The following is a 57671-nucleotide window of genomic DNA, read 5'->3' as shown; positions in this document are numbered from 1 at the left end:
CCCAGGAGCGCCGGGCCGCGCACGCCGCGCTGTCCACGGCCGCCTCCGACCCCATCGAGCGGGCCCGGCACCTCGCCCTGGCCACCGAGGGCACGGATCCGGAGGTGGCCGCCCGGCTCGCCGAGGCCGCCGCGCTGGCCCGGGACCGCGGGGCACCGTCGGTGGCGGCCTCGCTCGGGCAGCTCGCCGTCCGGCACACCCCGGCCGACAGCGTGCCGAGCCCGGACGAGCACCGGCTGCGGGCCGCCGAGGACGCGATCACCTCCGGTGACCTGGATCTCGCGCGGGACATCGCCCGCCAGGTGCTCGACGGGACGGCTGTGCCCGACGAGCGGGTGCGGGCCTGGATCATCGTGATCGACACGGCCGGCCACGCCATGACAGAGGTCGACTCCGTCTTCCCGCAGGCGCTGGCCGACGCGGGCGACGACCCACGGCTGCTCGCCCTGATCCACTACCAACTGGCCTGGCGGGCGGTGCTCGTGGAGGGCGACTTCGCCGAGTGCCGCGAGGAGGCGGCGCGCGCGGCGGAGCTGGCCGCTCGCGGCGGCGACCGGCACACGGAGCTGATGGCGCTCTCCTTCCAGGCGCAGACCGAGACCCTGATGGGCCACCCGGACGCGCCCGCGACCATCAAACGCGCGCTGAAGGAGCCCCAGGACCCGGAGGTGACGGTCCATCACAACGGCGTCGGTTCGGCCCGGTTCCGCTGGCTGATCATGAGCGACCAGCTGCCCGAGGCGCGGGCCACCATCACCACCCTGCTGCGCGAGGTGCGCCGGCGCGGATCGGTCGAGAGCGAGGTCCACTTCCTGCGCGGCCTCGCGGAGACCGAACTGCGCTGCGGACACTGCGGCCGGGCGCTCGACCTGGCCCGGGAGAGCCTGCGGCTGGCCCGGGACACCGGTATCGGCGAGGTCGCCTCCGCGATGCTCGCCGCGCTGGCCGAGGCGTCCGGCGGCGATGTCGACCGGGCGCTGGCGCTGGCCCGGGAGGCCGTCGAACACGCCGACGAGAACGGCGACCTGATGTATCTGTCCCGGGCCCAAGCGGCCCTGGGATACGCCCGGTTGGTTGCCGGGGACGCGCCGGGCGCGGTGCAGTCGCTGCGCCGGGCACGGGAGTTGGAGCACGATCTCGGCGTCGACGACCCGGCGCGCGGGCGCTGGCAGGGCGACCTCGCGGAGGCGCTCGTACGCGTCGGCGAGATCGACGAGGCGCAGGAGGTCATCGACGTGTCGCGGGCCCACGCACTGCGGCTGGGGCGCGAGAGCGTGCTCGCGGTGCTCGACCGGGCCGAGGCGCTGGTGCGTGCCGCGCGCGGCGAACACGACGCCGCGCTCGCCCAGTTGACGTCCGCGCAGGACCGACTGGCCAAGCTGGGCTATGGACTTGAGGAGGCGCGGGCCGCCCTCTCCCTGGCCGAGCTGCGCACCGGACCTCCGGGGCCGACCCCTGCCCCGACGTCGTACGACGAGGCCGCACGGCTGTTCAGACGCTCCCGCGCGCTGCCCTGGCTGCGCCGGGTGGACGCGGCCACCGTGCCCAACCCCGCACCGCAGCCCCTCGTACAGCAGCCGCAGGCCGCCGCCGCGCTCGACGGGCTCGCCGCGATGGAACGTCAGGTCGCGGCGCTCGTGATGGAGGGTGCGACCAACCGCGAGATCGCCGGACGCCTGTTCATCAGCGTCAAGACGGTCGAGGCGACGCTCACCCGGGTGTACCGGAAGCTGGGAATCCGGTCTCGGGTGGACATCGTCAGGCTGGCGGCGGGACGCCACACCAAGTAACGCACACATACCAGGTACGGCCGCTCCTGCGCGGGATCCATCCTTGCGCTCTCACCGTACCGCGCTGTCGACCCCGTACGACCGAGGGTTTTCCCTCCCCCAACTCCCCTAGGGGGTTCCCTCATTGGGGAGGCCCTTATCCGGCTCCTACCTTGTGGATGTGCCGCAACGCCGGGCACACGGGGCAGCACCACCGCCCCGTGCACCACCCCCCACACCCGCGCGTCCCCCCACCGGCAATTCCCCAAGAGGAGAACCCATGTTCGGGCTCGCTCGTGCCAAGAAGGCCGCCGCCGTGCTGACGGCCATCGCCGCCGCCGCCACGACCGCGTTGATCGCCGCCCCCGGCGCCGTCGCCGCCCCCCAGCCCATCGTCGGCGGAACCACGACCACCGCCGCGACGTACCCCTACGTCATGCAGATCACGGACTCCTCGCAGAACCAGTTCTGCGGTGGCACCCTCGTCTCGGCCACCAAGGTCGTAACTGCCGCCCACTGTATGGTCGACGAGACCACGAGCAGCGTGAGAGTCGTCGGCGGCCGCACCTACCGCAACGGCACCAACGGCACCGTCAGCCGGGTCACCAAGATCTGGATCCACCCGAGCTACGTCGACGCCACCGAGGGCGACGACGTGGCCGTGCTGACCCTCGCCACCTCGATGCCGTACACCACGGCGTCGTACGTCACCTCGTCCCAGACGGGCGTGTACGCGGCCGGCACCACCGCCCGCATCATCGGCTGGGGCACCACCTCCTCGAACGGCAGCTCCTCCAACCAGCTGCGCACGGCGACGGTCCCGACCGTCTCCAACGCCAGCTGCACCAGCTCGTACGGCTCCAGCTACATCGCGAGCGACATGGTCTGCGCCGGCTACACCGCCGGCGGCGTCGACACCTGCCAGGGCGACAGCGGCGGCCCGCTGATGATCGGCGGCGTCCTGGCAGGCATCACTTCCTGGGGCGAGGGCTGCGCTGCGGCCGGCTACCCCGGGGTCTACACCCGGCTGACCACCTTCTCCAGCCTGGTGGCGACGCAGGTCGCGTCCTGACCACCAGAGGTACAGCCACCACAGTCTCCTGAGCACCCCTCAGGTGAATGCCAGGGGGCGTTGCGGACCGGCCACGAGCGGTCCGCAGCGCCCCCTATCCACGTTTCCGGTCCGCTTCTCCAGTTCGCGCCTCCGGTCCGCCTCATCCTCGTACGACGGTGCCGAACCGGGTGTCGTACACCGTCCCCGCGTGCAGCGTCCCGAGCATCCGCTCGCCTTCCTCGACCACCGCCGCCCGCACGCCCTTTGTGAGGCTGCCGAAGGGCTCGACGGTGAGCGTGCCGTCCGCGAGGCGCCAGAGGCCCGCGACGAGGCCGTCGACGAGCAGGACGCAGTGTGCCTGATTGCCCGTCCACGTACGGCCCTTGAGGTCGGCGGGGACGAGACGGGTGCGGTCGGCGTGCGAGAGGAGCAGGTTGTCGAACTCGGGCAGGAAGCGCGGCGGGGCCGGGGTGTCCGGGTCGGGGCGGGGAGCGTCGGGGAGGTCGAACAGCTCGGTGCCGTGCTCGTCCCGGAAGGTGAGGAGCTGCGGGCGCAGGCGTTCGAAGGCGGCGCGGAGCCGGGTGAGGCCGGCCCAGGTCTGCATGTCCTTGACGGAGGCGGGGCCGAAGGCTGCGAGGTAGCGGAGGACGGTCCCGTCCAGCACCGACGCCGGGTCGGGGGCCGGTTCGGCCGGGCGGCCCAGCCAGTGTTCGGCGGTGGTGAGGGCGACCTGGCCGCTGTGGCCCCACAGACCGCGTGGGGTGACCTGGACGAGCGGGAGCCGGCAGCGGGCGGCGACGCTCAGGGACTGCGGGTCGGCGTCGGGCCACTCGACGAGGAGCGCCTCGCGCAGTTGCTTCATCGTGCGCGGCTCTTCCTCCACGAGGTCACGGGCGAGGGCGGTGAGCCGGTCGAGGTCGACGCCCACAAGTCCCTTGCGGAAGTAGGTGAGTTCGCGGCCCCGGGCGGGCTGGACGAGCGGTCGCAGGGTGAGGCAGTCGTCGGCGGTGTGGGTGTGGATGGTCGAGCGCATGGTGACGATCCGGACGGCCTCGCGCTCGGCCATGAGCCGGGAGAGTTCCTCGGGGTCGAAGCCGTCGAGGCGGGCGGCGAGCGCGTAGTACGGGGGCTTCACGTTCTGCGCCTGGAGACCGAGGAGGTGCGTGAGGGCGTCCTTGGCGGACATCGGCGACCTGGTGAGGAGCAGCTGCCGGGCGAGGGTGGCGCGGTTGAGGGCGCGGGGGCCGAGGACGGGGGCCGCGGCGGCCGAGGGGCTCGCCGTGGTGCCGGTTGCCGAGGTCGTCTTCGTCATGTTCCGCACGCTAACCCTACTTGCGGACAGCTACTGTCCGCATTCCTTACCGAACCCGGGGCCCATGTCATTTGACCCGTATATCCTGCTCCGTGATCGACTCAGCCACACCTGAACGCATGTTCGAGCACCGTCGAGACGGGAGCCAGCCGCGATGTCCGAGCGACGCGCCCGCCAAGCCTCGAAGAACGGACGGAAGCCGGCCTGGCGACGCGCCCTGACGCCGCCCGCCGCTCCGCCCGCGAAGCCCACCGTCCCCCGGACCGACCCTCCACCCCCGGCACCGGCCGAACCGACCGACAGCATCGTGCACGCGGCCCTCTACCGCGACGGCGTACGCGTCTCGACGCCCACCACCCTCGCGGAGACCTTCCGCGAGCTGCGCGACGAGCCGGACGGCATGGCGTGGATCGGCCTGGCCCGCCCCACGGAGGCTGAACTCCTCTCCCTGGCCGACGAGTTCGACCTGCATCCACTCGCCGTCGAGGACGCGATGGAGGCACACCAGCGCCCGAAGCTGGAGCGGTACGGCGACACGCTCTTCGTCGTCCTGAGCGCCGCCCGCTATCTGGACGCTGCCGAGGAGGTCGACTTCGGCGAGCTGCACGTGTTCGTCGGCGCCGACTTCCTGATCACGGTCCGCCATGGCGCGGCCCCTGACCTGTCGGCCGTACGCCGCCGCATGGAGGAGACCCCGGAGCTGCTGAAACTGGGCCCGGAGGCGGTGCTGTACGCGATCCTGGACGCGGTGGTCGACGGCTACGCACCGGTCGTCGAGGGCGTCCAGATCGACATCGACGAGATCGAGACGGAGGTCTTCCGGGGCGACCCGGAGGTCTCCCGTCGTATCTACGAACTCTCCCGAGAAATGGTCGAGTTCCAGCGCGCGACCCGCCCCCTGGTCGGCATGCTGCACAGCCTGATGGCGGGCTTCGCGAAATACGGCACGGACGAGGAGCTCCAGCGCTACCTGAGGGACGTGGCCGACCACGTCACCCACACCAGCGAACGCGTCGACGGCTTCCGCCAGGCCCTGGCGGACATCCTGACGGTCAACGCCACCCTGGTGACACAGCAACAGAACGCGGAGATGCGGGCGTTGGCCGAGGCGGGGTTCGAACAGAACGAGGAGATCAAGAAGATCTCGTCTTGGGCGGCGATCCTGTTCGCTCCGACGCTGGTCGGGACGATCTACGGGATGAACTTCGACCACATGCCGGAGTTGCACTGGGTGCTCGGATACCCCTTCGCAATGCTACTAATGGCAGGTGTATGCACCAGTTTGTACGTCATCTTCAAGCGGCGAGACTGGCTCTGAGTAATCGACTCGCAATCGCCCGCGTCCCGGGCTCGGCGGCGCGAACACGGCTGCCACGGGCACCGTTCAAGCCGCTGGGGAGAATCTGGGGAGAATGAAACGCGCCGCGCGTCGGCCTGCCTCCCTCATCGCGAGGACCCTGCCTGGATCGTTCCCTCCGCACCATTGGCCACCCGGAGCGTTGACCGACACGGAGAGTGAGAAACTGGTAGGCAACGAAACGCCGAGGAGGGGCGCAGCAGTGCTGCACCCCTCCTGCTCCCACAGCGCGGGAGAATCGTTTCTTCTATGCGGCTGCGGAAGTCCGGTTGAGCAGGGCGTCGATGGCACCGCGCCCCTTGCCTCCGGCTTCGGGCATGAAGTGGGCGTAGAAGTCCAAGGTGATGGTCGGACTGGAGTGCCCGAGCCACCGTGCAAGGGTGACTACGGATTCTCCGGCTTCGAGGATGACCGAAGCGTACGTGTGCCTCAGCACGTGGAAGCCGTCCTTGCGGGACGCCTTCCAGCGCTCGCCCTGCTTCCGCACGGGGATCACGCCGGCCGCCGCCAGGGCGGGCTTCCACACGTCGACGTTGAAGATGTTCGCCCGGATCGCGTTGCCGTACGTCGTGGTCAGGATGAGCGGGAACTTCTCCCTCTCACGGTCGGGCTCCGGACCGCCCCACGGCAGTTCGACCTCGACTGCGGGGTACTCCATGAAGTACTCGGCCAGCGCCGAGGCAACCGAGGAAGGCATGTCGACGACGCGCGTCTTGCCGCCTTTCGGGAGCGTGAAGTACAAGCGCCCGTGAAGGAGTTGAACCTGCCGACGGATGCGCAGCAGTCCGCGGCGGAAGTCGACGTCCTCCGGTGACAGCCCGAACACTTCGCCCTGTCGCAGTCCGCAGCCCAGGGCGACCACGGCGGCGATGCGGTAGCGAGGGCCGATCGAGTCCCGAACCCGCAGCGCGGTCTCCAGCGACCAGACTTCCCTCTGGTCGTCAGGCGCCTTGGGCCAGCGCACCGACTTGGCCCACAGCGGGTTGCGCACCAGACGCTTGTCGTCGATGGCGGTCTCGAAGATGTTCGAGAGCGTGGAGAGGATCTGTCGCGAGTACCGCGGGGAGAGGTCCCTCACCAGCATGGCGATGTAGCCCCGCAGTACCGTCGGTGTGATGTCGCGCAGGGACACCGCGCCGAGATGAGGCCGGATGTGGAGCCGGACCCGCTCGTCGATGCGCTTGACGGTGCCGGGGACGCCTTGGACTCCCGCTTGCCAGTAGCGGACGACGTAGTCCTCCAGGGCGATGGAGCCGTCGCGAGGGTCGACGAATTCGCCGCGTTCGCTGTCGGCGCCTGCCTGGCGCAGCCATGTCTTGGCATCTTCGAGCGTGCCGAAGGATTTGTCCCGGACGCCGGGGATGCCGGCGACTCGGTATCGGGAGCCCTTGCCGTAGCGGGTCGTGCGTTCGCGCTTGCCGGTGACGGGGTCTTTCTTCTTCTTGATCCAACGGTCTTCGATGTAGCCGGCCAAGCGACCCCTTCGGGTTGGGTGACGTGCGGTGGATCAGGCGCGAGTTAGGCGCTTGGCTCGTAGTCCGAGCGCGTTTGTTGTGCCGCGTTGAGGGGGTTCAGAGCGGCGTTCGAGCGGGAATCGGCCTGCTCTTGTTCACGGACCCAGGCGTCCAGGGCTTGAACGCGGTACACGACACGGCCGCGTGGGCCCATCCGGAAGCTCGGCGGTCCTTGGCGCCTGTGCCGCCAGACGTAGAGGGTGTGGGGCGAGAGGCCGAGATGCTCGGCTGCGTCCTTCACGTTCAGGAACGCTCTGCGAGTGGTGGCGACTGAGTCGGGTGCTGCGGAGCGATCAGATGACGAGCGTGCAGGCATGGGTGGGTCCTTGACGGTGAAGGTGGATGAGCGCCCGGGGCATCGAGGGCCGGGCCAACGGGCAGTCCGGGACGAAGGTCAACCAGCCGTGTCGGGGCAGTGGGGACCCCGTCGCGGAGGGGCTCCAACAAGAGGGAGGCTGATCCCTCGACGGCTTCGTTGGGGTGAGGACCACCGGTGCAGAGGAGAAGGAGTTCGTGGCGCCCACGCTCTGTGTCAGCCAGAGCGCGGGGCGAGAGCTACGGCTTGCGCATCCTCCGTGCGGAAGCAGTGCGGGTAACGCAGCGCAAGCCAACTCGGGGTCACGCCGGCCCTCTCCGCAACCGTGACAGGCGAGATGCCCATCCTCAGCCACTTCACCAGGCAGGACTCACGCAGGATGGAGATGGGCTCCCCCAGGCGCCACGGGTACAGCTCGTCCCGCGGCAGGACAGCCTCTTGGGCCTGCTCCCAGATCTGCTTGTATTCGGAAGCCGAGAGCGGCCCGCCTCGCCTACCGGGAAACAGCAGGTCGTCCTCCTGTAGACCAGCCTCACTGATCCACTCACGGAGAGCCTCGACGGACTGCGGCTGGAGGGGTATTTCCCTCGCCTTCCCATTGCGACGGGCCGTCAACTTACCCCCGCCGCTCTCCGGGAGCACCACATCACTCACACGCAGGGCGCGAGCCTCACGCGGGAGCAGAGCCTGCTCGGCCACGGAGCACATGAAGGGATGCACCGAGCGATTGGCATTTGCGTGCCCACGTATCCACTTGAGCAGCGATCGAACCTGCTCGACGGAAAGCAGCCATTCTTCGTCCATGATCTCGACAGACACGGCTCTGAACTCCTCAGGAAAAGGGGATGACATGCGTCGCACGGGGATTCGTGCGGCAGGTTCAATACTCCGCACGATCCCCGGTTTCGGTAACCGGAGATCCCGTGCTATAAGGCCACGGACCCCTACAGGATTGACGGCAGGTTCACGTCAAAGAGGAGCCTTCAGTAGGTCACCGCGGCCTTCAGGAACCGCTCTAGGTTGACTTGGACTGGGCTCTCTATTCCAGTCCGTTCCGGCCCCAATGTGTCTGCCGTCAGCGAATCATCCTGATGCCCGCAACTTCGCGAAAGCGCTTCAACGGCCCTCGCCACGTGCCCGAAACGGCCGAACAGAGCAGGCGCCTTCTAAACGCCTGCTCTATCGACCACAAGCCGCCGCACGGCTCCGCCGCCAAGACCCGCGATCCTGTCATGGCCCTTCAGGCGATTTGGATCGACTCCTTGCCGTACCTGCCGCCCAGATCCGCGACCTCGGCGCCCTGCGCTGGCTCCACGCCGGCGAGTCGGTCATCCTGTTCGGTCCGTCGGGGTCGGCAAGACACACATCGCCCAGGCCCTCGGGCACCTCGCGGTCCGCCAGGGCGCCCACGTCCGCTTCGCCAAGACCAGCCGGATCCTCGCCGAACTGGCCGGCGGCCACGCGGACCGCACCTGGGACAAACGCCTGCGCGAGCTGGTACGTCCCGACGTGATCATCCTCGACGACTTCGCCATGTGCCAGCTCTCTGCGGCCCACGCCGACGACCTCTACGAACTCGTCTCCGAGCGGCAGGGCCGGTCCCTGATCGTCACCAGCAACCGGGCGCCCAGCGACTGGTATCCGCTCTTCCCCAACCCCGTCGTCGCCGAATCCCTCCCCGACCGGCTCATCAACACCAGCCACCAAGTCATCATGAACGGCCCCAGCTACCGACCGAACAAGCGGCCCAAGAATCCCACCAGCAAGCCCGGCAAGCCCTCCGTCAAATGACACCGACGAGACGAGAGGGTGGGGAATTACGCGAACTTTCCCCTGGGGAAATAAGAAAGCATCCACAATGCCCATAAAACGGCGTCAAGAAGTTGGCGTACTCAAGAAGTTCGGCAAGAACGCCGAACGCGAAGAACTGTGGACTGCAGGGAGCTTTGCATTTCCGCCGTCAAGCCGGTGACATAGCGGATCCTGGCAAGGATCACCAGTTGCCGAGCCGCGGCCTGGCAGTCGTACGTGACGTCTGCCGTTGGTCGCGAACCGGTGAGGTCTCGTCCGTCTGATCTGACCGGACGAGACCTCACCCTCCGAGTAGCTCCGAGTGGATGTCCGCCGAAGCTACGGGAGATCGGTCATCGCGTTCCCGATGACAGCCGTCGCTGGTTCAGCATCAGGAGCCGATTCGAAGGCGTCTTCCGGCTCCGCCGCCGAGGTGGCGAGTCCCCGGTGCTGGAGCCGTACCTGCACATCCTTGCGGAACTGCACCATGGAGAAGTTCGGGTCGCCCTTGCGCTTCGTCCATTCGCTGTGGCCGATGACACTCTTCGCGGTCCACCCGTAGTGGCGGCAGATCGCGGCCGCCCACCGCACCGCGGCCTGGTACTGGGCGGGCGGGAATGCCTGCCCCTTGCCCGGGTTGGAGATCTCCAGGCCGTAGAAGTGGGTGTTTCCGTCGACCGTGTCCTTCACCGGCCGGGAGGGCCGGTCACCGTAGCTCTCGCGGACGACCTGGCGGTAGACCTCGGCGTCTCCGGCGCCGGCATGGTTGGCGCGGCCGTTACCGATCATGGTGACGCTGCCGTTCTTGGCGAGGTACGAGTGGCAGAGCGGGCCCGCGAGCCCTGCGCGTCCGGTCCAGACGACGTTGAGGTCGGAGGGCGGGTTGCCTCCCGTGTGGTGGATCAGGACACCATTCATGGGGCCCCAGGGGCGGTCGGGGCGGTGGTGGCTGCGCCAGCCGGGGTGCTCGGTGATGCGAAGCCCCTCGGCGCGCAGCGCCGCCAGCATCTGGTCGGCGTTCATGGGAGTGGTGTTGGACATGGGGTTCTCTCTTCCTGTTCTGGTCCCGTAGCGCGGCGGCTTGTAGGCGCTGAGGCGTCCGGGGCGGACCCGCCGCGCGGCCGGCCGTCGCCGTCGCCAGCCCGGACTGGGCGGCGCGGTCGGCCTGTGCCCTGATACTTCGGCAGCCGGGGCGGGTGCGGAACCGGTTGTCCGTTGCCCAGTCCGCCCGAGCCGGACAACACCCGCCGACCTGGCGGTATCACCGACCGCGTTTGATCCGACACCGATTGGCGCGCTAGGTTCTGGAGCTGTTCGTCCGGAGCGCAGCCATGGCTCCGTAGCGCATGAGGGGACGAGGGCCGCGGTGGGGAGCGAGTACAGCGAGGGTGCAGCCGGTGCGGGGGAGCCCGGTGAAAAGACCTTCGGCACGGAACTGCGCCGGCGCCGGGGCCTGGCGGAGCTGTCGCTCACCCAACTCGCGGTGCTGATCCACTACAGCCGGGGCCACATCAGCCGGGTGGAGAACGGGGAGAAGCGCCCCAGCGAGGAGTTCGCCCGCGCGTGCGATCAGGTGCTGTGTGCCGAGGGCGAACTGCTGGCACTCGCAGTCGGGCCCGGGCCCGGACAGTGCCCGTATCCGGGGCTGATGTCCTTCCGTACGGAGGACGCCCGGTGGTTCTTCGGCCGTAACCGGCCCCTGTCCGAACTACTGAACCTGCTGGGGGACTCCGCGACGGCGGGCCACCCGATGATGGTGGTCGGCGCGTCGGGGGTGGGGAAGTCCTCGCTGTTGCGGGCCGGCCTTGCACCCGCCGTGCCCCGTGGTGTGCTGCCTGCCCGTCATCCCGGCACTCCGGAGGTGCTTTACCTCACGCCCACCTCGCACCCTGTGGCCGAGCTGCGCCGCCACGAAACCGCGCGACCGTTGGACAGCTACGCCCTGGTCATCGTCGACCAGTTCGAGGAGGTGTTCACTCTCTGCGCCGACGCGAACGAACGCAGCGCGTTCATCGACCAGGTGTGCCGCCTGGCGGGCCGGGGTCTGCCGGTGGCCATCAGTATTCGGGCCGACTTCTACGGGCACGCCTTGGCCCACGCTCGCCTGCTCACCGCCCTGCGGGCCAGGTCCATGCCGCTGGGCCCGATGACGGCCGACGAGCTGCGTTTGGCGATCGCCGAACCCGCCGCAGCGGCGGGACTGACGCTGGAGCCCGGCCTCGCCGAGATCCTGCTGCGCGACCTCGGTACCGGTACGGACACGGCCAGCGACGACCCCGGCTGCGGCGTGGGCGCACTGCCGCTGCTCGCCCATGCCCTACGCGCGACCTGGCAGCAGCGCAGCGATGGCGTGCTCACCGTGGCCGGCTACCGGCGCACCGGCGGCATCCGTGGCGCTGTGGCCGCCACGGCCGAGAGGGTCTACGGGCAACTCACGGAAGACGAGCAGCGGATCGCCCGGCGGCTGCTGCTGAGCCTGGTACGGGTCGCTGACGGGGTGGAGGACACCCGCCGCCGGGCCCAGCGGCAGAGCATCGCCCCAGCGACCGATCCCGCAGCCGTGGCCGTGGTGGAGCTGTTCACTTCGGCCCGGCTGCTGACGGCCGACACCGAGCACGTGGAGATCAGCCACGAGGCCCTGCTGAAAGCCTGGCCAAGACTTCGCGGGTGGATCGATGCCGACCGGACCGCTCTGCGTCTGCGCCAGCAGCTGACTGACACCGCCACGGCCTGGTCCACCGAAGGCCGCGACGACGGCCTGCTCTACCGGGGTACCCGGCTCACCGCGGCCGAGGAATGGGCCGCCACCCACCCCGAGCAGACGAGTCCGACCGAGGCCGACTTCCTGCGCACCGCCCGCCGCCACCAGCAGCGCGGCCTCCGCCGACTGCGCCGGCTTGCGGCCACGCTGGCCGTGATCACCGTGGTCGCGCTCGCGGCCACGCTCCTGGCCGTCGCCAAGGGCCGCGAAGCCGGGGACCAGCGCGACGTCGCTTTGTCCAGTGGGCTGGCGGCCCAGGCAGACCTGATGCAGAGCACCGACCCGGCACTCGGGCTCCTCCTCGCTCGGGCCGCGCTGCGCGCGCACGACACCGAGGCGGCACGCAGCACAGTACTCAGCTCCTCGGCCACCCCATACGCCACACGCTTCCTCAGCGACGGCCAGGTCTCCCGGGCCGCGGCCATGAGCCCAGACGGCACCATCGTGGCCTCAGGCAACCTGCGGGGAACGGTGAACCTCTGGTCGACCGCCGCCGATCATCGGGCCATGCCCCCGCACGTCCTACAGGGCGTCGGCACCGCGGTGACCAGGATCGCCTTCGACCGACGCCGCATCCTCGCGGCCGCCACCGCCGACGGCCCCGTGCGGCTGTGGGACGCTCACGATCCCGGACATCCACTCGCCCTCGACCCGCTACCCGACGACACCACCAACGTGTCCGCCATGGCGTTCAGCCACGACGGACACACCCTCGTCACCGGCGACGCTGCCGGCCGCCTCGCCCTGTGGGACATGAGTCGGCCCCGGCACCCGGTCAGGCTCGCGTACTGGCAGGGACACATTGGCGCGGTGACCTACCTGGCACTGAGCAACGACGGTACGACCCTGGCCACCGCCGGTCGGGACAGCACGACAAAGCTGTGGAAGCTCGCGGGCCGCCAGCATCCCAAGCTCGGTGGCACCGTGCCCGATGTCGGCGTCAACTACAACCCCGTAACGCTCAGCGCAGACGGCCGCACCCTGCACTACGCGAAGTACGACGTGGTGCGCTCCGTCCGGTCGGCCGACCTGGACGCCGACGGCCGCGTAATCCGTCGCCGCACGCTCTTCGACCTGACCGGGGCCGTATCGGACCTCGCCCTCAGCCCCGACGGCAGCACACTCGCTGCGGGCACCATCGACTCCGAGGTACGACTCTTCGACCTCACCGGGTCAGGAGAACCCCTGCCCCTCGCCCAGACCCGCCGAGTGGTCTCCCTCACCTTCGGCCCTGACAGCAGATCCCTCGCCGTCGGCTCCAGCGACAGCAGCATCCAACTGTGGACGCGGCTTCCACGGCTGGCCGGGCACCACGATGTAATCAACCGCTTCCAGCTCAGCTCCGACCGGAAACTCGGCGTCACCGCCAGCTCGGACGAAACCGCCGGCATCTGGGACCTCTCCCGCCCCGCCGACCCCGTATTGCGCGGAAGAGCCCGCTGCCAAGGCCGCCATATCCTCGGCGCCGCCTTCAGCCCGAACTTCCGCCTGCTGGCCCTGACCACCTACGGCCTCGGAAAGGGAAAGAACTACCAGACCCCCATCTGCCTCTGGAACATCGCCGACCCCCACGCACCCCGCCCTTTGGGCCACATGACGTCCAACGGCCACAGCAGCGTCAACTGCGCCGCATTCAGCAACGACGGCGGCACCCTGGTCACGGCTGGCAACGGCGGCAACGTCATCGTGTGGGACGTCAGCGACCCCAGCGCACCGCGCCAGCTCCAGGACCTTAGCGACGGCCGCTTCTACGCCGTCATGGACTGCATCTTCCTCCCGCACAGCGACACACTCGCCATCGGCACCTACGCTGCCGGCGTGGAACTGTGGAAGGTCACCGCACGCCACCCGGCCCGCAAGATCGCGGCTCTTCCCGGCCCGCCGCAGACCCTCAGCCTCGCTGTCGACCAGGACGGCACCCCGCTTGCGGCCGGCGGCACCGATCATCGCACCCACCTGTGGAACATCACCGACCCAGAAAACCCTCGCAGCCTCCCCCCTCTGAGCGGCCACACAGCCACCGTCTCGATGGCCGACTTCTCACCGGACAGACGACACCGCCTGATCACTTCCACGGGCGCAAGCGCCGACCCCGTACGTCTGTGGGACCTCACCTCGCCACAACGCCCCCGGCTGATCGGCCGCATCCACGGCCCCCTCGGTCGTGGCGCTTTCGCCCACGACGGAACGACCGTCCTCATCACCACAGCCGGCCGCCGAGTACAGCCCTGGCGGACCGACCTAACCGGCTTCGCAGACCAGATCTGCCAACTCGCTGGCACCCCGATGACCTCCCAGGAAATCTCCCTGTACCCGATGCACCCCTACCAACCGCCCTGCACGGGAGATCAATAAGCCCGTTTCATTCTGAAGTTGCTGGTCGCAGGCTGGTGTGATGGTCCTCCCCGGTGTTGGCCACCTCCTGATTGACAAACTTGATTCCACAGAATCCGGGTGTGGCCCGCCATGTGACTGCACCGGATCGACACCAAGATCGCCGCCGTCCAACAGCGGGAAGCCGCGCAGGAACACGCCCGCGAGCGACGCCCGCCCGTCCCGGACTGGATCGTCGAACTCGGCATCGGCGCCGGGAACCCGCCCACACAGGTTCACACCGGCGACTGCTAACCGCGGGCAGACGACGACACCCCGTCAACCGCAAGGACCGCGTCACGTTCAACGCGCCGTACCGCATCAAAGACGGCACCTTCGACATGCCCGAACGCCGGGTCGCCCGCCCCTACCGAAAACGATTCGCACGTCAGGACGCAGCCGATTCTCTGATCCATGCCTGCCTGACGCAGACGACCGAGACCGGCCTGAGCGATTCCGAGGGACCGCCGGTACCTGGCTGGTCATCGCCGTCCGACTCGCACGACCGGTCCCACGGATTGTGCCCGCACCAACCCGCGTGGTAGCGAAGGACACCCTGCTGAAGGCCGTGAAGACGACGGCACGAGCAAGGGCGGCCTCGCCTGCTGGTACGCCGCTGACCGTGTTGCCGGTGACCGCGACGTCGCTCACCGGCGAGAGATGAACCCGGGCGTATCTGCACTCCCGCGGACTGCGTTGCGCATGGCCCCCGAAGCTCCTGCCGCCACCGTCACATGGTTGTCGATGATGTCGTGGCTGATGGTCCTCGCTGTAAGGGAACTGATGTAGACGCCACCGCAGCTGTTGTTGATCGTGTTTCCGCGGACGGTGATGTCAGTGGTGTTCATTGCGCCGACGGGCGTCCCACTTGGCGTTGTCCACGACGTTGCCCTCGATCAGCACGCGCGCGTGTCGGCGGTCTCTGAACCTGGGTTCTGGATCACTTTCAGTGCTGGGGCCACGGAGGGTCACCACAAGCGCGATCATGAACGGCCGTGGGTGATGTGCTTCTCCAGGACCTGTGGTTCCACCAGGTCGAAGGCGTAATGATCGAAAACGCAGTGGTCGACGGCGAGTTGGTGGTCGTGCGGGCTCGCGCATCGGCGGAGCGGGCCGCGTGTCCGGCCTGTGGGATGTCGTCGGGCCGGGTGCACAGCCGATACGTTCGCCGCCTCGCCGACACGGCAGTCGCCGGGCGTCCCGTGGTGATCGAGTTACAGGTCCGGCGGTTCCGCTGCCGCGACCGCACCTGCCGGCAGGCCACGTTCGCCGAGCAGGTCGACGGACTCACCTTCCGGCATGGGCGGCGAAGTTCCGGGCTGCAGACAGTGCTGCAGCAGGTCGCGGTGATGCTGGCGGGCCGGGCCAGCGCCCGCCTGGCGCACACGCTCGCGGTCCGGGCCAGCCGGTCGACGCTCCTGCGGCTGATACGCCGTCTGCCGGAGCCCGAAATACACACGCCGCGGGTGCTCGGGGTGGACGAGTTCGCCCTGCGCAAGGGACACAACTACGGCACGATCCTGGTGGACATCGACACGCGCCGTCCAGTTGATCTGCTGCCCGACCGGGCCACGGCGACGGTGGCCGCCTGGCTCGCCGACCACCCCGGCGTCGAGGTGATCTGCCGCGACCGGTCCACCGCATACGCCAAGGCCGGACGGCTCGGCGCCCCGGACGCGATTCACGTCGCGGACCGGTGTCCGCGTACTCCCTGTTCACGTGTACGCCGACAACCGGTGGCACATCTGGAAAAACCTTGCCGAGGCCGTCGAGAAGACGGTCATCCAGCACCGTGCCCTGCTGCGCGAGCCGGAGAACACGGCCCCGGTCCGCGCCGCCGAGCCGCTGGAGGGCCCGAAGCCTGCGCCGCGTTCCCCGGATGAACCACGGCAGTCGGGCCGTCTGTCCGACCGGGTGCGCGAGCAGCACGCGGCCGTCCACGCTCTGCTGGATGAGGGGCTCGGGCTGCGGCCGATCGCCCGCAGGCTGGGCCTGGCCCGCAACACCGTTCGCCGCCTCGCCAATGCGGCTACCGCGGACGAGCTCCTGGTCGGACGGTGGACCGGCCGGACCAGCATCCTCGACCCCTACAAGCCCTACCTGCAACGGCGGTGGGCGGAAGGCTGCACCGTGGCCCGCCGACTGTTCGAAGAAGTTCGCGAGCGCGGCTATCCCGGCGGCGAGAGCGTGGTGAAAAGGTACGTTAACCGGCTCCGCGAAGCCTTCCCGCACGATGATCCGCCCCGCAAACCACCGTCCGTGCGCGACGTGACCAGCTGGATCACCCGCCGCCCCGACCGGCTCGACGACGACCAGGCCCAGCAGCTCAAGCAGATTCTCGCCCACTGCCCCGCGCTCAACCGAACCGCCGAACACGTCCGCACCTTCGCCGAGTTGATGAACGACCGCCGGGGCCGCGACCTCGGTCAATGGATAGAACGCGTGCAGGCTGACGATCTGCCTGCCCTGCACGGCTTCGTCACCGGCATCGGCCAGGACCTCGACGCCGTCGTCGCCGGGCTCAGCCTCAGCTACAGCTCCGGCGCCGTCGAAGGCCACAACAACAAGATCAAAATGCTGAAGCGGCAGATGTTCGGTCGCGCCAACTTCGACCTGCTCCGCAAGCGGGTCCTCCTCTCGGCGTGAGGCCGTTCATGATCGCGCTTGTGGTGACCCTCCGTGGCCCCAGCACTGAAAGTGATCCAGAACCACGGTTCACGGAACGGCGACAGCGCGTACACCTGGCCGCAGAAGCACCCTGCATCCCGCTCTATGAAAGGTGTCAGTCCCTGATACGGGCACACCTCGCGCCCGGCCCCTCGACCAAAAGCGAGCAGGGCGTCGCCCTCTTTCAGCTCATCGTCCACAGCGCGGGCGAACGGCACACTCGGACGCTGAAGATCATTCTCCAGGCGGCTCAGATACCCATTGCTTGTCTTCAATCTCTTGGCCAGCGCCGTCAGCGACAGGCCCTCGGCGGTGCGACGCCGCCGCAGCTCCGAGCCGAACGTGATGCCGCCGTCCTCGCCCTCGGGCTGCCCCATGCTTCCCTCCCGCCAGCGCTGCCGTGAGCTCCCGTCGCGATCAACGGCGCGCCGGACCAGCGGTCACGCAACACCAGGGCGTGACCTCCACGAGCGGGATCCAACCAGCTCAGACTGTGTTTCCCAGTGCCTGGATGAGCAGGAAACGGGCAACCCCTTCCGTCCTTGGACCGCGCCGCCGAAACATCGGTCACGACGGGCACCACTGCCCGGCTGCACCACCACGGCATCGGGCCGTGGTTGTGCTCACACAGGAGGACAACGTGACGCGCTCCAAGACCCTCACCCCCCGCCGACTTCTGGCCATTGCCGCGCTCATGGCGGGCCTCGTGGCACCGCTCGCCGCTCAGGTACCGGCAGCGGAAGCGGCTCCCACTGGCCGGAATGACTGCACGCCCGGAATGCTCTGCCTCTGGGACGGCTACAACTACACCGGTACACGGAAGGAGGTGCCGCTGTTCTGCGGCGAGTACCGTCTGCTGCCGGCCATCGACAGGGCATCCTCGATCTACAACCGGACCGAAAACCGCCCGACCCTGTTCGACACCGACTCGAAGGGCAACCGGGTCCGTATGTTCACCCTCAATCCCAACACCTGGGTGCCCGACCTGAGCCGCTTCCCCAGCGGTCGAAGCAGCGACAACCGGCTGGACCAAGTCTCCTGGGACTGCTGAACCAACCGCGCGCTCAGGGGAATCTCCTCTTTACCCGGCGCGCTCGTCCCTCCGGAAGCCGCCTCCTCCCCCAAGCGGTTTCCGGAGGGAAACTCGCTGTCTTCAGCCTCGGCGGGTGTCCCGAACCATTCAAACTGCTACGTACCGCCCGCCGAGTACCACTCGGCGTCCACCCCGGGACGAAGGCACCCTTGGTGGGGCAGCGGGAGCTGAGGCGGAGCTCGAAACGGCTCCGGCGCCACGCTCCGCGCCAGTCCGCCACCTCCGGCTTTGGCGATTGATGCGATGAAGGGGCGGGGCCTCCCGCTCCCGCCGGGTGCGCAGGATGCTCGGCTCAGGCAGAAAGTCCGAACTCGGGGAGGCCCTCGATGAGTTCACCGTACGACTGTGTGCAGTGGGTGGGAATGGACCTGCACCGGCGCCGCTCGGTCCTGGTGCGGATGGCGGCGGACGGGCAGCGGCTGGGCAAAATGGTCCGCTTCAACAACGATCCGGCCCGGCTCAAGCGGGAGATTGCCAAGGCCGGGCCGCAGCCGAAGGTGGTGCTGGAGGCCACGCTCGGCTGGTACTGGGCCGCCGACGCGCTGGCCGAGGCCGGGGCCGAGGTGCACCTGGCCCATCCGCTGGGGGTGAAGGCGTTCAGCTACCGGCGGGTGAAGAACGGCGAGAGGGACGCCGCCGACCTGGCCGACCTGCTGCGGCTGGGACGGCTGCCGGAAGCCTGGCTGGCCCCGCCCGAGACCCGCGAACTGCGGGAGCTGGTGCGCGGCCGGCACAAGCTGGTCAGTCTGCGGACCAGCTGCCGCAACCAGGCTCACGGCGTGATGGGCAAGCTGGGCATCGCGGTGCCGATGAGCGACCTGTTCGGCACCACGGGCACCGCGTTCCTCGACGAGCTGCCGCTGCCCGCCGGGTACGCGGCCCGGGTGCGCGCGCTGCGCGCGGTGATGCACGAACTCGGCCAGCAGATCGGGATGCTGGACAAGGAGATCGCCGCCCGCCTGGCCAGCGACACCGGCTACCGCGCGATCCAGAAGATCGGCGGTACCGGTCCGGTCCTGGCCGCGGTCTTCACCGTCGAGATCGACGACGTTACCCGTTTCCCCGACCCGCAGCATCTGTGCTCATGGGCCGGGCTCACCCCGCGCCACCGGGAGTCGGACACGGTGGTCCGACGCGGACATCTGACCAAGCAGGGCTCCAAGCTGGTGCGCTGGGCGGCCGTCGAGGCCGTCCAGCACGCCCCCGAGAGCACCCCGATGCGCGCCCACAAGGACCGCATCGAGGCCCGCCGCGGCGCCGGGGCACGCAATATCGCCAAGGCCGCCGCAGCGCGCAAGCTGCTCACCCTGGTCTACTACGGGCTGCGCGACGGCGAGGTCCGCTGCCTGACCCGCCGGGACCCGGTGTGAGCAGCATCCGGACCCACGACCGGCGCGCGATCGCTATGACGTCTGGCCCCCGCACCGCGGCGAGGCCGCGATTGATTGATCCCGCCGACCGTGTGCCGAACCACACCATGCCACCCCACGCACCATGCGTGACACGGGCTCGGCGGATGGATGACCGGCAGCCGGAGCGCCGCCACCTCTGCATCACACTGGTGAAGAGCACACTCCTACAACACCCCGCCTGCGGGCGGGTCCACAGCGCATACCGGGGAAACGGGAACAGCCCGTCCCCCGGCCGAGCACGCCCTCATCCCAACGAGCAGTAGGAAAGACCCGGACAAGCACCGCACTTGACCGGCCCCGCCCCTTCATGGATGACGTCATGCGATTCGGGCTGCACCGGGATCTGCGGAAGATCTGCCAGGTCTTCAGGCGTGCGACGCCGCGCTCGACCGGTGCGCGTGCTGCGGACAGTGCCCGGTTGAGGGTCTTCTCGGTGGGGGTGAGTTCCTGCAGGGGTTTGCGTTTGATGGCGGTGCTCACCCAGGGGCCGCCGCCCTGGTAGGCGAGGTCGGCCAGGATGGGGACACCTTGGCGCTCGCAGATGCGGATGATCCGGTGGGTGCGGGCAGCGGTCAGGTCGTGGGCCCGACCCGGCAGCGCGGGTGAGAGCCACAAGCAGCCGGCCGTCCGGATCGGTGACCACCTGCACGTTCACGCCGTGCCGGCGGTGCTTGTGGGAGTAGTCGGCCCGGCCGTCGCCGACCCGGTCGCACTCGGCGAGCGTGCCGTCCAGCAGGACGAAGTCCGCATCGGCCTCACGCAGGACCTTCAGCAGGCCCGGCGCACGTTCGGCGAGCAGGTGGATGACCACGCTGGTGTAGGCGTGGGCGGTGGACTCGCTGATCCCGAACCCGACGGCGATCTTCGCCAGGGTCGTGTGTTCGCGCAGATACACCAGTGCCACCATCGCGCGCTGGGACGGGCGGAGCTTGCAGCGCCGGTCACCCTCACGGGTGACGATGAGCATGATGACCTACTCCACGAGCGCATGGGGCAGGTCGAGTGCGGCAGGATAGATGACCAACGAGGCCCCCGAGCAGCGTGGTTGAGACGTCAGACATCTCGGTCAACGGCTCGGGGGCCTCGCTCGTTGTGCTTCGTGGACCGTCACCTGATCGGTGGCCAGCTCGAAGAAGCTCAGTCAGCGGTGCCCAGGACCGTCACGATGCGGCGGTAGCGCAGCCGTGTCCACAGCCGCTTGGTGGCGGACATGCCTGGACGAAGTCACTTTGCTCGGTGTTGGCTGGCGCGCAGCCGTGGCCAGGCGGCGTAGGCAGCCGAATCCCTCGATCGCAGGCGCCATGCGCGGAGACGCGTCCGTCATGGGTGCCGCACAGCAGCACATGCTGGGCCCCGCTGAGGGCTGACCTATACCGGACCAGGGTGCCGGTAGGTCCGGGGTGGTGGGGCGCATGGGATTCGTGAGCGTTTGTGCTACTCGCGGGTCGGGTGAAGCATGGAATCAGGATCGCTGCAACGGGGTGCAGCCTGGCGAATTGGAGCCGCCATGGTGGGTCCTTTCCAGAGTTTCCCGATCGGCGACAACGCGTCAGCCGATCTCTACCTGCTCCGTTACGGCAAGGACGGCCTGCTCCGCAGTCCGGCCGCTGAAGCCGCAGTGAAGGAGAGTCTCGCCGAGGTGACGGACGTCTATTTCTTTGCTCATGGCTGGAACAATGTCTTTGCCGCGGCCCTCGACCGCTACCAGAGCTTCATCGACGGATACATTGCTCAAGGGGCCGAGTACAGCGTGGCCAGCCCGGGCAGCGGCGACTATAACCCTCTTCTGGTTGGTGCTATCTGGCCCTCCACGAGCTTTGTCATGCCTTGGGAGGAGGGTCCCGCGATCGCGGGCTGGCCCGGGCGGGATAGTCCTGCCGCCGTGGAGCTTGAGGAGCTGCTCACGCTGGCCACCTCCGAGCTGAACGCTGACGAAGACCGTGCATTCGTTGACGCTGTGGACGGGCGCACGGCTGTCGATCCCGATACGGCCAGGGAGTTGGCCACCATCTTCCTGCGGAGCATGCGCTCGACGCCCGACCCCGACGATGGTTCGGCGCCCCCGAGCGTGGACGATCTGCTTGAGATCTGGTCCCGGCTCGGAGGTGTAAACGGGGGTGCAGGGAGTGCGGCCGCTGCCGCGGGCCAGGACATTGACCTGCGGGGTGTAGGGCGCGCCGCCTCGGTCTGGAAAATGAAAGCGCGCGCCGGTGCGGTCGGCACCAGGGGTGTTGCCCCACTCCTAGAGCACATCCTGCAGCCCGAGAGGGGCATACGCCTACACCTGATCGGACACTCGTTCGGAGCACGCGTCGTGCTATCCGCCCTCAATGCCGTCGCTGGGCGGAAAGCCCACGCGTTGCTGCTGCTTCAGCCGGCCGTTAACCGGTGGTGCCTCGCGCCGCGTGTCGAGGGAAACGGACTGCCAGGCGGCTACCACTCGGTTCTGTCTAAGGTCGAGCAGCCGATCTTGACCACGTTTTCCTCCCGGGACTGGCCCCTTACGAAGGTCTTCCACCTTGCGATGAAGGGGCGGCATCTCGGCGAGCAGCAGCCGCAGATCGCCATGGTCGGGGACACGGACACCTTCGGTGCCCTTGGCGGTTACGGTCCGGCCGGCTTGGACGGACAGGCGATCACGTGCAACGCGGCGCCGCCTGGTGAGAGCTACCCGCTAAGCGGAGCAGCACAAGTGATCGCCATTCAGGGAGGCGAAGAGGTCGACGGTCAGGTACCCATCACCGGGCACGGCGATATCAGCAACCCCTTCACCTGGTGGGCGCTGCATGAGCTGACTCGGGGCGATTGAAGACGAACCACAGGGTTTGGCGATGCGCCAAGGACCCTACGGCGAACCGCACTTGGCGTGCGTGCCCCCGGACCCTGACTCACGCTTTGGAGGAATAATGCCCTACGAGCGCTCACCTCTGGCAGACGCAGGCATCTGGAAAGGCGACAGCGACGCATCCGCAGAACCCGAGCTCACTGGGAGGTTCCTTGTCTCCTTCAAACGAGGGAAGGAAGCGGTCGAGAGCGGAGCGTCGGCCCTCAGGACGGGCGCTGGAATCAGTAAGCTTGAGCATGCCGGTGACAAGCGTTCTCCCGCCATCAACGCTCTGGCCAAAGGGGAGATCGACACGGTATTCCTTGATCGGCTGGGGATCGCTGTCGTAGCTGCACACCCGGACCAAGAGGCCGCAGTTTTGACGGTCAGTGAGAAGGAGTCCTCTATTCTGAGAGTGACTCCCGAAAAGATGCGGTACGCAAGCGGGCCTGTCGAGTACCTGCAAGGCTGGCAGCAGGGCGCAAATGATGCACTCGAAAGAGCATTTCAACAGCTAACGGAAGAGAGCGGCGCCGACCATGAAGTGAGGTCGGAGCAGAACTGGGACGAGTCCACGGCGACTTGGGGTATACAGGCTACGGGGTCTCATCGGACACCCTTCACTGGGGAGGGGCTGCGCATTGCGATTCTTGATACCGGAATCGATGTGGAGCATCCAGCCTTCGCAGGTCGCCAACTGCACACCGAGTCGTTCGTGCCGGACCAAGCAGTGCACGACGGGAACGGGCATGGTACCCACTGCGCGGGTATCGCCTGCGGGGGATGGGCCGGTGCTCCACGCTACGGAGTAGCAGCTGAGGCCGAAATCTGTGTGGGCAAGGTTCTGGGCAACGACGGTCGTGGCCCTGACCTCCAGATCCTGGCAGGAATTGACTGGGCCCTGTCACAGGGGTGCCAAGTGGTGTCTATGTCTCTCGGGTCCCCGGCCAGGCCCGGCATGCAATATGAAGAAGAGTACGAGGACGCAGCACAGGCTGCTGCCGAGATGGGTACGCTTCTCATTGCGGCGGCCGGTAACGACAGCAGGCGTCCCGGGCACATCATGCCTGTGCAGCTCCCGGCCAACTGCCCTTCGATAGTCGCGGTCGCTGCTGTTACGTCGGATCTCGACGTGGCCCCGTTCTCGTGTGGACGCGGCTCAGGCTCTGACGGCGTGGACCTTGCGGGCCCTGGCGTGGATGTGCTTTCCTCGTGGCCGCAGCCTCCCCGCTCTCGTAGGCTTTCGGGCACCAGTATGGCGGCTCCCTACGTGGCAGGAATTGCCCTCTTGACCATGCAAGCGGAGGGTTCGTCTAACGCAGGTGCACTCCGAAAGGCTCTGGCCCGCCGGGCCCAGAAGCTCTCGAACTGCTCACCGGCCGACGTCGGCGCAGGGTTGGTACAGGCCCCCATCGGCTGAACCCGCCCGAGGTGAGACCATGGAAGCGAATACATGGCCTCTGAGCCAGACGGGAATCAAACAGTGAGCGATCAGTCACAGAAAGTACTTGTCTCAGTTTCGGTGGACCGAAGCCGATTCGCTGAAGTGGCAGAAGCCGTGCGGCGAACGGGCCTGCTCTCTGACGTGCGCGAGATGCCCTTCCTCCACAAGGTTGGCGGCGCCGTTACACCGGAATCGATTCCGACCCTTGAAGCCGTCGACGGAGTCCAGAAGGTCCGGATGGGCGGAAGTGTAGAAGCTACCGCTACGTAGAGTTCCATGCTGTGATGTCCCCGGAGGCTACTTGATGTGATCATCGGTGCTGGACGTACCGTAGACGCCCTGTCGCAGCGGCAGTAGCTCGATCGTTCCCGCGGCCACCAGTCGGCCGATCTCGGATTTAGGGCCGGGAAGCTTGATCCCCGGGGCGTGGAAGATTGTGAACCGGTTGCCACCCGGGTTCTGCTGAGCCGCCGGGTTCGGCACGGTGTTGACCATGTCCCGGAGCTGGCGATTACTTTCGTTCAGGCGGGGGATCTTGTTGGTGTTCTTGGCGTCGCCGAACCACCGGCGACCACTGAACCACTCCATGACGTTCCAGATGTCCGGCCGCTTGCCACCCGGCGTCCGGAACGTGGCCTTGGGGGCGCCGATCTGCTGCTGTGCCTGAAACTCACCCTCTGCACCGAGCACCTTGGAGAGGCCCGCACCGCCCTCCGGGTTGGCGAAATACCACCACCCAGCCTGCATGAAGGCTTTGGTTCCGACCGCTCCCACAGCTCCCCAGCCAGCGCCGGACACCCCCTGATCCCAGCCGTGGGCCAGCGCGACTTGGGCCGCCTGCATGCCGCTGGCCTGTGCGAAATCGGTCGAGAAGAGACTTTGAAGCGTGCCGCCAGTGAATCCGCCGACGAATCCGCCAGCGGCGCCGCCGGCCGCCGACCCCGCATATTGCGACACAAGACGGGATGACGTCTGGCTGAGCACGCCGCGCCCGATCCCTTGGGTGAGCGTTGACGTCAACCCGCCGGTGACGCCCGTAGCCAGCGAGGCACCCACGGTTCCGCCGGCCAACCCGGCGACCGCCCCGATGGCGCCGTTGATGCCGCCATGGATGAGCACGCCTTCCAAGCCGCCGCCCTGCCGACCGCCCTGATAGCCGCCGGTGACCGCACCGGCGACCAGGCCGCCAAGGGCGAGGCCGGCCACTCCCAGGCCAGGGATGGCGGCGATCCCGCCACCAGCCGCACCGGCGAGGACAGCGACCGCGAAGTCCCAGCCGCTTTTGTCTCGGTTGGTAAGCGCCGCGAGCCCTCCGCCGACCAACGCCCCAGCAAGGACGGGCACAAGGACGGGTGCGAGGAAGAACAGCTCGCCGGTGGGGTCGACGAACAGGATTGGGTTGTTGCCGGCGAACAGATACGGGTTGGTCCCGCCGGCCGGACCGAACGGGTCTGGCGCGGTGAACCGGCCCCACTCGGCCAGCAGCACGCGGTGCCGCAGGTCGATCAGCCCGGCGGTTGGCTCGAGCACGTCGGGCCTGCCCTGGAAGCGCAGATGCGGGCCAGGCGCCGCGGCCGGACCAAAGGCTGCGGTCAGCGCGGTCAACTCGCCGCCCGGACCCCACCGGGCCCGGGACCGGACCCCGCCGTCCGGGCCGCTGACCGCCAGCACCGACCACGTCGGATCCCGGTGGAGCAGCGACCAGCGGACACCGTCATGCACCGCGATCGCCTGATCGGTGCCGAGACCCGGCGCGTAGCGCAGCGCCGCGGCTGCGGTGAACTCGGCGAATATCTCCTCTCCCACAGGGGTGGCCCGTCGGACGCCTGCGGCGTTCGTCCAGCTCACCAGCCGGCCGAAGCCGTCGAAGGACCGCTCGCCCAGCAGTCCACCGGAGGCATCCGAGACCCGGATCAGCCGGTCGCGGTGATCGTAATCGAAGCGGAGGTTCTGCCATGAGGTCAGCCGGCCGCCGGCGTCATACACGGGGATCTCGCCCCCCACCTGGACGTACCGGTGGGCGTCCGACACCCAGTCGGTGGCTCCGCCGCCGTCGTTAACCTCGAGCCGGTCGCCGCCAGCAGTAAGCCGGGCCTGCCAGCGTCGCGCGCCGCTCGAACCGACCTGGGTGGCGAGGACGTCTAGGTCGGCCTGGTCGCCCGCGCCGCCGGCCAGCCAGGCGGTGATGTCTGGCACCGCGCCGGCCGCGGCCGCCCGCACCCCTGTCAGCTGGCCCAGGGCGTCGGTCTCGAGGCGGTACCGCTCGTCGCCGTCCCGGTGCCACGCGAGCGGGACACCCCGGCCGTCCGGAAGTAGGGTCAGCGTCTCGATCGCGCCAGCCGGCCCGGTGACCTCCGATCGCAGCAGCCGGCCGCCGTGGTCGTAGTGGTACCGGGTCACCGTTTCCCCTCCCTCAACGGTCACGTTTATCACGCCTGGCCGATCGTTGCGCCACCAAGTGATTGCCGTGCGCAGGGAGTCTCCGCCAGGCAGTGTGGTAGTGGTCGCCGACACCCGACCGGCCGCATCCCGCTCGTACTCCACCCATGCGCCGTCTGGCAGGTCCAATCGGCGCAGCGGGCCGACTGGGGCCCAGTCCAGGTTCACGGCCTCGCCGTCCAGCGTCTCCTGCCAGCAGCGTCCGAGGGTGTCCCACTCGCGGCGACTGTCGTGTTCCGGGGTGACCACCCGCGAGAGCCGGCCCATCGGTGTGTACTCGCGATTCTCCATCACGGAGCTTCCGGCACGCGTGCTGACGATCCGGGTCAGGTTGCCGACAACGTCGTACGTGAACACCGCAGTCCAGCCAGCCGCGGTGGTCACCGACGCGACCCGCCCGGTGGCGTCGTACCGAGTGGTGAACGTCGTCGACTGGTCCGGACCGGTCAGCGCCACCACCCGACCGAACGCGTCCCGCTGCAGGGTGTGCCGCACACCATCCGGGTCGGTGACCGCGATCGGCGCCCCGGTCATGTCGTTGTCGAACGCGACGACCGCACCGCTGGTCTCGACCCGTGCCGGCGCTCCGAGCTCGTCGTACCGGGTTGTGGTGGTTGACCCGGTGGGCCCGGTGCGCGTGACCGGCCGGGAGAAAGCGTCGTAGTCAAAGGCCCATCGGTTGCCTAGGGCGTCGGTCGCCGAGTCCAGGCGGCCCACGGCGTCGTGGGCGAACGACGTGCGCAGCAGCGGTGGTCCGCCCGGCCCGGCCGTGACCCATTCGACCGTGACGACCCGGCCCTGCTCGTCGTGCGAGAAGCGCAGGCTTTCTCCAGTCGGACCGGCCGCACCGGTGAGGCCGTCGGGTGACCACGTGTATGTGGTGACTGTCCCGGCCGGGCCGGTCGAGCGCACCAGGCGGCCGGCCGCGTCGTACCCCAACTGAGTCATCGCCCACGGACCGGGCGGTTGTCCTGCGCGCAGCACGCGGCTGGAAGCCGACGTGATCCGGCCGGTCGGGCTGAACAAGGTCCGCTCGTGCGCGACCAGCGCACCGGCGGTGTCGAAGGTGCGCAGCTCGGTGCCGCGCCCGAGCACGTCGGTGGTGAGGGCGTCGACGATTCCGTCGGGCCGGGTGACCGATGTAGGCCGGCCGAAGCCGTCCACAACGGATACCCATTCGTCCCCGGCCGGTCCTGTAAAGACGACGGCCTCGCCGCCGATCTCGTATTCCCACTCGTAGCGCTGTTCGGTGCCGGTACCGACTCCGTCGCGCATTTCCAAGAGCAGGTCCCGCGGGTCGTATCGGTAGGTTGTCCGCCGGCCGGTGGGACCGACCGTCTCCACCGGACGATCGAGGCCGTCATAGCGGATCGACGACGTCGCCACTCCCATGGCGGTCGGCGTCGCGGTGCGGATGATGCGACCTTTGGCATCGCATTCGACGGCGGTGCTGACCCACGCGTCGCCGGGAGACTGACACCGGATCTCGGTCAGTGCGCTCCGCTGGTCGTACTGGTATTCCCGCCGCAGCCCGGTCGGGTCCACCTCGGCGACGATATGGTCGGCATCGTCCCATTCCTGTGCGGCCGTGGTGCCACCGGGTCCATCAATGGTGCGCAGTCGCCCGGCGGCGTCGTATCCGAACGTGGTGGCCAGGTCGCCACCGAAGGCGAGTGTGTGCACCAGGCCGGCACCGGGACCGGCGGCCACATAGGTTTGCTCGATGACCGTGCCGTCGGGCTGTTCGCACCGCACGACCCGGCCGCGTGCGTCGTACTGGTAGCGGGTGACCGCTCGCGCGTCCGGGCCGCCGTCCACTGGCGCGAGCGGCTCGGCCAGCCGGATCAGGCGGCCGGTCGCGTCGCGTTCTAGGTCGGTACGGGCACCTGCCGCGTCGACGACCGCCGTCAGCGAACCGCCGACGTCGAACTCGAACGTTGTCGCTCGGGACGTTCCGCCGCTGCGCAGGGCGATCCGCGTGCACCGCCAGGCGCGGCCGAACCGGGCCCAGGTCAGCAGCGTGCGGTCGCCACGAGGGCGCCGGATCTCGGCGAGCTGACCGTTGGCGGCCCAAACCCAGGCGGTCACGGCGGGCGGACCGGCGTCGGTCGGGACACTGGTGGACAGTTTGCGGCCGGTGGCGCTGAATGAGTGCGTCACCGTGACTCCCAGGGGGTCGGTGACGGTCACCGTCAGGGCCACCTTGTTCCGGTTGACCTGCACCGGCTCGGGCTGGGGAACAGCCGCTGCGTAGGCGAACGTCCAGGGGTCGTCGTATGCGCTCTGGGCGAGCACTCGGCCACGCCACGGTCCGGAGCCGGCGTATTCGGTGGCGACCGCCACCACGCCCGCCGGGTCGCGCATCACCGTGAGGGCGCCGCGCTCCCGGGGGTCGCCGCCGTTGCTGTAGTCGTACCGCCAGGTCCGCCCGGACGGGTCGCTCGCCGTGCGGAGGCGGCCGGCCGAGTCGTACGTGTAACTCCAACGTCGACCCAACGGATCGGTGATCCCGCTGATCAGGCCGACCGCGTTCGTGTTCGCAACCAGGCGGGGGCCATCGTCGTGCACCAGGGACTCGATTCGCCCGTCCGCCGTCCGCCGCACATCGATACCGGTGCCGCCCGGTTCCGCGATGCGCACGAGCTGCCCGGTCGCGTCGAGGGTTCGCAGCCAACCGTCGTCCGTGGCGAGCAGCCAGCCGGCGCCTGTCCGGCGCAGCCAGACGTTGTCGAGGTCTTCAGGGGGGACGTAGGGATCGCCGGGCGCCGCAGGCGCCCCGAAGAATCCTCCCGAACCATCTCCACCGGACAGATACACCGCGCCAGTGGCCAGTACTCGCACCGTCGTGTCCAGCCAGGTTTCCCAGCCTGGCCCGAAACAACCGACGCGGTAGAGCTGAGAGCAGTAGTTCCGCTGGATTGCCAGTAAGGGAGTGGAGGTCTCTACTACCGTGTCGACGTGGTCGTACCACCAAGCGCCGGTCAGCGGGTCCACGGGATCGCCCACGCCGGTGCGCCACAAGCCGGAGGCCGGCACCCCAGCCAGTTGGGTGGCCGGAAGGGCGTTGAGGGCTGCCGCGCCCGCGCGAGCCTGTGCGCCCGCGGCCAGGGCAAGCTGCGCCGCTGCTCGGCCCTGGTCGGCAGCCGTGCCTGCCCGGGTGGCGTCGGCCGCCGCCGCAGCGGCGGTCTCCGTGGCCTGGCCGCCCCGTTCGGCGGCCTCCTCCATCCGGTCCAGCGCCTCTTCTGCGCGGGGATTGTCCTTGGCTCCGCCTTCCTGGTCGTACCCTTCCTCGTCACCGCCTTCGTCGGCCTCTTCCTCGTCGCTGCCTTCGGAGTCGTCCTCTTCATCGTCCGTGTAGTCCTGGCCGCTGTCCGCGTCCTCGCCCGCGTCCCAGCCGTCCCAGTTGTCGTCGCCCTCACCGGATGAGTCGGTGCCCTCGTTGCTTGGATCGTGCTCGGGTGGTTCCGGATCGGGCGGAGGCGGAACTTTCGGCCGCTCGTCCGGCGGCTTGCGGCTCATCTGCGCATCCACGATCGGGATGGGGCGGGTCTCCTCGTATGGTCGGTCACCCACGACGCCTCCTCAGCAGCACGTCAACAATCGCGGGGTTCACCGGGCGGCGGCTAAGCACAGTGGGCAACCGCTGCGGGTCCTCGATGGCGGTGCGCAGTCTGGCTTCGGGCGTCGCGTCGACATCCTCAGCGGTGGTCAGGCCAGCCGCCACGAGACAACCCGCGGTCACCTCGCAGACCCGCAGTTGCGCCATGAGCGGCGCGACCGCGGCGGCCAGGGCCAGGTCAGCGACGGGCACATGGGCCGCGCGGCCCAGGGCCCGCAACTGCGACCGGTCGGCGGGTAACTCGGCGCCGGTGCGAATGCCCTGACTGGCGAGCCGCGCGGTGGCGTCGGTGCTCAAGCAGATCAACTCGGAAAGAGCGATGACGCGGCGGCGGCGGTCCGGGTCGAGCATCCGCCAGCGGGCCTCGAAGCGTGCGGTCAGGTCGGCGGCGGTCGCCTCACTGTCCAGGTAGAGCGTGGCTTCCCGGAGCCGGAAGAATGCCGACGCGGTCCAGTTATGCGAGCCGACCAGCACATGCCGCCGGTCGACCACGACGGATTTTTCGTGCAGCGCCACCTCCGGCCACCAGGTACGTACGCCTACACGGCGGTCGCGGAGCGCCGACCGGGCCGCCTGATTCACCTCGTGGGCAGCGCGCACGTCGCCGGGCAGCGAGTCCGCCAGCAGGCACCGGACCCGGCCGCCCCGCGCCACGCATTCGCCGAGCGCACTGATCAGATCGTCGAGCGCCGAGTTAGCCGAAACGAAGAACATGGTGATGGTCACGTCGGTCGCAGCCGCCAGCAACGAGAGCAACAGCCGTGGATAGGCCGCACCGAACACCGGTGCCACTGTGGTGATCGGCCGTTCCGGCAACTGCCGGGTCGCGAGCCCGCGCATGCCAGTCGCCACGCGCTCGGCCGACGGCGCCCACAGGCGAGGCTTGGTGCGGCCGAACGCGACGGCGTCGGCGAGCGTGATAACGGTGGTGGCGGCCGCCTCGGCGTCGGTCATCGCTCCTGTCACGGACCCAGGCAGCCCGATCGCGCCGGATCGCACGGCTATGTACAGGTCTGCGACGCCCGGCTGGCCGCCCGGCCACCGGCTCAGCGGTGGCTCTCGCAGGACCACCAGAGCCGGGCGGGCAAGTTCCCACGCCTGCCGGTCCAGCTTGGCCGCGGTACGGATGTCCTGGCGCCGCCGGTACGGCCGGCCGGCGATGATGCGGCGGGCGGTGACTGGGCCGATCCCCGGCACTGCGGTCAGCTCCTTCTCGCGGGCGCTGTTCGCGTCGATGGCCAAGACCGGCTCGGCTGGCGCCAGGCCGCCCGCACCGGGCGGGCCGGTCAGCCGCACCCACGTTCGCGGCGACTGGGCCGTCCACCCGAGCAGCCTGGCCGCCTCGGCATCGAGTGCCCGCACCAGTACGTCGAGTTGGTACGGCCAGTACGAGGCGCCGAGCACCCGGTCTGCGGTCTCGTCACCAACCTCCAGTGCGACGGCGGCGCGGCGCAGTGCTGCGGCCAGTCGTCGGCTTTGTGTGCCGCTATATTCCGGCACACCGGTGAGCTGTTCCGCCACGGCGGCCGCGATCTCGGGGTCGGTGCTCGGGAGAGCCCTCATTGCGCGTCGCTCCTCTCGTCCTCGGCCTGGGCTGTATCAGGAGCGTCGGAGGCCGACGGGCTGGCGTTATCGCGATCCCATGGCACGGCCGCGGCCCAGGTCGAGTCGAAGGAACGGGCGAGATCGTCTGCGAGCGGGCCCGAGCGTACCCGTACGGCCAGCTCGTAGTTGCGGTCCAATCCGCCCGGTGTCCAGTTCGCAGACCCGCACACAACGGTGCGGTCAGCGACGATCAGTTTTGTATGCTCCCCACTCGGGCGGGGCTCCGCCCACACCCGGACCGGCACACCGCGGCGCGCGAGGTAGCCGGCCGCGGCGGCATTGGACCGCACCCGGGCCGGCCCCGACCGGAAGTCGTCCACCAGAACGCGCACGTCCACGCCGCGCCGACCGGCACGGACGACCGCGTCCAGCACGAACCGCACGCTCAGGCGCAGGTCGTCCGGCGCGGACAGGCCGATGAGGAACATCGAGATCCAGAGCCGGATACGGGCCCGTTCGGCCTCGTCCAGCGCGACGGCGACGTGGTCATCGCCGATCACCAGTTGGCAACCGTCTGCGGTGAAGGCCGGGATCGGTAGCGGTTCCATCAGCTCACGCGTTTCTCAACGCTGAGGCCGCCTCGCAGTCGGCGGCCGCGGCGCGCGATCGAAATTGCCAGTGCTGTCCGTTCCCGGCGGACCAAAGCCAGGGCTGCCATCGAGCGGCCCAGCTCGGTCGCGATGACGGCGAGTCGCTCCGCCTGTTCGCGGTTGAGTCGTGAAGCGTGCGGCAGAACCCGCCCGGTCACCTCCAGCATGGCCCGGACATCCTCGGTGAGCCGCAATTCCCGGATCTCGGCGTACTCCGCCCGAGCGATCAGTCGGCGCAACGCGTCGATGTCGCGGCCGGTGCTCACCACGACTCGTCCTCGAACTCGTCGCCCTCGTTGTCGCCACCGGCGGTCTCGTAGTCCTCTAATGCGGACTCATACTCGGAGGCGGCCTCCTCGGCTTCCTGTTCGGCCTGCTCCTGTCGCCTCAGGTGCCCCATGATGATCTCGCTGAACCACTCCGGTACACGCGTCAGCATCTCCTGTTCGGTGGGCGTGAGTACACGGTCGACCAACACAGGCAGGGGCGGCGGCGTCCACCCGGCGCCCGGTCCGACAGCCTCCCCCAGACTCTGCTCCAATCTGAACAAAGCGGCACTCTGCTCATGGGAGACCGCTCGCAACGCCGTCACTTGTGCGGTGACGGCGTCGACCACGGCTACCCAGTCCTCGGCCGTACCGGGCCAGTCACGCCGCGCCCGTGCAAGGTCGTCGAGGGCGGCCGTCACAGTCATCTCGCCGCCGAAGACCTGGCGCAGCGTGCCGTCGATGCCCAGCAAGGAAAACCAATCGCTCGCCGTCGCTTGGTAGGCCATGACGGTTTCCCGCCTAGCGCCTGGTCTTTGCCGCGAACGGCACCCCGTTGATGGCTTGGATGCGGTATAACACGGCGTCCGCATCGGTGAATACAGCGTCGGCACCGAACAGCTTGGTGATCATCGCACTGTCCTCGGTACGTTCGGCTGAGCCCATGCGGAGGTCGAGAATCCGAGCACGTTCAAACGGAATCGTCACCTCTGTGCCCCCCATTCCGTTGGACGAAAGGGTTGGAGAAGACAAGCGAGCCCGATGCGGGTGACACGCAAGCCGACCACCCCAAGGCTCCAGGTATAGCCCGGTCGTGGACGACAGGCAATACATCCCTCGGTCGGGCAAATGCCGCCAGCGGCACCATTCAAGGTCATCCCCTGGCCCTGCACGTTTCGTTTGGCTTCCCATCCGTATCCTGATCGGAAAGGTGAAACCGCCTTCTGGGCTGGGAAGATGCGGCTTTTCGATGCTGCTGTCATCGCACTGGGAGGCGGCTCCTCGAGATTGTCATGGCTTCAGCGCAGCAGCTTGTGAGATCACGTCGGGCGCAGGACGTTGAAGCCCAGAGCTCCGACTAGCCTAGATCGTTCATGAGTCTCGGGAGTTAGCCTCTTCCAACCTGTTCGCCGCGAGCGTGGTGCTCGGCTGGTCATGCACCTTCGGTGTCAAGTCGCTCCGCGGACTGGAGCAGGTACTCGGGCAGTTTCACCACCCCCTGCCCCGGGTGTGGCGGTGAGTCATGACATGCCGTACGTACGCGGGCATGGCAGGGCTCAGTTCCTGCTCAATGTCCGCGACATCCCGGCCACCACAGTCGTCGTCAGGATCCAACCGATCGCCGTCAGTGCGTACGCCAGCGCCTGTACGCCGCCGTTCTGCCAGTGCCAGGCGGCGCCCTGGCCGAAGCCGCCGATGGGCAGCAGCAGGTCCAGGGCGTAGACGAAGGGGTTGAACGGCGGGCCCTCACCAGGCTTGTCTGCGGTAGGCGTGTGGGCGGTGAAGACCGCGGCGCCCAGCAGGGTCATAAGCGCCAGCCAGACTCCGGCGATCCAGGGGCGATAGCCGTAGCCGACGGTGGCGTCCAGGAGGCAGCCCCACGCCCGTCCCGGCGGGCCGAGCGTTGCCCGGCGGCGGCGCTGCCGGGCGAGCAAGACCCGGCGGGCGTCGGCGTCGTGGCCCAACCTCCGGTAGTTCTCGGCCAGTTGCTCGTACGGTTGCGGCGCGTATCCGGGGCTGCGGTGCAGCCAGGCCAGTCGATTCGTCACGTCGTCGTGGCCCCTGGCTGCGGTGGCCTCCAACCACTCGTACGCCAAGCCGTCCAGGCGCAGGGTGGCCGACCATGTCTCTGGGCGGTCTTGGATGCGGCTGGCATGCGCGTTTCGCAGGTCCACGTTTCCTTGCGGTGTCCGTGCGAACCCCAGATCGAAGGTGTCGGCGCGCGCGCCGATACACAGCAATGCCGTTTCCTCACCAAGAAGTTCGGCACCGTCGAAGGACAGCAGGTCGGCAATCTGCGCACCCCGCACACGCACCGTGCCAGCCGCCCGGAACCCCTCACAGAGCCACACCGTGGACGCCATCAAACCGTCTCCGTTGAACGCGATGTCATCCAGCGCGCCGACCACGATCCGCGCCCCCCGCATGAACAGCCCGCCCGGCAACTGCGCCCCGGGAAACAGCACTTGACCCTCTGCCGTGAAGCCGTCCTCGCAGAACACCCCGCCTTCCATGACGAGCCCACCAGCATCCAGCGCCACCCGCCCCGGAGCGATCAGCTTCGCCCCATCGAGCCGCAGGCCGCCCGCGATGTGCGCGTGCACGAGCTTGACCGCGTTGAGACCCTGACCGTCGATAGTGGACCCGCGCAGATCAAGGCGCCCGCCGATACGGGCCGTTGGCGCCCGGAACCCCGGTATCCGACTGTCGGTGATAGACACGGCGAGCGTGGAGGCGGCCTCCAGAGTGACGGCCCCGTCGAACTCGCAGGAGTCGAGACGCAGCAACTGCCGGATCTCAACCCCATCCAGCGCGAGCGCCCCGCTGACGTGCGCGCCGCTTAGCTGCAATACGTTGCCGTCACCGCGAAGGAGCAGGCTCTTGAGCGTCCCGGCGCGGACGGCTCGGCCCCGAAGATCGAGTGCCTGCTCCTCGGCATAGGCACGCTCCAACTCCCGCTCCGCGTCAGGGTCGCGTGCTGCAGCACTCATGAGGCTCCTGCCTGTCCGCCCATCAGGCGCGCTCTCCGTGGCTGATTCCCCGACGGCGCGAACAGCCGGTTGGTGACCGGCGCCGGGATCTCTTTGCGGCTCCTTAATGCCATGAACCAAGCCTAGGACGGAGCCCTGACATCAGAGCCGGCCTCGAACCTCCGGACGCTCATGCCCTCTCAGCTCGCCCAGCAACCGTGCACAATCATCGTGGAGTCGACGGGAGCCGCCGGGAGGCTGGTCCGCGCCAAAGGAGCCGACGGACGCCATCGGACGACCCAGAGGTGATGCAGAGAGCCCTTCGCTCCCGTGTACATTCAGCAGGCCGTTCACCACCGAGTCACCGTCCGTCCCCTCGTTCCGGCCGGTAGGGGCTCCATCCCTTCAAGTGTGGTTCGAGCTCCTCCGGCGTCGGTTCACGCGTGTTCGGCATCCCCGGAAGCCGGGTCAAGGGGTCAATCGCCCGCGCGTAGCCATACGCCCACTCCAACCAGCGCCGGGCCGAGACCAGAGCCGACTCGTCCATGGCACCGCCCAGCTCGCCGAGACGACGTTCCAGTGCCGTGCAGTACTCATCGAGCGCAGCGGCCTCCCGCCAGCGTTCGGCCTCTTCGCGAAGCACCTCGGCGAGTTGATCGTGAACTGCTCGCTCCTTCGCCTCCTCCACGGCCGCTCGCCAGCGAACTGCACGCTCCGTTTTGGCCCGCTCCTCGATTTTCCTGCGCTGAGCGTCCTCCAACACTCGTTCCTGGATCTCCCCGAGAATCAAACCCAGGGCGTCCTCAAGCACTCGGGTCTTCCGATCGCGCCAGCGGCCCGGCCTGTCGGATCGGCCATGGTCAAGCTCGACGACGAGACGCGCGGAGCGCTCCGGATTAGTGGACTGCGGGAACTCCTGCCTGAGGGTTACGGTGCGCGCGAAGCCCTCGACGACCACATCCACTCCGCCCTCGCGCCGCGAATAGTACGACCGGCTCGGCCGGACCTCGTACCCTCGCCGTACCGCCTCGGCAGCCAACGCCTGCAGCATCAGGAGTGACCGGCGGCGGAGCTCAGAGGGCATGACCAGCTGTCTGTCGTCGTCCCTGAGCGCAGCCACGGCCGGATGGAGGGAACCCAGCCGTGCGGGGACCGGAACCACCGACGCGCCGGCCTTCGGCCGCAGACTCCGCGCGTTGGGATGTGGGCCCTCCGCGAGGAACAATTCCAGCCCACGTGTTCCGAAGCGGACTTTCTCGATGCGTCTGCCTTGCGGTTCCAGTCCCTGTCGCTTCGCGTAGTCGACGACGCGCCGCCATTCTACGACCTCGTCGCCATCAAGGTCGGCGAGACGGACCCGCCCCTGAGCGATCAGCCGGTCGACCAGCTCCTGGGCCTTCACCCGTCGAGCACGCGCTACGGGCCGTTCGCTGTACGGCGTCGGGCTGCGCTTTCGACGCGCAACTACGCGCCGTGTTCCGCCTTTCGCCGACGCCGAAGGTCCGGCAGACTCCTGAACGCCGTCGTCATCAAACGACGGATCGTCGGGATGACGACCATGCTGAAGGTAGGACCTGCCTGCCTCGGTGACCTCCACATGGACATCCCCACCGCTCTTCCTGACCGTCACCAGGCCGCGGTCGCGCAGGGCGTAGGCCGAGCGCCACTCCCCCGGCACCCAGGCTCCAGACTCTTCACCGGCCGCGAGCCGCTCCAGAAGTACGCGCTGCCGTTCATTCAAGGCGGACCACCGATGCACGAACCCCAGCCCACACCGCACCCCCACACCCTGCATAGCGCTGAATGAGTGGATGTCGGCAGCTGGAGTCCCTTGGGACCTTTCTGGGTTCCGGCTACATCAGCGGGTACGAGTGTGAGACAGCAAGTACGCCGTCGCCATCTGCGCGGGTCAACGACGCACAACGGCCCCGCACGGCAGGTCACGGGGCTGGCCGCTCTCCTCCGGGACAACTACGCGGGCCCCGCGTGCTGCGGCCGGCCAAGTCTCCTCAGCAGTGCACCGGTATCCTTCGTTCTGCCATCCCTCACGAAGCGTGATCGGTACGCCCAACCGCCGGGCACTCAAAATCACACTCGACGGCTGTCCTCCGACATCCATCCTGGGGAGAATCTGGGGAGTATGGGCCGCGCTGGGGAGCGCGTGGGGAGAATCGACTGCGTAACGCGGCACGATCCGGAAAGAGTCCGAAAGGATTATCTGCGCAGGTCAGAGTCGGTGAATACGGCATCGCCGCAGGTCAGAGCGGCTCGGTAGACAACTTCAAGAAGATCTCGTCGTGGGCGGCCATTCTGTTCGCCCCGACGCTCGTCGGGACGATCTACGGGATGAACTTCGAACACATGCCAGAGTTGCACTGGGTACTCGGATACCCATTCGCGGTGCTACTAATGGCTGCTGTCTGCACCAGTTTGTACATCATCTTCAAGCGGCGGGACTGGCTCTGAGTAATCGACTCACGAACGCCCCAATACCGGGATCGGCGACGCGAACACGGCTGCCGCAGGCACCGTTCAAGCCGCTGGGGAGAACGAAACGTTCAAGATCGCGTCGATTGCGGCCTTGTACTCAACCGGCAACGCCACGGACGTATCGAACAGTGTCGCTCGCCAGCGGTCAGGCGCCCGTTCACCTCGTCGAGGCGCCCGTGCGCCGCCATCGCCACTCCTCGCCGCACGAGGAGAAAGTCGGACTCTGCCTGCCGAGGCATCGGGCTGATCCCGCGGGCATCGAAGGTCGCCACCCGGTATCCGGCGCCGACCAGCGCCAGGACCTGGCGCAAGGTCCATACGTTGCCCTGTCGTTGCTTCGATTCAGTCCAGGCCCAGTACGGCGTCGAGTCCGACCGTCACTCCGGTGAGATTTGGGGCGGCGCGTAGCGCGGTGAGCACTCCGGGCATGAGTGACTCGCGTGTCACGGAGTCGTATCGCAGCCTCAGAATTTCGCCGTCGACGCCGAACAGCACCTCTTGTGATGACATGAACCCACGGACTCGGACCGAGTGTACGGAGACTCCCTCGATCCGCCCGCCCCGCACGCCATATGGGTCGAGGTAGGTGGCATCGGGTGACGGGGCGCAATCCGCTTCGGCGCGAGCGCGACCGATCAGTTCGGCCGTGTGCTGCGCCGTTCCCGATGGCGCGTCCACCTTGTCAGGATGATGCATCTCGATGATCTCGACAGACTCGAAGAACGGGGCGGCCTTTGTGGCGAACTTGGTCATCAGCACCGCACTGACCGAGAAGTTCGGAACGACGAACACGCTGACGTCACCATGGTCGACCAGCGCGGCGCGGATCTGCTCCACAGCCTGCTCGTCGAAGCCGGATGTCCCCACCACCACATGAATGCCTTGCTTGATGCACCACTGGACCTGCTCGTGGGCAACGTCCGGTGGCGAGAACACGAGCACGACATCAGCGTTGTGGTCGACGATGTCTTGCACGTCGTCATCAACGTCGATCTCGGCAACCACGGTCAAGTCGGAGCTGGCCTCAATTGCGCGGACCGACGCCACGCCCATCCGCCCGCGGGCTCCCAACACAGCAACTCGAGTCATATGGTTAGCCTAACCTATGTTGACCGCCCGGCTCCAGTGCCTGAGTCTCACGGATGGGGTCTGCGAGCGGGGCGGATCTGGCTGCCAGAAGCTGCTTCAGCGGCGCAAGTTCAGCGGCGCGAGCGCTATCAAGCCAAGGGGCTGAGCGGGTTGCCGCGCACTGGTTGGCTGCGGATGTGAGCTCCGACATCGTCTGATGGTCAGTTTCGGCAGGACTCGGTGCCGGTCTCAAGGATGTTGCGCCAGTGTGGGCGGGATGGCTTGCCGGCCACCAGCATCCCGTAGGAGCTCAACGACCTGATCGAGGACCTGCGCAAGAGCCGCGACCCGGAGAAGCGGGCGTTGGTGAGGTGTCCCCGCCCGGTCGGTATCGCGTCGACGCACCGGATCGTGGCCACGGCGCGCAAGGCATTCAACGACGCGATGTACGGCGAGGCGTGGTTGATCACCTTCAACCGGCCGTCAAGCCACCGCGCACGCCCCCTCGCCCGACTTGTCACATCAGTGGCAGTGGTCCAGAACACACGAACATTCAATTTAGGTAAGGCTAAGCTACATTGCTGCAGGTTGAGCGGCGGACCAAGGACCGGCTGCGGCTCACACGGACAGTGCCGCCGCTCAGCCTGGCCACGGTCGATGCCGGCCGGTCGGGTTGTCGGTGGCGATTCACCTGGGTTGACGAGGCAGCTTGGTTCCCGAAGGAATGTCGCTGTCGGTGGGGAGGTGGACATGCGCGATCCGGAGGTTGTTGTGGTGGGCGGCGGAAACGCCGGTTACTGCGCAGCTCACGCGGCGGCCGAGCGTGGGCGACGCGTAGTGCTGCTGGAGAAGGCACCGCGGGCGCATGCCGGTGGGAACAGCTACTACACCCTGGGTTCGACCCGGATGGTGCACGACGGGCTCGGCGACCTGCTCGAGGTCCTCGAGCCTGATGAGCGTCACGCGCGTACCGAGGTCCCGCCGTATCCGGCGGCGGAGTTCCTGGCCGATCTGGAGCGGGTCACCGGAGGGCGGGGCGACAAGGAACTTGCCGAGGCTGTCGTCGAAGGCTCGCGTGACGCTGTCCGCTGGCTGCATGCATTGGGGCTGCGATTCCAGTTGATGTACGAGCGGCAAGCCCACGAACGTCCCGACGGGACCTTCGCGTTCTGGGGTGGATCGCACGTGCGCAACGTCGACGGCGGACCTGGGCTGATGTCGGCCCATGAGCGCGTCGCATCACGACTCGGAGTCGAGGTGCACTACAGCTGCTCGGTCACGGGGCTGATGACCGATGGTGGTTCGGTCGTTGGCGTTCGGATAGGCGATCAGGAGCTGCCGGCGGAGTCGGTGGTGATCGCCAGCGGCGGTTTCGAGGCGAATGCGCAATGGCGTCAGCGCTACCTGGGAGACGGCTGGCAGCACGCGAAGGTGCGTGGAACGCCGTACAACACCGGTGACCTGATCGGCGCGGCGCTGGAGATAGGTGCAGATCGTGGAGGCGACTGGTCAACTTGCCACAGCGTTCCGTGGGACGCGTCATTTCCCGAGAACGAGAGCAATCGCGCCTTGACGAACCGGCTCAGCCGGTACGGCTATCCGCTCGGCATCGTCGTCAACCGGCGGGGTCAACGGTTCTTCGACGAAGGCGCGGACTTTCGCAACTACACGTACGCGAAGTACGGCAAGGTGATCCTCGAACAGCCGGGTTCGGTGGCGTTTCAGGTATTCGATGCGAAGTCGCGCCCGATGCTGGCGGCGTACGAGTACGAGATGCCCGGGATCGTCCCGCTTGTCGCCAACAGCGTCGAAGAGCTTGCCACGGCCATGGATGTCGATGTCGACGGATTCGTGCGGACGGTTCGGGAGTTCAACTCATCGATCGACACCAGCCGTCCGCTCGATGCGACGATCAAGGATGGCCGCAGCGCAGCGGTGGAGCCCGTCAAGAGCAATTGGGCATCGGCGGTCGAGGCGCCGCCGTACTACGCGTATCCGGTGACTTGTGGAATCAGTTTCACCTTCGGTGGCCTTCGCGGTGACGTTGACGGCCGGGTGCTTGATCGGTCGGGTGAGCCCATCCCCGGACTCTTCGCGTGCGGTGAAACGCTCGGCGGGCTCTTCAGCGCGAACTACCCGACAGGCGCTGGCCTGACCGCGGGAATGGTGATCGGGCGACGTGCCGGCTCGCTCGCCTGAGCCGCTGCTCAGGACGCGTGCACACGTGCGGTCGGAAGCCGCCGTGCGGCCCGCATGCCTCGGGACGAGCGTCGGCCGCCGATCGGACAGGCGATCTCCTCAGAGGTGCGTCGCGGTGGCTTGCGGCGCACACCAACTGAGGTTAGGTTTACCTAAGTTATTGGTGCTATGGTTGGCCCTCGATGAGGGATGGCCGGTCTTTGCGCCGTTCGTTCGCGACCTGTGGCAAAAGGGGCCGTTACCGGATGACGAAGGATGAGTTGCTCAAGGGCGGTGACCGTCGTCTCGGATCGGGAGATGGTGCCGACGGCGAGGTCGACATTCTTGGTATCGGTTTCGGGCCGTCGAACCTGAGCCTGGCGATCGCGATTGAGGAACTCAATGATCGTCGCCGTGCGGGCCGACGGCTGACGGCGAGGTTTGTCGATGTCCGGCGGCAGTTCGGGTGGCATGACGGGATGTTGCTGCCGGGCGCGACCATGCAGATCAGTTTCCTGAAAGATCTGGTCTCGCCGCGGACCCCGACCAGTTCGTTCACGTTCCTGAACTACCTGCATGAGGAGGGTCGGTTCTCCGACTTCATCAATCTCAAGACGTTCTTCCCGACGCGACGCGAGTTCCACGGGTACCTGAGCTGGGCCGCGAGCCGGATCGACCTTCCGGTCTCCTATGGTACGAGGGCGACCTGTATCGACTGGAGTGGCGGGAGGTTCGAGGTCGCGCTCGAGACCGTGGTCGACGGCTCGGAAGTGACGAGGGTCGCGGCACGTCATGTGGTGATCGGCTCCGGTAGCCGGCCGGTGCTGCCGGAGGGGATCGTGCCGGGAGCCAGGGTGTTCCACAACCATCAGTTGCTGAACAGGCTCGCCGAGTTGCCCTCGCGGCCGCACGGCCGCTTCCTTGTCGTAGGGTCCGGGCAAAGTGCGGCGGAGGTCGCTGCGTACCTCCACGATTCGTATCCCGATGCCGAAGTACACGCGTCCTTCCGCCGGTACGGCTATACCCCGTCCGATGACACGCCCTACGCCAACCGCATCTTCGATCCGGAGGCGGTCGACGAGTTCTACACGGCACCGCCGGAGCTCAAGCAGCAACTGCTGGACCATCACTGGCAGACCAACTACTCCGCCGTCGATGCCGACCTCATCAAGGATCTCTACCGGCGTGAGTACGACGAAAGCACGCGTGGTGTGCGTCGGCTGATCGTGCACCGGGTCACCGGGATCGAGCGGCTGAGCGAGGGCTCCGACGGGGTCGCAGTGACGATCCGTGACCTGGGAAACCGGGGCAGCACCACGCTCGAGGTCGACGCTGCCGTCTTCGCCACCGGGTTCCGCCCCACGGACACCAGCAGCATGCTCGGGCCGAGCATTGACGGGTCGTCCTCGTTCGAGGGGGATCTCCCGATCGTCGAGCGTGACTACCGGCTGCGTCTGCGCAGCGTTCCCGAACGGATCTTCCTCAACGGCGGGGTCCTGCACAGTCACGGGTTGACCTCGTCCCTGCTGTCCAACGTCGCGGTCCGCGCCGCCGACATTCTGCGTGCGATCACCGGCGAGCAGCCCGATCACCCCGCCACCCGGCCACGATTGCCTGCTGCGATCCGGACCGACCCCCGATAGGAACAACGAGGAGCAGCACTCATGGCCCAGAACCCGTTCGACGACGACAACGGTTCCTTCTACGCGTTGATCAACCGCGAGGAGCAACACTCGTTGTGGCCGACGTTCAAGCCGGTGCCGACCGGTTGGAGCATCGCGTACGGCGAACCCGGCGGCAGACCGCGCCAGGAAGTACTCGACTGGATCGACGAGCACTGGACCGACATCCGCCCGAAGTCGTTGCGCGATCACATTTCCCGGTACGAGACACACAACACCGACAAGGCCGCCGGCACCTCCGATGCCGCCCTTGCGTAGCAAGTCGGCCCGAACATCATCGACTGATCCGCAGAACCCACCCCGCACAACTCATAGAGGAAGAGGAGCCGGACATGCTTCGCGAAGTCCTGGGCGGAAAAATCCACCGCGCCACCGTCACCCAGGCCGACTTGCACTACGTGGGTTCGCTGACACTCGATGAAGACCTCGCACGTGCCGCGGGCCTGACCGAAGGTGAGAAGGTTCAAGTCGTCGACATCACCAACGGGGCCCGTCTCGAGACCTACATCATCATCGGGCCCGCTGGAAGTGGCGAGATCTGCATCAACGGCGCGGCGGCACATCTCGTCCACCCCGGCGACCTGGTGATCATCATGTCTTTCGTGCTGGCCGAGGAGTCCGAACTGGCCGGCTACCAGCCCAAGGTCGTACACGTCGACGCCACCAACCGCATCATCGCCTTGGGCAACGACCTCGCCGAGCCGGTCCCAGGGGCGGACGATCAGGTTTCCTCTCGCGTGAGGTGAGCCTTCGGTACCAAGCCGGTGATATCGCGAACGGGTGCTTGTGGGCGGCATGGTTCTCCACCGGCAACTGCAGTGGCCCACTGAACTTGAGCCGGCCACCGGCACCCGACTCGACCAGTGTGATTTCACAGGTGAGTCCCGACACCACTGGGTTGGCGGCAGGCTCCTTCGGATCTGTCGGTAGAGGCGGGCATGTCGCCGGTTCTGAACGCCGCGATCCGTCGTCAGCTCGTGCTGGGCTGACGAATCGGGCGTTGCAGCGTGAGTTCGGGGTGGGCTACTGCGCAGTCGCTTCGGCGTTGGAGCCGGTGCGGCCTTCGCCACGCAAGCAGCGTCAAGCCCGCCGATCGCCCTCGACACGGAAGCCGCCCGCCACGGCCGGGTTGATCTGCTCTGCGTTGAGCTATCCCGACGCTGCGACCATGCCGGCAACCGTGCCCGGATCGGTCACAACCGCACGGTGGTTCCACCCGTCCGCGGGAATCCAGGCGCCCGCTCCGGCCTTGAGGTGGAACGCCTCGGCGCCGTCGATGCGTACGTGTGCTGTGCCGCTGTGGACCCAGATCAGCAACGGACGGCGGGGATGACCTGTCGAATCCGACCGTGCTCCCGAAGTCGGCGGCGGGCAGCCGGTGTTCAAAGCTGGCTTTTTAGGTAAGGGTTACCTAATATGATCCGAGGCTTGCGTCGATGGAGCGCGACCTCATCAGCCCGGAGGAAGATCGGAAAGGCCCGCTCTCAGCATGCCGAAGACCTCACGCCGTCTCACGGTGTATCCCCTGACCCTGCGGGAGGTCGAAGTCGTGCGGGTGGTGGACCTGACGCCGGGGATGCGACGGATCACGCTGAGCGGCGAGCAGCTCCGCGAGTTCACCTCGGCGAACGGCTTCCCGCAGCCGGCCTTCGACTCCCCTGGATTCGATGACGCCATCCGTCTGGTGTTCCGTCACCCCGGCCGTGCCGAGCCGGTGCTGCCGGTGCAGCAGGAGAAGGGCGTGGACCTGCCGAGGAACCCGCGGCCCCTGTCGAAGGTCTACACGGTGCGCCGCTGGGACCCCGAGGCAGGCGAGCTGGACGTGGACTTCGTCAGGCACGGCGTCGGCGTGGGTACCACCTGGGCGTACCGCGCCCAGGTCGGTGACCGCATCCACTTCTACGGCCCGAGCGTGTCTCGTGCGCTCCCGCACGACACGGACTGGCTCCTTGTCGCCGGTGACGACACCGCGATCCCCGCGATCGCCCGCCTGCTCGACGAACTCCCTGACAGCGCGCGGGCACAGGTGTTCGTCGAGGTCGCCGAGGACGCTCACCGGCTGGAACTGCGGGCGCTGCCACACGTCGAGGTGACCTGGTTGGTACGCGACGGCGCTGAGGCGGGTACGACCAGCCTCCTGCGGGACGCGGTCGGGAACACCGACTGGTGGGAGGGTCGTCCGTTCGCCTGGGTCGCCGGGGAGCACACGGCGGTACGGGATCTGCGTCGCCATCTGGTCGAAGACCGGGCAGTGTCGAAGGAGGACATCGAGTTCACCGGATACTGGCGCCGCGGCGAGGTCGTCGTCCTGGAGACTGACGAGGCGGTACCCGACCCCGAGAAGTCGATCACGCCGTTCGAGAAGCTCCACGAGCTGACCGAGCTGATCCGGCCGATCGCGATCCGCACCGCCGTCGAGCTGGGTGTACCCGAGCTGATCTCCCGCGGTGTCACCGGTGTCGCGGACCTGGCGGGCAGGACCGAATGCGATGAGCGGGCGCTGGGCAAGCTGCTGCGCTACCTGCACACCGTGGACATCGTGACCGAAACCGAACCGGGCCGCTACGGGCTGACGGCGGTGGGCGAGGTTCTGACCAACGAGTTCATGGCCGACACTCTGCACCCTGCTGGGGTGGTAGGCCGGGAGATGCTCGGCGTCCATGGACTCACCAAGTCGATCCGCACCGGCCGTCCCTCTTACGCATCTGTGACCGGGCAGACCTTCACCCACGTGCGAGCCGAACAGGACTACGAGGACCGCTACCTGGAACGCCTGGCGAAGTTCCAGCCCGCGCTGGCCATGTCGATCGCCAAGTCCGAGCTGCTCGCCGGGGTCCGGCATCTGGTGATCCACTCCGGTGGCGCGGGCGCCCAGGCCGGTGAGTTCGTCGCCGTCCACGAAGACCTGCGCGTGACGATCTGCGCGCTGCCCGCCCAGGCCGACTGGCTGCGCCGCGACCTGCCCGCCACCATCCCCGACGAACAGCAGCGCGCGCGGGTCGGCGTGATCGAGCAATCCGTCTTCGAGCCCGGCCCAGCCTCCGACGCCGTGTTCATCAGCCGCGCCCTCAAAGCCCTGCCCGACCCGGACGCCGCCCACGCACTGCGCCGGGCAGCCGAGAACCTCCTCCCCGGCGGCCGGGTGCTGCTGATCGAGGAGCTCTTCGACACCGGCGCCCTGGCCGAGCACGACGGCGAAGCAGACCTGCTCGGCCTCACCGTGCACGGCTCCGGCCTGCGCACCGCAGCCGAACTCGACTCGGTGATCACTCGCGCCGGACTGGTCCGCACAGCCACGCACACCGTCGGTTGGGGCACCACCGTCCACGAACTCGTACCCGCCGGCCCCCACTGACCACCCCCCGCGCTCCGATGAAGAAGAAAAGGAAAAGCACACTCATGACCACGACACACCCGAGACGGCGCCGTGCGGCCCTGACCGCCGCGATCCTGAGCGCCGCGCTCGTCCTCACGGCCTGCGGCAGCTCCGACGACAGCTCCGACACCAGCGGCGACAAGACCGCCGGCAAGACTGCCGAGACCCGCACCGTCAAGGCCGGCAACGGCGACATCAAGGTCCCCACCGCCCCGCAGCGGGTTGTCACGATCGGCAACACGGACCTGCCGTTCATCGACATGGGTGGCAAGCCGGTGGGCGTCACCGGGGTGGCCGAGTCCGACCTCAGCCTGTTGCCGGAGGGGCAGCAGGCAACGTTCAAGAAGGCCACGAACCTCGGCGACGAGGTGGATCTCGAAAAGGTCGCCAGCCTCAAGCCGGACGTCATCCTGGTCCAGATTCCCGATGCCGAGTTCAAGAAGATCGAGAAGCAACTCGAGACGATCGCCCCGACAGTCTTCTGGGGGCTCGACACCGAGTGGAAGTCACTCGCCGAGGGGATCGCGCAAGCCGGCAACGTTCAGGCTGCGCTCGACCGGCAGAAGGCGGACTACGACGGACGCATCGCCAAGATAAAGCAGACCTACGCGGACGTCATCAAGAACACCAAGTTCGTCAATCTCGACCGCTACGCGAACTCCGACCCCGGGACGTTCGTCATCGCGGACATCGGGTGCGTCGAGATCGCCCAGGACGACATCGGCCTGAACTTCCCCAAGGCAGCCGCCGGCGCCGACCCCCTGGCCTATACGTCCCTGCCCTTCGAGCAGCTCACGAAGCTGTCCAAGTACAACGTGATCACCTACCCCGCCGACGCCAAGGGCCAGCCGACAGAGGTCTTCGCTCCGGTGGTCAAGACCAACACCTGGAAGGCGCTGTCAACCGTGAAGTCCGGTCACGCGCTCGGGGTCTTCTGCCCCGGCAACAACTCCTACGGTGCCGTTCTGCGATACCTGGCGTCGCTCGACACCGCACTGGCGACCCTCCCCGCCAAGCAGTGACGGACCTCGCGCTGCGACGACCCGTCGGTCCGGGCACCAAGGCGGTGTCCGGGCCGCGTCGTCGTGTGATCGGCCTGGTCGTCGCGCTCGCGGTGCTCCTGGGGTTGCTGGTGGCGAGTATGCTGATCGGTTCGACGACCATCCCGCCCGCCGTGGTGTGGGATGCCCTGTTCCATCCGACGAAGGACATCGACCAGTTCGCGATCCGGGACTTCCGGCTGCCGCGCACCATCGTCGGACTGGTCGTGGGTACGGCGCTGGGGGTCGCGGGGGCGTTGATCCAGGCGCTGACCCGAAATCCGCTGGCCGATCCGGGCATCCTCGGAGTGAACGCGGGCGCCACCTTCGCGGTGACGGTCGCCGTGGGGGTGCTCGGAGTCCGCGACATCCAGAGCTACATGTGGTTCGCCTTCGGCGGAGCGCTGATCGTCACACTCGTGGTGCTCGCCCTCGGGTCGACCCGACGCGGCCAATCGCCGGTGACGACGGTTCTCGCCGGGGTCTGCGTCACCCTGGTGCTCAACGGCGCTGGTCAGGCACTTGAGCTGACCAACCCGGACGCCTTCGACGCGATACGGTCCTGGAACGCGGGTTCGATCGTGAGCCGCCCGCTCGACCTGCTGTGGCCGGCCCTGCCGTTCTTCGCGATCGCGTTCATCCTGGTCTTCGCGGTGTCAGGCTCGCTCAACGCCATGGCTCTCGGTGACGAGCTGGCCGCCGCCCAAGGCGTCCGGCTGGTGCGCACCCGGATCCTCGCGATCATCGCGCTGACCCTGCTCGCCGGCGGCGCCACCGCGATCGCCGGGCCGATCGGCTTCGTCGGGCTGATGGTCCCGCACGTCGCACGCTGGTTCGTCGGCCCGGACCAGCGCTGGATCTTCGCCTACAGCGTGCTGCTGGCCCCGATCCTGCTGCTGACCTCCGACATTCTCGGGCGGGTCGTGATGCGGCCCGGCGAGATCCCCGTGGGCATCGTCACCGCCTTCGTCGGCGCCCCCGTGCTCATCGCGCTGGTGCGGCAGAAGAAAGCGAGCGGGCTATGAGCGCGCACAGCGGATTCGATCCGCACGCCGGCTCCTCCCGGACGGCCTGGTCGCCGGGGACGCGCCGCGTGGACTTCGGGCGGCGGGTGCTGGTGCTGCGGCGCCGGAGCGTCGCGGTGCGGTTCGACTGGCGCTCGGTCGTCGTCTGCTCGGTCCTCGCGCTGGCGATCGCCTGCATGGCCGTTCTCGCGCTGATGACAGGCTCGTACCAGCTCAGTCCGGGCGAGGTGATCTCCTCGCTGACCGGTGGGACGACCGGGCTCGTCCACGACATCGTGGTCGAGTGGCGGCTGCCCCGCGTCGCTGCGGCGGTCGTGTTCGGCGCCGCGCTGGGGGTGAGCGGCGCGGTCTTCCAGTCGACGCTGCGCAATCCGCTCGCCGACCCCGGCATCATCGGGTTCGCCGACGGCTCGTACACCGGGGCGCTGGTCGTGCTCCTCCTCGTCAACGGAACCTACTGGCAGTTGGTCGGCGGAGCCCTGATCGGCGGAATCGCGACGGCCGTCGCCGTGTACCTGCTCGCCTACCGGCGAGGTGTGCAGGGGTTCCGCCTGATCATCGTGGGCCTCGGCCTCTCGGCGATGCTCGGCTCGCTCAACGTCTGGCTGATCCTCAAAGCCGACCTGGACCAGGCGATGGCCGCCGCGGCCTGGCGGGCCGGGTCGCTCAACGGCATCTCCTCGGGCCAGGTCGTCTTCGGCGGCGCCTGCATTGCCGTACTCCTGCTGCTGGCGGGGATGTCGAGCCGGAAGATGCGGCAACTGGAGCTGGGTGACGATGCGGCGGCGGCCCAGGGCGTGCGGGTCTCGGCAACTCGTCTCGGGCTGATCGTGCTGGGGGTGGCGTTGACGGCGACGGTCACGGCCGCGTCGGGCCCGATCGCGTTCATCTCGCTGGTCGCGCCACAGATCGCACGCCGGTTGACCCGCAGCGCGGGGATCACCCTCGCTCCCGCCGCACTGGTCGGCGCGCTGCTCTGTCTGACGGCGGACTACATCGCCCAGCACGTCGCCCCAACCCCGTTGCCGGTCGGCATCATCACCGTCATGCTCGGCGGTGGGTACCTTGGCTGGCTGCTGATCACCGAGGCCAGGAGACACCTTTGAGCACCCACACCAGCGCCGCCAACGGCCTTGCGGCAGGGGGAGACGCACCCGCGTCCACTCCGCACCCGAGCGGCTCACGCCTCCACGTGGAGTCGGCGACGATCGGCTACGACAAGCGCGTCATCTCCCGAGAGCTGTCGGTGGCGATCCCCGACGAGTCGTTCACCGTGATCGTGGGTCCGAACGCGTGCGGCAAGTCCACCCTCCTGCGTGGCCTGTCCCGGCTGTTGAAACCGTCGGCCGGGCGGGTCGTTCTCGACGGCGCCGACATCAACTCGTTCAAGACCAAGGAGGTGGCGCGGCGGGTCGGGCTGCTGCCGCAGTCCTCCATCGCCCCCGAGGGCATCACCGTGGCCGATCTGGTGGCCAGGGGCCGGTTTCCGCATCAGGGGTTCACCCGGCAGTGGACCGAGGCCGACGAGCAGGCCGTACTGCGGGCGATGGACCAGACCTCGGTCACCGAGCTGTCCGGCCGTCTGGTGGACGAGTTGTCGGGTGGTCAGCGCCAGCGGGTGTGGGTGGCCATGGCGCTCGCGCAGCACACGAGCATCATGCTGCTCGACGAGCCGACCACCTTCCTCGACATCACCCATCAGATCGAGCTGATGGAGCTGTTCACCGACCTGCACCACGTCGGCCACACCCTGGTCGCCGTGCTGCACGACCTGAACCATGCCGCCCGCTATGCCACCCACCTGATCGCCATGAAGGACGGCCGTGTCGTCGCCGAAGGCCCGCCGGCCGAGATCGTGACCGCAGACCTCGTGCAGGAGGTCTTCGGACTCCGCTGCCTCGTCGTACCCGATCCGGTCGCCGGTACCCCGTCAGTTGTGCCCTTGGGCCGTGAACGCCCACCAGCGGCACCCACTACCGAAACGACCTGACCACGCACACCGTGCCCCGCGTTTCCCGGACAGCGCTTCGGCGGTGCTGGGTTGGGCGGCACCACGTTGCAAGGTTAGCCTAACCTTCATTAGGGTTACGGTGATCCTTGCCTCGGTCGGCTCGACCTGGTCTCAAGAGAAGTGGGTGTGCTTCCGTTGACGACTTTTGATCGTGTGGAGTTGACTGCGAGTCAGCGCGGCAACTGGGTGGCACGGAAGCTTGCTCCCGAGTCCTCGGTATTCTGCGCAGGTCAGCTGATCTGGCTGAACGGCCCGGTCGATCCGGCCCTGTTCGCGTCCTCGGTCGGTGTTGTTTTCGCGGAGACCGACGCGTTGCGGGTACGTTTCGGCGACGACGACGGTGTCCCTTTTCAATACATCGACACCGCCACGACACTCACGACAGAGATCGTCGACGCGGGCCATGGCGACGACCAGATCCGGGTACTGGCCCGCGAACAACTCACCGCAGCACCAGCCACCGCCGGAGAGCCGACGACCTGCTCGACCCTGATCCGCCGTGAGAACGGCACCTGGGCATGGATCCTGATCACCAACATCCTGCTCGTCGACGGCTACAGCATCTCTCTGTTCATACGCCGCGTCGCCGAGGTCTACTCCGCACAGCAGGCCGGCGATTCGGTCCCGGATCGCTGGTTCGGCACCCTGAAAAACATCACAGACGCCGACAAGCACAACGATTCCAGCGCCGAAGTAGACGCCACCTACTGGAGCAGTGTCCTCGGAATCGATTCCGCCGGCCACGAGATCGTGGAGGACTTGTCCGGGGTCTTCGTGTCGTCGAGTCGACCGGTTGTCGTTCCGATACCTGATGACGCCTACTCGAAGGTTCAGCAGTTCGCTCGCGCGGCTCGGGTCTCCTGGACTGATTCCCTGATCGCGTTGTGGGGTGTCTACACCGCTCTGGTCGATGGTCGTGACTGTGTGGCGGTCCGGGTTCCTCTGATGTTGCGAGACGATCGTGAATCACTGAAAACACCGAGCGCGATATCGAGGGCAATCCCGGTCGTCACCGAGATCAGCCCGTACGACACCTTCGGAAATGTTCTCGGGATCGTCGCGAGCCAGCTGAAGAATTCGCGGCGTCACACGGCTGTCGAAGATCACCAGATCGCCCGTCTATGGCCAAGCGGCCAAGCCTCGTACCTCACGCTCCCGACGATCAACATCAGACTCTTCGAATCGACGCCGCGCCTGGGCGACATTGCCGCGGTCCCCGAAACGATCAGCACCGGCCCGGTCGGCTCGCTCGACCTCGCGATCTACCGCAACCCCGACACCGGAATCCGGCTGGAGCTGTCCACCGGATCCGCCACGAGCGATCCGCTCTTGCACGCCGAACAATTCAGCCGTTTCCTCAACGCCGTCCTCGACGGGGCCCCGGCCCAAACCCTGCACGAACTGAGTACCGGATTCTCACCCGATGCCGATGGCCCGGACTTGACGTGGGCACCAGGCGAGACGCTCGATGTCGCGCCGACGACAGTGGACGCGCTGGTGCGCCGCCGGGTCGCGGCCGATCCGGACGCGGTCGCGATCGTCGCCGACGACGGCAGCGAACTCACCTACAGTCAGTTCGATGCACGGGTCAACGCTCTCGCTCACCTCCTGATCGAGGAGGGTGTGCGGGTCGGGGACCGCGTCGCGATCGCCATGGCGCGCTCGGTTGACCTGGTCGTGGCGCTTACCGCAGTGATGCGCGCGGGAGCGGCCTACGTGCCGATCGATCCGGGATACCCCGCAGAACGCATCAAGCACATCCTCGACAACGCCGCACCCAGCGTCGTGATCACCGACCAACAGACCGCCGGAACACACAAAAACGCACTGGGCGAACATCCCGCACCGCTACTCCGCATCGATGACCGCGACATACAGCAGCACCTGGCCGCCGGTCAGGAAACCGCCCCCGTTCCAGCCCGGCCGCTGAACGACCTCGACGCTGCTGTCGTGATCTTCACTTCAGGAACGACAGGCAACCCGAAGGGCGTGGCCCTCACGCACCGCGCGCTCGCCAACCGCCTCGCATGGGGCCAGCAAGTACTGGACTACAAGCCAGATGATGTGGCGCTGTCGAAGAGCGGCGTGGGGTTTGTCGATGCCGTGACCGAGTTGTTCGGGCCGATGATCGCCGGTGCCCGAATCGTGGTCGTGCCCGCAGAAACCGCGCAGGATCCAGCCGGCCTGCTCGACACGATTGCCCGGCACCGTGTCACCCATCTGCTGACCGTGCCCAGCCTGGCCGACGTCCTCGTCCGCCACGACGACGCACCCACAGCGCTGACCACGATCCGGTCCTGGGTCTCCTCCGGTGAAGCACTCACCCCAGGTACCGCGACCGCCATGCGAACGACCGCACCACAAGCAGTACTGCACAACTTCTACGGCTCGACCGAGGTCACCGGCGACGGCACAGCGGCCACCATCACCCACACCGACAACACCCCGATCGGTGCACCGGTCGCGAACACGACAGCACGCGTTCTTGACGCGTGGCTGCGTCCGGTGCCGGTCGGTGTGGCAGGTGAGCTCTACCTGGGTGGAGTGCAACTCGCCGACGGATACGTCGCACGCCCGGGCCTGACCGCTGACCGATTCGTGGCTGATCCGTTCAGTGACAACGGCGCGCGGCTGTATCGCACCGGCGATGTCGTGCGATGGAACTCCGTAGGGGAGTTGGAATACCTCGGTCGCAGCGACGATCAGGTGAAGATACGCGGGTACCGGATCGAACCCGGCGAAATCCGCGCCGTCCTCGAACAGCACCCAGCAATATCGGGTGCCGCGATCGCCGCCTTGGACCATCCCGCCGGCGGAAAATACCTCGCCGCGTACATCACCACGACCACGGACGCGGTGTCGATCGATGAACTCCGTGAGCACCTGGCACGATCGCTGCCGGACTACATGGTCCCCGCAACGTTCACACGCCTGGACCGATTCCCCGTCACCGCCAACGGGAAGCTCGATCGCCACGCGTTGCCGCAACCAGACCTGACCGCGGGCGCCGCCGATGGCCGGTCACCGCAAACCGCCACCGAGATCGCCCTTGCCGGCATCTTCCGCGACGTACTACACCTCAGCGACGACGTCGACCTCGGCGTGGACAACGACTTCTTCCGCATGGGCGGACACTCGCTGCTCGCCACACGAGTCGTCGCACGAGCCAACGCACTGCTCGGCGCCGCACTCACGTTGCGCGATGTCTTCGACCACCCCCGCATCAGCGAACTCGCCCGAATCGCCGACACCACCACCGCCACCGCTACCACCGAGACATCCAGCACACGAATCGGCGACCTACCACGCCCAACCCCACTACCAGTCTCATACGGACAACAAGCACTCTGGCTGATTGATCAGTTGGGTGGGCCGGGTGGGCGGTATGTGGTGCCGGTGGTGCTGCGTTTGGGCGGCGATCTGGATCCTGATGCTCTGATCATGGCGGTACGGGATGTGGTGTCTCGTCACGAGGCGCTGCGCACGCTCTTGGTGGAGAAGGACGGCACGCTACGTCAGGTCGTCCTTCCAGCGGACGAAACGGCCGACAGGCTCTCTCTGCTCGTTGAGGATGTCACGGGTGTTGATGCTGCCGGCGTGGATGCGCGGGTGGGCGCGGTGGTGCAGGCCGGGTTTGATCTCGCGGTCGACATCCCGATCCGTGTCGCGCTGCTACGCGCCGGCGCTGACGACTGGGTGTTCGTTGTCGCGGTACATCACCACGCAGTGGATGAATGGTCGTTCCCGTCGCTGCTGAGCGACCTGTCGACCGCTTATCAGGCGCGGGCCGCGTGGCAGGAGCCGGGATGGACGCCGTTGCGGGTCCAGTACGCGGACTACGCGATCTGGCAACGTGAGGTCCTGGGGGAGGCGTCGGATTCGGGTTCGCTGCTTTCCGAGCATCTTGCCTATTGGCAGGACGTCCTCGCGGGTGCGCCCGAAGAGTCCGCGATCACGCTGGACCGGGCCCGACCGGTGGCACCGACCCACCGCGGTGCGGATCTGCGGTTCACTATCGATCCACAGGTGGTGACCAGCCTGCGACAGGTCGCGGATGCGCAGGGCGTGAGCATGTTCATGACTCTGCAGGCCGCGACCGCGCTGACCGTTTCGGCGCTGGGCGCCGGTGCGGACGTGGTGATCGGTTCACCGGTCGGCGGACGCACCGAGGACGGCCTGGAAGACCTGGTCGGATACTTCGTGAACACACTGCCGATCCGCCATCGGTTCCACGCCGGTGACTCGATCACCGACGTTCTGCGGAACACCAGGCGAACGGTGCTCGGCGGGTTCGATCACCAGGCCGCGCCCTTCGAGGAAATCACCCGTGCGCTGGGCACCGAGCGGTTCGTCGGCCGCAACCCCCTCTTCCAGATCATGCTCACCCACCGCGTCGCCGACAGCCGCCGCGCGGGCGGCCTGCGCATCGGGAACGTCACGACGACACCGAGTCCCGCGGCGGTGGGCGCGGTCAAGACCGATCTCGACCTCGACATCTTCGATTCCCTCAACGGCCTGTCGGGGAAGCTCTCTTACGCGACCGATCTGTTCGATGGCGCTACCGCTGAGCGGTTTGTCGCCGTCCTCAAGTCGGTGCTGGAGACGATCGCTGCCGGTCCAGAGGCGCGGGTCGGTGACCTGGACCTGTTGCCCGCACCGGAGTCGCGACAACTCGACGCGTGGTCGTGTGGTGAGACGCTCGATGTTCCCGGGGCGACTCTTGACGAGTTGGTACGCCGACAGGTCGCGGCGACCCCGGACGTGGTCGCGGTCATCGCTGATGACGGCACTGAACTCACCTACGGCGACCTCGATGCGCGGGTCAACGCTCTCGCTCACCTCCTCGTCGAGGAGGGCGTGCGGGTCGGGGATCGGGTCGCGGTCGCCCTGCCGCGCTCGGCCGAGTTGGTGGTCGCGTTGGCCGGGGTGATCCGTGCCGGGGCGGCGTATGTGCCGATCGACCCCGACTACCCCGCCGAACGCGTCAAGCACATTCTTGCGGACGCCGAACCACGTGCAGTGATCACAGACCGGCACACCGCCGGTGTTCATGATCACGTGCTCACCGATCATCCTGTGCGCATCCTGTTCATCGACGACGAATCGGTGCGGCAACACCTCGATGCCGGCGCGATCGCCCCACCGCGGGTCTCGCGTCCGCTACTCCCGTCGGATGCCGCGTACGTGATCTTCACTTCCGGCACCACCGGACGCCCCAAGGGCGTTCAGATCAACCACGAGGCAATAGTCAACCGACTGTGGTGGATGCGTGATCGCTACCGGATCGGTGCTTCGGATCGGGTGCTGTTGAAGACCCCGTTCACGTTCGACGTGTCAGTGTGGGAGTTCTTCCTGCCGCTGGTCACCGGCGCAGTGGTGGTCGTGGCGCAGGAGGGCGGACACAAGGATCCGCAGTATCTGCTCGAAGTGATCGACCGTCGCGCGGTGACGGTCACTCATTTCGTTCCGTCGATGCTCCAGGCCTTCCTCACCTCGGACCCGGACCGGACGTCGGTGGGTTCGCTACGACGAGTGTTCTGCTCCGGCGAGGCACTGCCCGTGTCGCCCGCGGCCGGTGCCGTCGCGCTGTTCGAGAACGCGGAGTTGCACAACCTCTACGGGCCGACGGAGGCGGCCGTGGACGTGACCGCTCACCCGGTGGTTCAGGCCGAGCTCGTCGACGCGGTGGGGGTGCCGATCGGTGTTCCGGTGGCGAACACGACGGTGCGTGTCCTGGACACGTGGTTGCGTCCGGTGCCGGTCGGTGTGGCAGGTGAGCTCTACCTGGGCGGGGTGCAACTCGCGGATGGATATGTGGCTCGCGCGGGTCTGACCGCTGACCGATTCGTGGCTGATCCGTTCAGCGAGCAGGGCGAACGGTTGTATCGCACCGGCGATGTCGTGCAGTGGAACTCCCAAGGGCAGTTGGAATACCTCGGCCGCAGTGATGACCAGGTGAAGATACGCGGATACCGAATCGAACTCGGTGAAATCAGCGCCGTCCTCGAACAGCATCCAGGAGTAACGGGCGCGGCGATCGCCACCTTGGATCACCCGGCCGGCGGGAAGTACCTCGCGGCATACGTGACCACGGCCAGTGCCACGACGGCCAGTGCTACGACGGCCGAGGACGCGGTGCTGTTCGACGCGCTGCGCGAGCATCTCGTGCAGTCGCTGCCGGACTACATGGTGCCCGCGACGTTCCTGCGCCTGGACCGATTCCCGGTCACGGCGAACGGGAAACTGGATCGCCGCGCGTTGCCGCAACCGAGCCTGGCTGCCGGCACAGCCGACGGCCGGCCACCGGAAACCGACACCGAGATCGCCCTCGCCGGCATCTTCCGCGACGTACTGCACCTCAGCGACGACGTCGACCTCGGCGTGGACAACGACTTCTTCCGCCTGGGTGGCGACAGCATTTCCGCGGCACGACTCGTTGCCTGCGCTCGTGAGCACGATCTCACGTTCAAACTGTCCGAGGTGTTCGTACGACGGACCATCGGCGCCCTCGCCGCGCTGCTTGCGCCGCCGACGCACAGCGCCATTTCGGCCGAGCCGGTTCTTGTGCCGACTTCTGCTGCCCTCGAGCGCTTGCGCGAGGCGGACGCCGCGCCCGATGAGTACGTCTTCACCGAGCTGATCAACTTGCCCGCGCGGTCGACGAGCGAATCGGTCGCCTCGTCTTTCCGCTCACTCGTCGCTGACACGGACGCGCTTCGCCTGTCAGTTGACGCTAGCGGCCGGCGGCTCTGGTTCACCTACCTCCTACCTCCAGAAACAGTCCAGCCCCAGACCGTGGAGCTGACCGCCGACACGAACGTCGACGTTGACGCGATCAGGTCGGCCGCCGTTGATCTCATCGACATCTCGACCGGCCGCGCGGCTGCCCTCGCATTCACACACAACCCCGAGCAGACGGTTGCGGTGCTCGCCGTCCACGCGGCAACCGTCGACCGAGCCTCCCTGCACCATCTGGCGGAGGCACTTCAGCAGGCAGTGTCCGGCGTAGTGGAAGTGTCCCGCTCACCAGCGCTCCTCCCTGTACTCGAAGCCATCGAAGCAGCCGGCGACGCGGTCGCTACGGACGGCCTCGATCGTTGGAAGGGCCTTCTCGCCCGAGCCCGGACGATCGACGTACCCACCTTTGCTCATGCCACCGTCTCCACCTTCCGTTGGGACAGCTCCCTCACCGAAGGCGTCGTCAGCAAAGCCATCCGCAACGCGCTCCACTCAACAGGAATCGCACCACTGATCGGCGGCGTGGTCGACGAAGATGTCCCGCTGACTCCCGATGACAACCCGATGTCAGTCGGTCCGTTCACCGCGGTCGCCACCATCGCTCTCGACGAGGCCGAGCCGACCGCGACCGCCGAGCTGGCACTGCTGCGCTACCACAACAAGGCCGGACGCCGAGCATTGCGGCGTGCCCCCTCGCCCGCGGTGATCCTCACACGGGTCTATGGGCCGGACAGCGGGTCACCAACCCCAGAGGGCACCGAGCAGTTGTATCGCGCGGTTGTCCGGTATCACATCGCCCCGGACACGACAACGATCACTTTCCTCGGCTTCGCGGAAAAAGTGGTCACCGATCTCCGAGCAGCGCTGGCAGACCAACTCCGTCGGGCCGCCGTCGAACGTCAACCCTCCGGGTCGAGTTGAAGAATATTCGTTAGGTTAGGCAATGCTAAGCTTTGGTGTCTGACTAGTGGCACACCGCGTTCCGGTACGCCACCTGCTCGATGAGGAGTCGCCGTGCCGCGTCGTGCCCGCCCCACCGTCGTACACACCATTGTCCTGCGGGAGTTGGAGGTGGCGCGGGTTGTCGATGTCACTCCCGGCATGCGCCGTGTGACCCTGACCGGTGATCAGCTGGGATCGTTCACCGGAAGCGACGGTACGGCCTTC

35 protein-coding genes and 3 pseudogenes (2 of these 38 only partly in view) are annotated in these 57671 nt (G+C 67.7%); 23 read left to right on the top strand and 15 right to left on the bottom strand.

Annotation, left to right across the window (positions count from 1 at the left end):
- Both ACWCRB_RS02145 and ACWCRB_RS02140 read left to right on the top strand, forming a co-directional pair.
- Nucleotides 1-1790, top strand: the 3' portion of a protein-coding gene (locus tag ACWCRB_RS02145) for an AAA family ATPase (protein ID WP_450994164.1). Its footprint begins 1036 nt before the window's first position; only the last 1790 of its 2826 coding nucleotides appear in the window; its start codon lies off the left edge, out of view; the stop codon is at nt 1788-1790.
- A gap of 259 nt (nt 1791-2049) precedes the next feature.
- A complete protein-coding gene (locus ACWCRB_RS02140) occupies nt 2050-2841 on the top strand; it encodes a S1 family serine peptidase (RefSeq protein ID WP_389356888.1) in 792 nt (263 codons plus the stop codon).
- A 142-nt stretch (nt 2842-2983) separates the two neighbouring features.
- Here the strand turns inward: ACWCRB_RS02140 and ACWCRB_RS02135 are convergent, their stop codons facing one another.
- Nucleotides 2984-4135: a winged helix DNA-binding domain-containing protein gene (locus tag ACWCRB_RS02135; protein ID WP_450994163.1), complete on the bottom strand. Its 1152-nt coding sequence runs from the start codon at nt 4133-4135 to the stop codon at nt 2984-2986.
- Between the two features lie 154 nt (nt 4136-4289).
- Here ACWCRB_RS02135 and ACWCRB_RS02130 point away from each other — a divergent pair, with 154 nt between their 5' ends.
- Nucleotides 4290-5453: a magnesium and cobalt transport protein CorA gene (locus tag ACWCRB_RS02130; protein ID WP_450994162.1), complete on the top strand. Its 1164-nt coding sequence runs from the start codon at nt 4290-4292 to the stop codon at nt 5451-5453.
- A 286-nt stretch (nt 5454-5739) separates the two neighbouring features.
- On the opposite strand, the gene ACWCRB_RS02125 is transcribed toward ACWCRB_RS02130, so the two are convergent.
- The 3 genes from ACWCRB_RS02125 to ACWCRB_RS02115 all read right to left on the bottom strand — a co-directional run bounded on the left by ACWCRB_RS02125 (nt 5740) and on the right by ACWCRB_RS02115 (nt 8141).
- Nucleotides 5740-6966: a tyrosine-type recombinase/integrase gene (locus ACWCRB_RS02125; RefSeq protein ID WP_450994161.1), complete on the bottom strand. Its 1227-nt coding sequence runs from the start codon at nt 6964-6966 to the stop codon at nt 5740-5742.
- Nucleotides 6967-7010: 44 nt separating this feature from the next.
- The gene (locus tag ACWCRB_RS02120) at nt 7011-7322 is read right to left on the bottom strand and encodes a helix-turn-helix transcriptional regulator (RefSeq protein ID WP_450994160.1); all 312 of its coding nucleotides are present in this window, start codon (nt 7320-7322) and stop codon (nt 7011-7013) included.
- 216 nt (nt 7323-7538) lie between these two features.
- The gene (locus ACWCRB_RS02115) at nt 7539-8141 is read right to left on the bottom strand and encodes a tyrosine-type recombinase/integrase (RefSeq protein ID WP_450994159.1); all 603 of its coding nucleotides are present in this window, start codon (nt 8139-8141) and stop codon (nt 7539-7541) included.
- Nucleotides 8142-8589: 448 nt separating this feature from the next.
- Between ACWCRB_RS02115 and ACWCRB_RS02110 the strand changes: the two are divergent.
- Nucleotides 8590-9113 (top strand): annotated as a pseudogene (locus ACWCRB_RS02110) (ATP-binding protein); the annotation flags it as partial.
- Nucleotides 9114-9452: 339 nt separating this feature from the next.
- Here ACWCRB_RS02110 and ACWCRB_RS02105 read toward each other — a convergent pair.
- The gene (locus ACWCRB_RS02105; protein ID WP_450994158.1) at nt 9453-10154 is read right to left on the bottom strand and encodes a peptidoglycan recognition protein family protein; all 702 of its coding nucleotides are present in this window, start codon (nt 10152-10154) and stop codon (nt 9453-9455) included.
- A gap of 325 nt (nt 10155-10479) precedes the next feature.
- Between ACWCRB_RS02105 and ACWCRB_RS02100 the strand changes: the two genes are divergently transcribed.
- The 3 genes from ACWCRB_RS02100 to ACWCRB_RS02090 all read left to right on the top strand — a co-directional run bounded on the left by ACWCRB_RS02100 (nt 10480) and on the right by ACWCRB_RS02090 (nt 16893).
- Nucleotides 10480-14229 (top strand): nSTAND1 domain-containing NTPase, encoded by a 3750-nt coding sequence (locus tag ACWCRB_RS02100; RefSeq protein WP_450994157.1) that lies wholly within the window; start codon nt 10480-10482, stop codon nt 14227-14229.
- 1013 nt (nt 14230-15242) lie between these two features.
- Nucleotides 15243-16130: an ISL3 family transposase gene (locus ACWCRB_RS02095; protein WP_450994156.1), complete on the top strand. Its 888-nt coding sequence runs from the start codon at nt 15243-15245 to the stop codon at nt 16128-16130.
- Between the two features lie 31 nt (nt 16131-16161).
- Complete coding sequence (locus ACWCRB_RS02090) at nt 16162-16893, top strand: transposase (RefSeq protein WP_450994202.1); 732 nt, start codon at nt 16162-16164, stop codon at nt 16891-16893.
- On the opposite strand, the gene ACWCRB_RS02085 is transcribed toward ACWCRB_RS02090, so the two are convergent.
- Nucleotides 16779-17291 carry a helix-turn-helix domain-containing protein gene (locus ACWCRB_RS02085; RefSeq protein WP_450994155.1) on the bottom strand — a complete coding sequence of 171 codons (513 nt, stop codon included), beginning with the start codon at nt 17289-17291 and terminating at the stop codon, nt 16779-16781. The genes ACWCRB_RS02090 and ACWCRB_RS02085 overlap by 115 nt on opposite strands.
- A 263-nt stretch (nt 17292-17554) precedes the next feature.
- On the opposite strand from ACWCRB_RS02085, the gene ACWCRB_RS02080 reads away from it, so the two are divergent.
- Together ACWCRB_RS02080 and ACWCRB_RS02075 are read left to right on the top strand one after the other, a co-directional pair.
- Nucleotides 17555-17965, top strand: coding sequence for a peptidase inhibitor family I36 protein (locus ACWCRB_RS02080; RefSeq protein WP_450994154.1), 411 nt, complete (start codon nt 17555-17557; stop codon nt 17963-17965).
- A gap of 368 nt (nt 17966-18333) precedes the next feature.
- Complete coding sequence (locus ACWCRB_RS02075; protein WP_450994153.1) at nt 18334-19377, top strand: IS110 family transposase; 1044 nt, start codon at nt 18334-18336, stop codon at nt 19375-19377.
- A gap of 345 nt (nt 19378-19722) precedes the next feature.
- On the opposite strand, the pseudogene ACWCRB_RS02070 reads toward ACWCRB_RS02075, so the two are convergent.
- Nucleotides 19723-20386, bottom strand: a pseudogene (locus ACWCRB_RS02070) (transposase family protein); the annotation flags it as partial.
- 540 nt (nt 20387-20926) lie between these two features.
- Between ACWCRB_RS02070 and ACWCRB_RS02065 the strand changes: the two are divergent.
- Together ACWCRB_RS02065 and ACWCRB_RS02060 are read left to right on the top strand one after the other, a co-directional pair.
- Complete coding sequence (locus ACWCRB_RS02065; protein WP_450994152.1) at nt 20927-22228, top strand: hypothetical protein; 1302 nt, start codon at nt 20927-20929, stop codon at nt 22226-22228.
- 97 nt (nt 22229-22325) lie between these two features.
- A complete protein-coding gene (locus tag ACWCRB_RS02060) occupies nt 22326-23663 on the top strand; it encodes a S8 family serine peptidase (RefSeq protein ID WP_450994151.1) in 1338 nt (445 codons plus the stop codon).
- A 321-nt stretch (nt 23664-23984) separates the two neighbouring features.
- On the opposite strand, the gene ACWCRB_RS02055 is transcribed toward ACWCRB_RS02060, so the two are convergent.
- The 7 genes from ACWCRB_RS02055 to ACWCRB_RS02025 all read right to left on the bottom strand — a co-directional run bounded on the left by ACWCRB_RS02055 (nt 23985) and on the right by ACWCRB_RS02025 (nt 36637).
- Nucleotides 23985-29699, bottom strand: a complete 5715-nt coding sequence (locus tag ACWCRB_RS02055; protein ID WP_450994150.1) for an RHS repeat domain-containing protein — start codon at nt 29697-29699, stop codon at nt 23985-23987.
- Nucleotides 29692-31308 carry a phospholipase D-like domain-containing protein gene (locus ACWCRB_RS02050; protein ID WP_450994149.1) on the bottom strand — a complete coding sequence of 539 codons (1617 nt, stop codon included), beginning with the start codon at nt 31306-31308 and terminating at the stop codon, nt 29692-29694. Before ACWCRB_RS02050 ends, ACWCRB_RS02055 begins: the two co-directional genes overlap by 8 nt.
- Entirely contained in the window at nt 31305-31898 is a 594-nt protein-coding gene (locus ACWCRB_RS02045; protein ID WP_450994148.1) for a phospholipase D family protein, read from the bottom strand. The genes ACWCRB_RS02050 and ACWCRB_RS02045 overlap by 4 nt, the downstream gene beginning before the upstream one ends.
- Nucleotides 31898-32209 (bottom strand): hypothetical protein, encoded by a 312-nt coding sequence (locus ACWCRB_RS02040; RefSeq protein WP_450994147.1) that lies wholly within the window; start codon nt 32207-32209, stop codon nt 31898-31900. Before ACWCRB_RS02040 ends, ACWCRB_RS02045 begins: the two co-directional genes overlap by 1 nt.
- Nucleotides 32203-32715 carry a hypothetical protein gene (locus ACWCRB_RS02035; RefSeq protein ID WP_450994146.1) on the bottom strand — a complete coding sequence of 171 codons (513 nt, stop codon included), beginning with the start codon at nt 32713-32715 and terminating at the stop codon, nt 32203-32205. The genes ACWCRB_RS02040 and ACWCRB_RS02035 overlap by 7 nt, the downstream gene beginning before the upstream one ends.
- A 768-nt stretch (nt 32716-33483) precedes the next feature.
- Complete coding sequence (locus tag ACWCRB_RS02030) at nt 33484-34917, bottom strand: oxidoreductase (RefSeq protein WP_450994145.1); 1434 nt, start codon at nt 34915-34917, stop codon at nt 33484-33486.
- A gap of 340 nt (nt 34918-35257) precedes the next feature.
- On the bottom strand, nt 35258-36637 hold the full coding sequence (locus tag ACWCRB_RS02025; protein WP_450994144.1) for a hypothetical protein: 1380 nt from the start codon (nt 36635-36637) through the stop codon (nt 35258-35260).
- 533 nt (nt 36638-37170) lie between these two features.
- On the opposite strand from ACWCRB_RS02025, the pseudogene ACWCRB_RS02020 reads away from it, so the two are divergent.
- Nucleotides 37171-37362 (top strand): annotated as a pseudogene (locus ACWCRB_RS02020) (CorA family divalent cation transporter); the annotation flags it as partial.
- 366 nt (nt 37363-37728) lie between these two features.
- Here the strand turns inward: ACWCRB_RS02020 and dapB are convergent.
- Nucleotides 37729-38475, bottom strand: coding sequence for a 4-hydroxy-tetrahydrodipicolinate reductase (gene dapB, locus ACWCRB_RS02015; protein ID WP_450994143.1), 747 nt, complete (start codon nt 38473-38475; stop codon nt 37729-37731).
- Between the two features lie 729 nt (nt 38476-39204).
- Here dapB and tcuA point away from each other — a divergent pair.
- From tcuA to ACWCRB_RS01960, 11 genes are all read left to right on the top strand, one after another.
- Nucleotides 39205-40653 carry an FAD-dependent tricarballylate dehydrogenase TcuA gene (gene tcuA / locus ACWCRB_RS02010; protein ID WP_450994142.1) on the top strand — a complete coding sequence of 483 codons (1449 nt, stop codon included), beginning with the start codon at nt 39205-39207 and terminating at the stop codon, nt 40651-40653.
- Between the two features lie 245 nt (nt 40654-40898).
- Entirely contained in the window at nt 40899-42275 is a 1377-nt protein-coding gene (locus tag ACWCRB_RS02005) for a lysine N(6)-hydroxylase/L-ornithine N(5)-oxygenase family protein (RefSeq protein WP_450994141.1), read from the top strand.
- A gap of 21 nt (nt 42276-42296) precedes the next feature.
- The gene (locus tag ACWCRB_RS02000; RefSeq protein WP_450994140.1) at nt 42297-42572 is read left to right on the top strand and encodes an MbtH family protein; all 276 of its coding nucleotides are present in this window, start codon (nt 42297-42299) and stop codon (nt 42570-42572) included.
- 74 nt (nt 42573-42646) lie between these two features.
- A complete protein-coding gene (gene panD / locus ACWCRB_RS01995) occupies nt 42647-43060 on the top strand; it encodes an aspartate 1-decarboxylase (RefSeq protein WP_450994139.1) in 414 nt (137 codons plus the stop codon).
- A gap of 743 nt (nt 43061-43803) precedes the next feature.
- On the top strand, nt 43804-45669 hold the full coding sequence (locus tag ACWCRB_RS01990) for an SIP domain-containing protein (protein ID WP_450994138.1): 1866 nt from the start codon (nt 43804-43806) through the stop codon (nt 45667-45669).
- Between the two features lie 44 nt (nt 45670-45713).
- Nucleotides 45714-46712, top strand: a complete 999-nt coding sequence (locus tag ACWCRB_RS01985; RefSeq protein ID WP_450994137.1) for an ABC transporter substrate-binding protein — start codon at nt 45714-45716, stop codon at nt 46710-46712.
- Nucleotides 46709-47755, top strand: a complete 1047-nt coding sequence (locus ACWCRB_RS01980) for a FecCD family ABC transporter permease (RefSeq protein WP_450994136.1) — start codon at nt 46709-46711, stop codon at nt 47753-47755. Before ACWCRB_RS01985 ends, ACWCRB_RS01980 begins: the two co-directional genes overlap by 4 nt.
- Nucleotides 47752-48861, top strand: a complete 1110-nt coding sequence (locus ACWCRB_RS01975; protein ID WP_450994135.1) for a FecCD family ABC transporter permease — start codon at nt 47752-47754, stop codon at nt 48859-48861. Before ACWCRB_RS01980 ends, ACWCRB_RS01975 begins: the two co-directional genes overlap by 4 nt.
- Nucleotides 48858-49745 carry an ABC transporter ATP-binding protein gene (locus ACWCRB_RS01970; protein ID WP_450994134.1) on the top strand — a complete coding sequence of 296 codons (888 nt, stop codon included), beginning with the start codon at nt 48858-48860 and terminating at the stop codon, nt 49743-49745. Before ACWCRB_RS01975 ends, ACWCRB_RS01970 begins: the two co-directional genes overlap by 4 nt.
- A 174-nt stretch (nt 49746-49919) precedes the next feature.
- Nucleotides 49920-57425, top strand: coding sequence for an amino acid adenylation domain-containing protein (locus ACWCRB_RS01965; RefSeq protein WP_450994133.1), 7506 nt, complete (start codon nt 49920-49922; stop codon nt 57423-57425).
- A gap of 93 nt (nt 57426-57518) precedes the next feature.
- Nucleotides 57519-57671, top strand: partial view of an SIP domain-containing protein gene (locus tag ACWCRB_RS01960; protein WP_450994132.1) — the 5' end (the start) only. 1701 nt of this gene lie beyond the right edge of the window; 153 of the gene's 1854 nt are visible here — the first part of the coding sequence; it begins with the start codon at nt 57519-57521; its stop codon lies off the right edge, out of view.

It is taken from the genome of Streptomyces sp. NPDC002156, from assembly GCF_053593675.1.
Note: the sequence above shows the minus strand (reverse complement) of the source record. Positions and strands in the feature narration are given on the sequence as shown.

What these genes read in the sequence shown, in the direction of transcription:
- ACWCRB_RS02075 (WP_450994153.1), top strand. Translation starts at nt 18,334, where the DNA reads ATGAGTTCACCGTACGACTGTGTGCAGTGGGTGGGAATGGACCTGCAC.
- ACWCRB_RS02000 (WP_450994140.1), top strand. Translation starts at nt 42,297, where the DNA reads ATGGCCCAGAACCCGTTCGACGACGACAACGGTTCCTTCTACGCGTTG.
- ACWCRB_RS02065 (WP_450994152.1), top strand. Translation starts at nt 20,927, where the DNA reads ATGGTGGGTCCTTTCCAGAGTTTCCCGATCGGCGACAACGCGTCAGCC.
- ACWCRB_RS01985 (WP_450994137.1), top strand. Translation starts at nt 45,714, where the DNA reads ATGACCACGACACACCCGAGACGGCGCCGTGCGGCCCTGACCGCCGCG.
- ACWCRB_RS02085 (WP_450994155.1), bottom strand. Translation starts at nt 17,291, where the DNA reads ATGGGGCAGCCCGAGGGCGAGGACGGCGGCATCACGTTCGGCTCGGAG.
- ACWCRB_RS02030 (WP_450994145.1), bottom strand. Translation starts at nt 34,917, where the DNA reads ATGAGTGCTGCAGCACGCGACCCTGACGCGGAGCGGGAGTTGGAGCGT.
- ACWCRB_RS02005 (WP_450994141.1), top strand. Translation starts at nt 40,899, where the DNA reads ATGACGAAGGATGAGTTGCTCAAGGGCGGTGACCGTCGTCTCGGATCG.
- dapB (WP_450994143.1), bottom strand. Translation starts at nt 38,475, where the DNA reads ATGACTCGAGTTGCTGTGTTGGGAGCCCGCGGGCGGATGGGCGTGGCG.
- ACWCRB_RS02135 (WP_450994163.1), bottom strand. Translation starts at nt 4,135, where the DNA reads ATGACGAAGACGACCTCGGCAACCGGCACCACGGCGAGCCCCTCGGCC.
- ACWCRB_RS02035 (WP_450994146.1), bottom strand. Translation starts at nt 32,715, where the DNA reads ATGGCCTACCAAGCGACGGCGAGCGATTGGTTTTCCTTGCTGGGCATC.
- ACWCRB_RS02105 (WP_450994158.1), bottom strand. Translation starts at nt 10,154, where the DNA reads ATGTCCAACACCACTCCCATGAACGCCGACCAGATGCTGGCGGCGCTG.
- ACWCRB_RS01990 (WP_450994138.1), top strand. Translation starts at nt 43,804, where the DNA reads ATGCCGAAGACCTCACGCCGTCTCACGGTGTATCCCCTGACCCTGCGG.
- ACWCRB_RS02050 (WP_450994149.1), bottom strand. Translation starts at nt 31,308, where the DNA reads ATGAGGGCTCTCCCGAGCACCGACCCCGAGATCGCGGCCGCCGTGGCG.
- panD (WP_450994139.1), top strand. Translation starts at nt 42,647, where the DNA reads ATGCTTCGCGAAGTCCTGGGCGGAAAAATCCACCGCGCCACCGTCACC.
- ACWCRB_RS02045 (WP_450994148.1), bottom strand. Translation starts at nt 31,898, where the DNA reads ATGGAACCGCTACCGATCCCGGCCTTCACCGCAGACGGTTGCCAACTG.
- tcuA (WP_450994142.1), top strand. Translation starts at nt 39,205, where the DNA reads ATGCGCGATCCGGAGGTTGTTGTGGTGGGCGGCGGAAACGCCGGTTAC.
- ACWCRB_RS02060 (WP_450994151.1), top strand. Translation starts at nt 22,326, where the DNA reads ATGCCCTACGAGCGCTCACCTCTGGCAGACGCAGGCATCTGGAAAGGC.
- ACWCRB_RS02140 (WP_389356888.1), top strand. Translation starts at nt 2,050, where the DNA reads ATGTTCGGGCTCGCTCGTGCCAAGAAGGCCGCCGCCGTGCTGACGGCC.
- ACWCRB_RS02130 (WP_450994162.1), top strand. Translation starts at nt 4,290, where the DNA reads ATGTCCGAGCGACGCGCCCGCCAAGCCTCGAAGAACGGACGGAAGCCG.
- ACWCRB_RS01975 (WP_450994135.1), top strand. Translation starts at nt 47,752, where the DNA reads ATGAGCGCGCACAGCGGATTCGATCCGCACGCCGGCTCCTCCCGGACG.
- ACWCRB_RS02120 (WP_450994160.1), bottom strand. Translation starts at nt 7,322, where the DNA reads ATGCCTGCACGCTCGTCATCTGATCGCTCCGCAGCACCCGACTCAGTC.